The following is a 57,671-nucleotide window of genomic DNA, read 5'->3' as shown; positions in this document are numbered from 1 at the left end:
TTTCAAACTAGATAAAATGCAATAATACCTATTTTGTAGAACTCTTAATCCGTTTGTCGCGAGTTCGATCCTCGCACGCCCTACCAATTGCTCTGATTTTAAATCAGAATATTAGCCTTTTATAGTTCTTCACTACCTCATATTCAACTGCCAATGGCTCTTGCGCAACTTTCATTTTTTAGTTAGTCCATTCGGACTAATGCCAAAGTCCATTTGGACTATTGTCGAAGTCTATAGCAAAGATAATACTCTTATAACGGTTAACGCCGACTCAATTACCCCAAGGAGATTAATCATGCTAAACAAGTTAAAAGCTTTGCTATTGACCCTCACCGTGCTTGCTGCCGCGCCTGCAATGGCAACCACAGAAGACTACGGGACACTTCTATCTGGCAGTTATCAGCCAAGTGAAACATTTGCCAGCCTGTCAGTAACAGGTGGTGGTAGTGTTTACGATTTCACGCTAACTGCCTTTGACCTTAACAGTATTTTCACAACGGGTGCTTTCATTGGAGCGATTGCTGTTAATACGGATCCTGGCTTAACGCCAGTAATTTCTAACGTTGTTGGTGACGCTCCTGTAAGTGTTTCTCCAGGTGGTGGCCCTACTGGTCAATGGGAATTCCGCTTTGACTTAACTGGCCCCCAGCAAGCACGTTTAACAGCTAATGAAACAGTATCATTCACTGCAACATTTGCTAGTCCAGTAGCCTTTGTTGGTGATGAATTCGCATTGCATGTGCAAGGTTTGACAGAAGCACAAGGCGGTAGTGCATGGTATGTTTCATCTCCTGTACCAGAACCAGAATCATATGCAATGATGCTTGCAGGTCTTGGTTTAATGGGTTTTGTAGCTCGCAGACGCAAAAACTCATAATATAGTTTAACAAGCAATATACTTGAGAGGCCCTGAATGTTCAGGGCCTTTTTCATTTGCAAAATCCACTTGAGGCGGTATTATGACCAGACCTACAAAAATTAAACATTGAGTCCTTAAATATGAAAAAAACTATCGCCTTATTACTAACTCTGAGCTTTTTAGTCAGTGCTTGTGTCATTGTTGAAGAGGGACATTGCCCACCAGGACAGGCTAAAAAAGGCAGATGCTAACAGTTATTTGCTGTTAACCAAGTATTAACCTAGCTGAGATTTTCAAGCATATAAAGTCTTAGCTTTTGGTTAACAGTTTTTCAAACTCGTCTGGAGGAACTGGCCGAGAGAATAAATACCCTTGTGCATAATCACAATTAGCTGCAATCAGCAAGTCTCGCTGCTCGGTAGTTTCAACGCCTTCTGCAATCACTTTGATGCCAAGTTTATGTGCCATTACGATGATGGCCTCACAAAGCGCCATGTCTGACGAAGTAGGGGATAAGTTACGGGTAAATGATTGGTCTATTTTAAGATAATCAATATCAAACTTTTTGAGATAAGAAAGTGATGAATAACCAGTCCCAAAGTCATCAAGAGCAACTTGAACGCCTGCATCACGAAAAGCAAGCAACTTGTCAGAGATAATGTCGCTCGCATCCATTAGCATGCCTTCTGTAATCTCTACAACGATACTTTGACCTGATAAGCCTAACGCTTTAAGTTGATTTGGCCATGAAGCATACTTAGAGCTGTCATTACGAAATTGCACGGGAGATTTATTGATGCTGATTTGAAAATCAGGATGATATTTTGCGCGCCATAGACCTGTCTGCTTTACAGCTTCTTGAAACACCCACTCACCAATACTATTGATCAGGCCAGACTCTTCAGCAATAGGGATGAACTCAGCGGGACTAATTTGTCCGCGTATTGGATGTTGCCAGCGAATTAATGCTTCAGCTTTATGAATAGAATTGTTAGCAAGTTCTATAATTGGCTGGTAAAAAAGTATTAGCTGACCAGCTTCTTCTGCATCACGTAATTCATTAGTTAACCGCATACGGTTATGGGCAGATATCTGCATGGCTTGTGTGAAGTAATGATAACGATTACGCCCCATTTGTTTAGCTGCGTACATGGCTTGGTCTGCACTAATTAATAGCGCTTCATTGGAGGTGGCATCATCTGGATAAAGCGCAATACCAACACTGGCTGAGATATAAGCGATTTCGTCGCCAAGATGAAAGACTTCTGCCATTTTGTTTAAAACATCTTGAACCACTCGCCCCACAATGCTGAGATCATTTAACTGACCCAGAATAATGGTGAATTCGTCTCCGCCAAGTCGTGATAATGTGTCGGTTTCGCGTATGCACTGACTTAATCGCGTTGATGCTTCCTTAAGCATTGCGTCGCCAACATCATGGCCAAAGTTGTCATTAATCTCTTTGAATCGGTCTAAGTCTATAAACAGTAGTGCTAGTTGTAGATTATTTCGATTGGTTTTCTTGATTTCCTGATTAAGGCGGTCATGGAACATCTGACGGTTAGGTAGACCCGTTAAGAAGTCGAAATTAGCTTGTTTCCAAATAAGCTGTTCTGCTTCTGTTTTTTGCGTAATATCTGTAAACATGGCAATGTGCCTTTGTATAACAGCATCTTCGTTATACACCGTATTAATCGTCATCCTCTTTGGGTAGATTTCATTATTTTTTCGCTTATCCCAAATATCACCTTGCCAATGACCTTTGGTATTAATTTCATGCCACATATTCTTAAAAAATGTTGCATCATGACGACCAGAACTCAACATACTTGGATTTCTGCCAATGACATCATCAGGACTGTAACCAGTAATTTTTGTGAAAGCTGGGTTGATGGCAATGATTGCGTTATCGGCATCGGTAATCAGAATGCCCTCGCTACTGGTGTCGTAAACTGAAGCGGCAATTCTTAGAGACTCTTCCCCAGCCTTACGTTGCATTTCTCTATCGAAGTTATCAATCGCAAAAGAAATATCTTTCGACATGTCTGCTAGTAAAGAAATAGCCTCTAAATCAAATGCATTTGCTGATTCATGGCAAACAGTCAGCACGGCAAATTTTTTGCCATTACGTTGTATAGGGAATGCTGCTGCTGAAGCCCAGCCAATAGCGATGGCATTATTGACCCATGGCGCAGTCATTGGATGGTTCATGAAGTCATTGATAATGACTGGTCTGTTTTCTCTCAGCGCTGTGCCAGTTGTGCTTCTGCCTTCAAGAACGTCTGCTCTGGAGGATACCTTTATATTATCTAGGTGTCTTTTAGTGTCGCCATAGCTTGCTACAGGCAAAATAATTTCACCTGTACTATCCAACTGCCCAACCCACGCTATTTTCATGCCACCAAATTCAACAGCACATCTGCACACGAGTGGAAATAGCTCAGATTGCTGTTCCATGCGCACAATGGCCAGATTGATTTCACTGATTGCCTTATACAACTTGGAAAGGCGTTTAATTCTGTCGTCAGCTTGTTTGCGTTCGGTAATGTCGGTAATGAAACCATGCCAAAGGATGCTGCCATCTTGCATTTTTTCAGGTTGTGACTCGCCGCGCCTCCATCGCACGCCTTGTTCTGGTAACACTACACGAAACTCACATTGCCATAACTGTAAAGTACGAGCGGACTCTTTAATGGAGCTTAAAACGTACTCATAATCTTCGTTATGAATGATTGAGAATGCGCCTTTAGCATCCACTTTAGCTTGTTGAGGTGAAATACCAAACATCTCTTGCATGGCTTCATTCGCAAAAGGGAAGTTAGAACTGCCATCCGGATTCAATTTGAATTGATAAATTACCCCTGGTACGTGTTGGGATATTTTATTGAAAAGCGTATTTCTTTGTAATAACAATGATTCTGTAGATTTGACCCTGTCAATCACTAGTGCAATTAATATCCCAACAATCGTTAATGCTAACATGTACAACCAAAAGTTAAGCAGGCCAATAGGCGCTTGGTTATTTATCACACCGTCTACGTTCAAAACCATTGCAAATAGCATTTGTATTGCGGTCATGACCAATAATAGTAATGTGCCGTGACGGCCAAAGCGCACTGCAGCCCATGTCACAAATAGGAATAGCCAGTAGCCTCTAGCGGTAACGCCAAAAATATCTTGAAACCAACCAAAAAAAATGATCTGACCAGCAAGCAGAGAAAGTCCAAAGCAAATAATAGCCTCTGTGATGCGTTCACGCTTTACCCAGTCGTACGGTAAGTGTCGCCAGACTAAAATTAGCGGTGTTACAAGTAATATGCCTAAAAAATCGCCTTGCCACCAATTTAAAAAATTATGCCAAGCTGCAGATTTTGTAACTATTCCATTGAGTACTAACGTACCAACCCCGATTGTTGCGCTAACCACAGAACCCAATGCACCCACTGCTGAAAGCCATAAAAAATCTTGTGGCTGCTGGAGCGTGGGTTTGAATCGTGAAATTTTTGACAATACCCAGACACAGCTGAGTGCTTCTAATGAATTACCAAAAGCAATCACCGTGGAGATGCCAATTGAACTGCCTTGCAGGATGTTGCCCGTGAGCGCCCCAATGAAAATGCTAGGCCAGTATTTTTTCTTGCCGATTATGAGGGCCGCCAGAGCTAAGCCGCTAGATGGCCATACCATCGAGACCACGCCATTGGTCGAGAAAAATTCCAGTGCTATTCTAGCGAGTAGCGCATAGGTTAAGGAAATACCAATTAGTATGGGTATATCAGACAAATGATAATATTTATTAATCTTATAACTTTGCACCACTATTTTTACTCAATTTACATTAATAATTCATCATAATAAAAAGCTGTATAGCGGTTTTTTATCTTTTGTCATCGGTGTTGAGAATGGCATCAGAGTTAACGACTTCTTCGCTAAAGCGGTATAGAAGTAGTCATGCTATATGGTCCATTATGATAGGGTAGTGTCGATTTCAAGTCTCAATAAAGGACTGAAAGGGTTGCTTATTAAGAGCATAGTAATGCAAAATAATTCACGCATTACTTTAAAAGCAATTCTTAAAAGTTTAGCATGCTGAATTATGTTTAGGCATAATTCAGCTATGGAATTTAGTGGGAGTTAAGCAACAGCAAAATAATGTTGCTGATTTAAACTGGCATTAGATTTGGTGCAGTCACTATTATTTGCATTAGTATCTGCATTAGTTCTGATTGAATTTACGGGTTTTCTAGTTAATTTAAAAACACTTACCGCGTCACTCAGGTTCTGTGATTGTTCCGCTAATGACTCTGCCGCGGCTGCGGCCTCTTCAACTAAAGCAGAGTTTTGTTGAGTCATCTCGTCGATTTGGTTGATGGCTTCGTTTACTTGTCTAATCCCAGCACTTTGCTCGGAAGTGGCGAAGGCAATTGCATCTATAATCTCGTTAACCTTTTGTACTGAGTTAACAATCTCTGTCATGGTTTTACCAGCGGCATGCACTTGCGTAGCACCAACGGAGGTCTGATTAACTGAATCATTAATAAGTGACTTTATTTCTTTTGCCGCATCGGCTGATCGTTGCGCTAGATTTCGAACCTCGCCAGCAACAACTGCGAATCCTCGGCCTTGCTCCCCAGCTCGTGCAGCTTCAACCGCTGCATTCAACGCTAGTATATTAGTCTGAAACGCAATGCCGTCAATAACGCTAGTAATATCACCGATTTTTTTAGCGCTTTCATTTAAGTTAGACATCATCAAAATAATCTCATCAAATGACTGGCAACCATGTGTGGCAACGCTTGAAGCTTCATTCGCAAGGAGTGTTGCCTGTTTAGCATTGTCAGAATTTTCATTTACTTTGGAAGTTAACTCCTCAATGTTAACCGTCGTTTCTTCTAAACTAGAGGCTTGTTTTTCCGTTCTTACAGACAAGTCATTATTACCGTTTGATATTTCTTGCGCGGCACTATTAATGGCGTAAACCGCGTCTTTAACTACTAAAATTGGTTCAACAATAATGTCTAAGGTTGTATTCACGCCTTCAATAATTTTACGGAAATCACCACGGTGTCTTTCTATATTGGCGCGTACCTCAATCTCACCTTTTTCTGCCGCCGTTGAAAGCATAATGGCATCTTCGCTCAACATCTGCAGATTTGACCTAACCTGCTCTATTGCTTGATTAATAAAGGCTTTTTTACCAGGAAATTGCTCCAAATGCTGACTAAAATCGCCATCTCCAAAGGCCTCAACTACTTGAATGGCTTTTTTGTTGAGGTCGATATGACCAGCCACCATATTGTTAACGCCTTCGGCCATTTCTTTATAGGCGCCGTTGAATCTGCTCGTATCAATTTTGATATCAATATCACCTAAATCATGCGAATGGCTCATCATATTCATATCGACAATTAAGCTTTGTATATTGTGACGTACACTCTCTATGGTTGATTTTATTTCAGCTTTTTTACCAGGTAAATCTTCAATTTGAACACTGAAATCCCCTTCGCCAAAGGCTCTTACTACCGTCATGGCTTTGTCGCTCACTTCGAGATAACCCTTTACCATGCTGTTTAGACCCAAGGCCATTTCTTTATAAGCGCCATTGAATTTGTCTTCGTCTATAAATACTTCATTGTTACCAACTTCATGTTGCTCACTCATCAAGTTCATATCTACAATAAAGTCTTTAATGTTTGACCTCACTCTTTCAATCGTGACATTGATATAAGCTTGCTCTCCAGGAAATGCAGCCAAGGGCGCATCAAAATTACCTTTTCCAAATGCATCAGCAACCAATACAACTTCTTTAGTTGAGTTGACATGCATTTTTACCATGCGATTAATGCCGCTAGCCATGTCGCCGTAGCTGCCTTTAAATCGTTTATCATCAATCATCACCTCTACATCACCAGATTCGTGATGACTGGTTACCTTATTTAATTCCTGAACGATTTCTTTTAAAGTGTCCTGTAGTGATTTGATTGAATAGGCAACGCTGGTGTTGTCACCTTTACTCAGTGCGATAGGGCTTGCAAGGTTTCCATTAGCGAACTCCTTGGCTAGCTCGGTTAGTTTTCGCGGCTCTAGCCCTAATTGATGCTTTAGTGACTTAAATACGAAGTAGGAGATTAAAAATAATAATCCTAAAGAAATGAGGGCAACGATCATTGAAAACTTCTCTGAAGCATTCTTTTCAAGCGCTGCCTTTGCCATGCCCTCTGTCGCTAATTTTTCGTTGTAAATTATTTCTGATTGAATCGCATCTTGTAAGCTGTCTAAAGCAGGCATGAGTTCATTTTTGAGTACCTGTTCAGCTTCGATGTGATTCTTTTTTTGAGCTAATTCAAAAGCATGCGCTCGAATTTGCTCATAATTAGACAGTTCACTTTTAATTAAGGTCAGTCTGCGTTGCTCATCCTCATTTTGAATGCAACTTTTTCCACCACAGGCATCTTTACTTAATTTATCTATGGATATTTGTAGTTTTTCTTTCGCGTCATCTATCTCAAGCTGTAATTCCATCATGCTGTCCTCATCGGAAGCAATCATATGAACTAGTGATCGCTGTATCACGGCGTTAAGGTTTTTGTTGATTTCAAAAAATTGAATATAGGTTGGCGTTGTTTTTACAACAGATGCGGTAGAAGAATCAAACACACGTTTGATTTGAAGCTTAGAAACTTCACCTAAGACAATCAGCCCAAGCATAGCCACTATGCAGATTAATGACAATTGCTGATAAACAGAAAACTTTTTCATTTAGATTTATTCCTCGAGGGTTATTCAACAGCATTTAAGCGTTGAACATCTTACGGGTTTAAATCTTCATAATTGATAGGCTAATGAAATCTTCACAAAAGGTTCATATTCCAAAATATGCCGTGACCAGTGTCCATCAAAATGGAGAGTGTTTTCTAGGCTACAGAGTTTTTAATAATTTCGGCTAAGCGTCGAATGCCTGGTCCCGCAAAATCTGGATTAGCGATTACTAAATAGAGCGGAACTTCGCGGGAGCCGCCTTCAAGTAGCGGTAGGGGTTTAAGTAAACCAGCTTCAAGTTCTTGCTTAATATGTTCTTCGGGCAGCCATGCGAAGCCATAGCCCATCGATACGGCTTGAATCGAAGTGGCGATTTGGCTGACGGTCCAACGTTGATCGACATCAACAATCGCAGGGCTTTTTCCGCGAGTCTTACTTGAATCTCTTACTACGAGGTGACGATAAGCTCTGAGATCTTTATAGGTAAGCGAATGGCCTAAATGATGAAGAGGATGGTCGGTGTGCGCTACTGCAGTTATTTTAATGCGCATTAGCAGACTGCCTAAAAAGCCAGGAGGTGGCTGCGGAGAAATGGCAATGTCAGCTTCGCCTTTGAGTAAAGCTTCAGCGGTTCCTCCGATGACTGACTCAATAAGCTCTATACGCGTGCACGGGCTTTCTATGCCAAATTTTTGTACGCAGCTTAATAGTAATTGCGGCGGAAAGAGAATCTCAGCCGCAATGTTGATGTTGGCTTCCCAGCCCGCAGATAGGGCATGAGCAGCTTGTTCAAGCTCACTGGCTTCATTGACGAGTGCTAATGCGCGACGATATAGCATTTGGCCTGTGGGGGTCAGCATTGCTTTGCGCCCTTGAATTTCAAATACCTTAACGCCAAGCACTGATTCAATTTTTTGCACCGCATAGGTAACGGCGGACTGGCTTTTAAACATAACTTCCGCAGCTTGGGCGTAACCGCCAGCTTCCACAATGCTTATCAAAGTGCGCCATTGTTCTAAGGTGATATTCGGAGTCATTTAAGAAACCTATCTAATTAATCGATAATTTATAGCAGATTATTATACTTTTATATCTTATTGTTAAAGTATTTAATGGCTTCTAGAAATTAATTTATTCAAGATTATTCATTTTTTAACACTATTCACTTTGGAGTAAACCTTATGAACCGTTTTATTTTATTAGCTATTGCCGCTACCATTTCTACTGCAGCCGTTGCTGCGCCTGAAACCTATGTGATTGACAGCAATCACAGTATGCCGCGATTTTCATATAGCCATTTAGGTTACTCAACGCAGTTAAGCCGTTTTGATAAAGCAACAGGCAAAATCGTGATTGATCGTGCCGCTAAAACTGGCTCTGTTGATGTGACTATTGACACGACCTCCGTGAATACAGGCTTTGCTTTATTTAATGAACATATTCAAGCTGAAGATTTATTTAATACAGCAAAATTTCCAACGGCAACATTTGTGTCTAGCAAAATGAACTTTGAGGGTGATAAGCCAGTTTCAATTGATGGCACGTTGACCATTAAAGGCGTTAGTAAACCACAGACACTTACTCTTACTTCATTTATGTGTATGCCACATCCAATGTTGAAAAAAGATGCCTGTGGTGCAAATGCAACTGTAGTAGTGAAACGTTCGGATTTTAATATGGCGAAACATGTGCCTTACGTGAGTGATGAAGTGACAATTACTCTACCTGTTGAGGCGATTAAGCAATAAATAAGTTTAGTGGTCAGTCGCAAAATGTGGAGTTGAATATGCAATATCAGCAAGGTAAATCAAGGCAATTGCAACGGGTAATTGACTCTATTCCAACGACAGATGGCGGCGGTGTGAAGTTGCGTCGTAGCCTAGGACAATCTGGCTTTACGCGACTAGACCCATTTTTAATGTTAGATGAATTTTCTTCTGAAAATGCGGATGACTACATTGCTGGCTTTCCTGATCACCCGCATCGAGGCTTTGAAACGGTTACTTATATGCTAGATGGTCATATGTTGCATCAAGATCATTTGGGCAATCAAGGCGATCTAAAAAGTGGCGGTGCGCAGTGGATGACGGCGGGCCGTGGCATTATTCACTCAGAAATTCCACAGCAAGAAAGTGGCCGTATGCGCGGCTTTCAACTTTGGATAAATCTGCCAGCCAATGAAAAGATGAAACCAGCAGGTTATTTAGATATTCAGCCTGATGAAATTCCATTAGCCCACTTAGCTAATTCTTGTAGCGTTAAAGTAATTGCTGGCACGGCTGTGCTGGATGGTAATGCCGTTGCTGGCCCAATTCAAGGTTTAACCACTGCGCCATTATTCATAGATGTTCATTTGTCTGCGTATGAAAGTTTTAGCCAGTCAATTCCAGAAGGGCATAATGCGTTTGTGTATCCCTATGAAGGCAAAGTGCTGATTGGTGCAAAGGCTGAGCAGCGCTTACTAGAACCACAATCTGTAGGGGTGCTTTCAGAAGGAGATGTTGTTGAAATCAGCGCATCAGAAACGCCGGTATCCTTCCTACTCTTAGCGGCTAAACCACTATTAGAGCCTATAGTTCAATATGGCCCATTTGTGATGAATACGCGAGAAGAAATCGATCAGGCAATCGCGGATTATCAAAATGGGCAGCTTGTATGATGGGGTGATAACAATAGTTTTTTAGATACGTTTTAGCCCAGCCTTTCCTGACTGGGCTTTTTGATTTTTTAGTAGCCTATATAATAGGCGATATGTATTTTGCTGGGCTACAATAGGATAGGTAAACTTAGCCTTCCAGCAACTCCAAATAGTGTGTAATTTAGCCGATGATTTTAATCCCCGAAACCGAGTATGAGCTTAGCGCAATCCGCGCACAGGGTGCTGGTGGGCAAAACGTGAATAAAGTGTCGAGTGCAATTCACTTGCGCTTTGATATTCAAGCGTCAACACTGAGCGAATGGCTTAAAGAGCGCTTAATGCATTTGAAAGATAACCGCATCACGGCGGAAGGTGTTTTGGTACTAAAAGCGCAACAATATCGCACGCAAGAAGCGAATAAGAAAGATGCTATTGCACGTTTACATGAAATTATTAACGCCGCAAATCAAGTAAAGCCAACCCGTTATGCCACGCGACCAAGTTACGGTTCAAAACAGCGTCGATTAGAAAGTAAAACACAACGCGGGCAAATTAAGCAGATGCGTGGCAAAATAGCGTCTGACAAAAACGAGCATTAACTTAACGTGAATATATTAGCTTTTGATACCTCAACTGAATACTTATCGTTAGCCTTGCTAAAAGGCGACGAAACGTTTCGCTATGATTGCAATGCAGGCCAAACGCATTCGCAAATTATCTTGCCGCAGATACAAACCTTACTGGATTCGGCATACTTGCAATTGAGCGATCTGCAAGGCATTGCTTTTGGCGCAGGTCCAGGTTCATTTACAGGTGTACGTATTGCTGCGGGAGTGGCTCAGGGCTTAGGCTTTGGCGCCAATTTGCCAGTGGTTAGTGTGTGCACACTATTAGCACTGGCCGAGGCGAGCGGCTCAGATAAAGTCATCGCTTGTTTAGATGCGCGCATGGGTGAGGTGTATCACGCAGCATATGAAAAAACCAATGATGCATGGCAATGCATCATTGAGCCGGGCTTATATAAACCTGATGCCGTGCCAGCTATTGAAGGTATAAATTGGGTCGGCGCAGGTAGTGGTTGGCAAACATATGCTGAACAATTAAGTACTGCTTATGCAGCGCAATTACAATCGACGCAACCACAATTGTTGCCAGGAGCTACTGCGATACTCCAACTTGCTTTGTCGAAATTTGCCAAAGGTGAAGCAAAACCAGCAAGCGAAGCCATGCCACTCTATATTCGTAACCGCGTAGCGCTTAAAACCGCAGAACGCGAGCAAGGTTTACGTTTATGAGCGCTGTGCTAAAAACACAATATCAGTTCCGCCTGATGCAAATGGATGATTTAGATGCCATTATGGCGATTGAGCCACAAATTTACCCTTATCCATGGACGCGCGGTAATTTTAGTGATTCATTGACTTCAGGTTATAGCGCTTGGGTATTGATGTTGAACGAGCAGATTATCGGTTATTCACTGATGATGCTGGTGTTGGATGAAGCGCATTTACTTAATTTGAGCGTGGCAAAATCTTATCAAAAACAGGGTTTAGGACGAACGCTGTTAGAGCACATGGTGAGCATTGCCAAAAGCAAACAAATGGCTAATATGTTTTTGGAAGTGCGCCCAAGTAATATTTCTGCCATCGCTTTGTATGAGAATATGGGGTTTAATGAAATGGCCGTTCGTCGCGGATATTATCCTGCTGCAAACGGTCGCGAAGACGCGGTTTTAATGGGCTTGGTACTTTAATGGCAACTTTGATGAATATCTTGAAAGAAAAGCCATGATGACGCGCGAAGATATGATGCGAGAATTAGAGCTGTTGCCAGTGTGGCGGTTGCGCGCTCCCTTGCCTGAAGCGGCTGCAATCAATGAAGTAACTCAGGTTTTAACCCGACAAGACATCGTTTTAAAAGCCAACCCACAACCACAACTAGTAGAAATTATTGAGGATACATCGTTGGCAAGTCCTGATGAATCAGTAGAAGCTTTAACGCCAGTAGCTATTGAACCGCAAAAATTCACCCATATTGTGAGTGAGGATGGCGAATATTTATTTTTACTGCCAAATGCCGCAATGAGTACAGACGAGCTCCAGTTATTTCAAAATATTTGCAAAGCATTACGTATTAAAACCAAACCAGCTGAAACCTCTTCTGATATTTTGGCGTCTATCAGTGAAATGCAAACAAAATTGTTGCTAGTCATGGGCGAAGCCGTAGCACAGGTTATATTGCAATCTGCTGAGTCCATTGCTCAATTACGTGGTGCGACACATCAACTACATGGCGTAGCTTTAGTTGCTACTTATGGATTAGAGCATTTACTGCAAAACCCTGTAGATAAAGCAAAAATATGGCGCGATTTATGTATGGGCTTGCAGATAATACAAGACTTAAAAATTACAAATACTAAAACAGCTAAAACTTAAACTCTTGAAATATCAGATATACGGCACAATCTCAATAGCAATAAGTCTTTAAATTTGATTTATTCATTAAGGAATGAACATGCAGAAAATTTACTTTAAACTATTCGCGGTGTTACTTTTGTTGAGTCTGAGTGGTTGTGGCTATAACAAGTTTCAATCGCTAGACGAAGAGTCAAAAGCCAGCTGGTCAGAAGTGCTTAATCAATATCAACGTCGCGCCGACTTAGTCCCTAATTTGGTTAATGTTGTGAAAGGCTATGCAGCGCATGAGAAAGACGTGCTGACGCAAGTGACTGAGGCGCGTGCAAAAGTGGGTAGCATGCAGATCACGCCAGAGTTATTAAATGATCCAGAAGCATTTGCAAGATTTCAAGCAGCACAAGGTCAGTTAACCAGTGCATTGTCTCGATTAATGGTGGTTTCTGAAAATTATCCAAACTTAAAAGCAGATCAAGGTTTTAGGGACTTGCAGGCGCAGCTTGAAGGTACTGAAAATCGCATCACTGTTGCACGCAATCGTTACATTGAAACGATCAAAGTTTACAATATTGCCGTTCGCTCTTTCCCTCAAAACCTTACTGCAAAGATGTTTGGCTATCAAGCTAAACCTTCATTTACTGTTGAAAATGAGAAAGCGATTTCAGCACCTCCGACAGTGGATTTTGGCGATAAAAAATAGCGGTTGCTGTTTAATTTATCCACTTCATATTGAGTTGTAAGTGATTACTCACATTAAAACGAGTTTAATTGCAGTTTGCACAATGTTGTTATTTGCAACGTGTAATCTGCATGCTGAACTCATTGCTATTCCACCGCTAAAAGCGCGTGTTACTGATTTAACCCAAACGCTTACCCCAGACCAGCAAAGCCAGCTAGAAAACAAGCTTAATGCTTTTGAACTGGAAAAAGGTAGTCAAATTGCAGTTTTGATTGTGCCTAGCACCAAGCCCGAAGAAATTGAGCAATATAGTATTCGAGTGGTCGATGCTTGGAAGTTAGGTCGCGAAAAACAGGATGATGGCATTCTTGTGTTAGTGGCAAAAAATGACCATAAAATGCGCATAGAAGTTGGTCAAGGCTTAGAAGGTCCGATTCCAGATTTAATCGCAAAGCGCGTTATCAGTGAGGTGATGGCGCCAAGTTTTAAGCAAGGTGATTTTTACGGTGGTATTAACAACGCTGTAGATAAACTGATGGGTTTGATTTCAGGTGAGAAACTAGCACCGCCTCCACCTCAAGCAAGATCTGCCAGCATGGGCTTTGATAACAGCCTAGCATTTTTTGTTATTGGCTGCGTGGTCCTAGGGGGCTTTCTTAGTTCAATTTTAGGCCGATTTTTTGGTGCAGGCGCTACAGCAGGTATTATTGGCGCTGTCTCTTGGTTTATTTTAGGCACTTTGGGCATGTCAATTTTTGTTGGCATGATGGCGTTTGTTTTCACTTTAATAATGCCACTTTTCTTTGGCGGGGCTCTAGGCGGCGGAACGTACTCCAGAGGTGGCTATGGCGGTGGATCTGGAGGCAGTGGTGGTTTTGGCGGCGGCGGTGGTGGTTTTAGTGGCGGTGGCGCGTCAGGAGATTGGTAATGTCACTTAAGCTTTTGAAGCGTTTAGTTAAGCATCTGGTTATATGGCCTAGCATTGTTAAGCAGTACTTTCCAAAAGAGTCTATGCTGCGTATTGAAAAAGCCATTGCTGCTAGTGAGAAAAGCCACCTCGGGGAAATTTGTTTTGTAGTGGAATCCAACTTGGATACATTTGATATTATTAGAAATGTATCTGCTAAAAAGCGTGCCATTGAGATTTTCTCAAAATTCCATGTCTGGGATACCGCGCAAAATAATGGGGTGTTAATTTACTTATTATTAGCAGATCATGATTTTGAAATTGTAGCCGACCGAGGTATTCATCATCACGTGGGTAATGAGGGGTGGGAACAAATCAGTAAGGAAATGGAAAAGCACTTCAAGCATGGTGATTTTGAGCGTGGTGTTTTACATGGCATTGCAAAGATTACTGAGCATTTGGATCAGTATTTTCCCTCCGATAAAGAAAACGTTAACGAGATAAATAATGCGCCGATTATTATTTAGCTTTTTTTTATCGTTTATTTCAATCAATTCAACTGCAGCAATTTCTGACATATCAAAAATATTTCGGGAAACACCAACATTAGAAGGATTAAACGTTTGCTTTGGCGGAGGTTGTGCGGAAATCAGACATATCAGCATTGATGTGCAAGAATGGGCTAAAGTAGAGACAATCTTTGCACTTAAAACTGACGACGCCATACTCGAGAGTCAGCAGATTGCCAATGCAATCGGTATATTAGAAACAATAGTCGGCGCTAAAATAGGCACATCAGGCGACCGTGCTGGGACGTTCAATAATTCAAAATTTCCAGGTCAATTAGATTGCAATGATGAGGCGATTAACACCACAACTTATATGCATTTAATGCAGCATTACGGCTTGATTAAGCTGCATGAAGCCGAAGATATGCGCACAAGAAGTTTCTTTTTTAACGGCTGGCCACATTCCACTGCGGTGATGCATGAAAAAGTCACAGGTAAACGCTTTGCCGTAGATAGTTGGTTTTATGATAATGGTGTGGCTGCTACGATAGTACCATTCGAAGTGTGGAAATCTGGCTATATTCCTGACGAGAGTCCGATTCGCAAGCAATAGCTTTTTATTTAATAAGCGAAGTGATAACGGCTTATAACAATTGCTGACTAAATGACTGATTAAATGTAAAATTCGGTCTTTGATTTTTGCTCAGATTAGATACCACCATGCGCGCCTCACAATTTTTCTTCAACACCCAAAAAGAAGCTCCAAGCGATGCAGAGTTGCCAAGCCATATTTTAATGGTACGTGCAGGGCTGATTAAACGTTTGGGTTCTGGTTTGTATAGCTGGATGCCGCTAGGGTTGCGCGTGCTGCGTAAAGTTGAAACTATCGTCCGTGATGAAATGAACAAAGCGGGTGCCTTAGAGTTGTTAATGCCAGCAGTGCAGCCACGTGAACTATGGGATGAAACAGGTCGCTGGGCAGTGTTTGGTCCACAAATGCTTAAAATTACCGATAGGCATTCACGTGAATTTTGCTTTGGTCCAACACATGAAGAGGTGATTACCGATATCGCACGTTCAGAAGTACGCAGCTATAAACAATTACCACTTAACTTCTATCAAATTCAAACTAAATTTCGCGATGAAATTCGCCCACGTTTTGGCGTAATGCGTGCGCGGGAATTTATGATGAAAGATGCTTACTCATTCCATACCGATTTTGCCTCTTTAGAAACTACTTATGCCAATATGTATCAAGCCTATAGCAATGTGTTTAATCGCTTGGGTCTAAAGTTTCGCGCGGTAAAAGCCGATACAGGTGCTATAGGCGGTGATGGTTCTCATGAGTTTCACGTGCTTGCCGACTCAGGTGAAGATGGTTTAGCGTATTGTGATACCTCAGATTATGCAGCTAACGTTGAGCTTGCAGAAGCCATAGCCACAAGCACCGTAAGAGGAGCGGCTAAAGAATCAATGCGTGAAGTTGATACTCCAAAGCAAACTACTTGTGAAGATGTAGCGAAGTTGCTTGGTATTGGTATAGAGCGCACAGTAAAAGCGATTGCGCTAATTGCCAAAGACGGAACTGAGAATGGTCAGTTTTATCTAGCACTATTGCGTGGTGACCATAGTTTAAATGAAATAAAAGTTGGAAAATTGACGGGTTTGTCAGACTTTAGGTTAGCTACAGGCGATGAAATACGTGACAATTTAAGTTGTCCACCAGGCTTTATTGGGCCAGTTAATGTTGGTGAAAACGTGACTATCATTGCAGATAGAACGGTTGCCAATATGAGTGATTTCGTTTGCGGCGCAAATAAACCTAAATTTCACTTGGCTGGAGTGAATTTTGCTAGAGATTTACCAGAGCCAAGTTTAATTGCAGATATTAGAAATGTGGTTGAAGGTGATGCCAGCCCAGATGGTAAAGGTACTTTATCGCTTTGCCGCGGTATTGAAGTTGGACATATTTTCCAGTTGCGCACTAAGTATTCTGAAGCGATGAATGCGACCTATCTTGACGAAAGCGGTCAAACGCAGGTGATGGAAATGGGATGTTACGGAATTGGTGTTTCACGTATTGTTGGTGCCGCGATTGAGCAGGGCAACGATGCGCGCGGAATCATCTTCCCAAAAAGCATGGCGCCATTTACCGTGACAATTTGCCCGATTGGCTATGATAAGTCTGAGGCGGTTTCAACAGCGGCAAATAAGATATATGCAGATTTGAATGCTGCAGGTATAGAAGCCATGCTAGATGATAGAGGTGAGCGCCCAGGCGTGATGTTTGCCGAGGCTGATTTAATGGGTATTCCACATCGCTTAGTGATTGGTGAGCGAGGCTTGGCCGATGGAACAGTGGAGTACAAAGGTAGAACTGATGCGGAAGCGCAGATGATTTCATTGACTAATGTAATTGAGTTTATGCAAAAAGTGGCACTATAATCAAATTATGCTTAAAAATATTCAAATCTGTTTGCTGATATTGATTGGAGCTTTGGCTTCAATCAACAGCTATGCTGGCGCGCAGATTGAAGAGCCGTTGTCTAATAGCGTAAAAGCGATGATGCAACGCAGCATTAGTGATAAAGCCGTGCCAACACTCACTTTTGCCAGCCAGGAAGAAGGGAAAGCATGGCTTAATGAAATGTCTCAACGCTTAAAAAAGCGCATTCCTGATACCAATTATCGTGAAGATTTACTTCGCACCGTACATTATGAAGCAACGCGTGCGGGGCTCGATCCGCAAATGGTTTTAGGTTTGATTCAAGTGGAAAGCGGCTTTAAAAAGTACGCGTTATCTTCCGTAGGTGCGCGTGGGTTTATGCAAGTCATGCCATTTTGGGCGCGTAGTATTGGTGCAACAGACCATAATTTATTCCTTTTACGTACTAATTTACGTTATGGTTGCACCATTCTACGGCACTATATCGATATAGAGCATGGTGATTTATATCGTGCTTTAGGTCGTTATAATGGTAGCTTAGGAAGGCCGCAGTATCCAAATCTGGTGCTTGGTGCTTGGCGTAAAAACTGGAATTACTCCACCAAAAATTGGAATTACGCACCAAAAAATACCTAAATTATTAAGTATTTTCTCAATTCGTCTGCTTTTCGCGCTAGATTAGTGCTAAAAACCACCTCAAAAAAGTTTACATTTCTATAAAAATCATTCAGTATGCCCCTAGCGTTTATATGACTAAGGCAAAATTTGCACTATTCCAATAAGCCCAGCGTATGACGTTGCTGTTCGAAAAACTTGCTACTCAATATAAAAATTAGGAGAAAAGTATGTCGAAATTAACTGCGTTAGCACTAAGTATTGCTGTTTTAGGTGGGGTATGGGCATTTTTAGCATTAGGTCCGTTGGGTGGATCTGCGCCAATTGCGCTAGTTTGGGTGGGGTTTATAGCATGGGGTTGTTATTTTCACACAGGTGGCGATAATGCTGCGCTACAAAAAACAATAGCGGGTATGTCTTTTGGTGCGTTAATCGCAGGCGTTGCTTTATACCTAGTAAGTTCAGGAATGTTCGCTGCCTTGGGCACTTTAGCCGCACCTGTTATTATTGCAGTCACGGTGTTTGTATTGGTGATTGTGGCAGGTATAAACTTGCTCTCAGTTGTTCCAGCAAACGTATATGGCTATGCGGCAACTGCTGGCTTGGCTTTAACTGCAGGCACAGCAGGTAACTCAACGGCAATGAATCTGACCAATCCTGTTTTACTCGTGATAGTGTCTACAATTATTGGTGCAGTATTTGGCATGCTTTCTGGTAAATTAGCTGGAATGTTGGGTAAGTAATTTTGCATAAATAATAAATAGGTGAAGACCAAAAAAACCGCCTTAAATTGAACTGCCTCCATCGGTTGGATATCAATCCAAGCGATGGGGGCATTTTTTATGAGCAAGTAAACATTAGAGTTAAGTTAAAGTTACACAGCATAAACAATTGAGCATCGAGGGCAGTTAGCCACACTCAAGCGCTTCGGCATAGATGCAGGTGCGGCGCGCAGTAGGTTGCTGCACACCAACCACATGGAAAGGAAGGGCTGACAACTCGCCTTGGCCCTTATTGTACTGAATCCAAGGCGTCTGCCATACTGCTTAAGCTGCAACACCATTTATCAATAGGCTAGACAGCAGCTCAATTCAACATACCTACATTTGCTATTATCCGCACGTGGGAGCAAATTTATAATGCAGGTAGAATCAACGCCTTATTCCAAGTCAAATGCAAACAGCTGTTTAAGTACCCTGATTTTTGATGTGTACCCACCCAAATCAATTATATATAAGATAGAAGTAATTCTTCTATATCAACAGCTATTATGTACTATCACTTACATTAAAGCTTATGAGCTTTATTGTCATATATTACGCACTAGTTTGTACAAGTATGCACTGTAAATGTGCACAATGAAGGTATGCCTCGTCTCTTTTTCATTAAAAATTCGTAGTTATAATTTTAGTATTCAGTATTGAAGCCACCCACAGCTCGTATTAAATAGTTGGAACGGTAATTGCTAATTATTCATGTAAGTAATCCTGTTTTGTATTAAATGAGTCTACTCAGACTCGGTTTAATAGTAGCGTGGAGAGCATCATGAATAAACGTATCCTAGCTTTTTTATGTTCCATATTGGTTAACTGCCTAGTTGCCAGTATTGCTTCAGCTTCACCATCAGCTGCATTGGTGCAAGAGCTCAATGCACAAGTGCTACGTGTGCAAGTTAAACATAATAATGGGAGTCATGGCTTAGGATCGGCAGTAGTGATTGGTAAAGATCATGTTGTGACAAATTGCCATGTAGTGACTGATGCCCATGATGTTGAAGTGATAGTGAACGGTGTGTCACATGTTGCCACTGAAGTTAAACCTGACTGGCATCATGATTTATGCATTTTAACTGTTGCTAACCTAAACGCTCCAATTGCAAAAATGGGTGGGACCAAAAGCTTGAAATATGAGGCTTCGGTATTTACGGTTGGCTATCCTGATAAAACAACGCAACCTGTTAACACCTTCGGTGTGGTAAAAGAGATGTTCCCTATGGATGGTAGTGTGGTAATTCGCGCCACGAGTCCATTTAGGTTAGGTGCTAGTGGTGGAGGTGTGTTTGATGAATCAGGGTCTCTGGTCGGCATTATCACTTTAAAAAGCCGTGGCACCCAAGCGCACTATTACTACATGCCAGTAGAGTGGGTGCAAGCTTTGATGCAAAAACCTGCCCAAGTATTAGGTGCTAAAAGTGAAAAACCTTTTTGGGCCGCCAATGACATGCAAAAACCTTACTTTATGCAAGTGGTGCAACCTTATGTTTCAAAAGATTGGAAGTCTTTATTAGCCATTTCACTTAAGTGGGTAAGCACTGAGCCTAATACTGCCGAATCTTGGTTTTATTTAGCAATGGCAGAGTATGAAACAAATGCCTACGATAAAGCTGTAGAGCACTTGAATAAAGTACTGTCACTTAACGAGGATCATGTTCAAGCCATTGCCTATTTGAATAAAATTACCCAAAAAACTACTGGTGCATGACTTACACTTAACCAAGTGGCATTGCTAGCTAAGTGCTCGTAATGCTTAGTAATTAACTACTAAATCGTATTGTGAAGGTGCAGTGCTGGGCTTATTCCAGCGTTGAGAGATTTTAAATGACGATATAAGATACGAGTTTCTAGTAAGTTCCACACGCGTAACATCGCTTCAATGGTATCAAAGGGTTTAGTTAAGAAGTCTTTGGCACCGAGAGCCAAAGCTTTTCTCTTTGCACCAATCGTTGCATCTGCTGTGAGTACTAATACAGGCAGGTATTCATCTTTTGGGATGTGACGTGATAACATTTCTAATACCGCGTAACCATCCAATTCTGGCATCATTAAATCAAGCAAAATTAAATCGGGTTCAAACGCTTTATATAAATCTAAAGCGCGCGTAGAGTCAGCCGTACTGATGACTTGGTGAAAGCCTTCTCTAGTTAAAAGGTCTTCGAGTAGTTTTAAGTTTGCCTCTGCATCGTCTACTATTAAAATCTTGGCATTTAAAATATCTGCTTCGTTCATCTTACTTCCTAACGCTTGATTAATTCTCTTATTTGTTTATTAAAAAGGGCAACATCTAATGGTTTTGTCATGTAATACGCCACCCCGGCCGTTTGTAAACGGTAGATTGTCTCTGGTAATGCATCAGCACTTAAGATCATCATGGGGATGCTTTTCAATTTAGGATCTGACATCACATAATGTACTAAATTTTCTCCTGAGCCGTCAGGCAGGTTTAAATCAACTAATATTAGCGATGGTGCTAATTCATTTAAATATTGCTTAGCATCTTTGATTGTAGATACGCAATGAATGCGTAAATCTCGTTGACGTAGAATAATGGCTTCAACTAGTGCGCGATTACTAATATTATCCTCTACATAAAGAATAGAATGTGTGTTTGATAGATTAAGTTGTTTTGTACTTTCTGCTGGTTGGGATAATTCGTTTGATGTTGTGTGAGGATTGCAAGCTGCAATCTCTACCCAAAATAAACTTTTATCGTTGGCAAGATGAATACTTCCATGCATCGCCAACATAATTTGCTTGGATAGTGCCAAGCCGAGACCGGTCCCTTCCACTTTGGTATTTTCTGCACCTAGTCTGTCAAAAGGGGTGAATACTCTTTCTCTCAACGCACTTGGAATGCCTTTTCCAGCATCTTGGACTTCAATGATAATATCATCAAGGCGACGGTAAGCTTTTAATAAAACGACGGAGCTGACAGGTCCGTATTTCAGTGCATTTGATAATAAGTTTAATATTACCTGCAATAATTTCTGTCGGTTAGCCATTGCCCATAGGTCTGGCGCAATTTCATATTTAATTTCAATGTCCCGTATTTTTCCTATCGGGGCAATGTAGTGGATTGCTTCCTCTAATAAGCTATTAATCAGTGTCGGAGCTAATTCTAATGAAACTTCGCCTGATTCAATTCTGGCTATTTCTAGCACTTCATTAATTAACTTAAGTAAGTGCTGTCCAGCACCTTTAATTAGCGTGACACTGTCATGCTGCTTTCCTGATGGTAAATCTTCTTCTAACAGTTGAGCAAACCCTAAAATTGCATTCAGAGGTGTTCTGAGCTCATGGCTTGTTCTGGATAAAAACATACTTTTTGAGGCACTAGCTTCTTCTGCTTCTTGCCTAGCTTGGATGGCATCGCTAATATTTTTAGCGAGGAGTTGTGAGGCGTGATCTAGCTCATTAGATAGTTGACCCAGTTCGTCTTTGCTACTTGAGGGTAAGTCGAGAGCTTCTGCACGTGCCAAATGTCCTGCACTGTCTCGCAGTAAGCGCACGCGTTTGACAATGGTGCGCGAGAAGATCCACACAGCGACAAGTGAACCGACAATACCAGCCAGTGTGGCGATAAGCGTGGCGGAGATGCTACGCTGGCGCTGTAGAAAAATTTTTTGCTGATCTTGCTCTACTAGTAGTGCCTCTTCTGCATTCAGTGCTTCAATTTCTTTTCTAAGCTCGTCTAGTGTGTCTACTTGAGATTTGAACTGCGTGATTAAATAGTCGGATGCTATCTCTGAGTCATGATTTGAAAGCGCTTTTAAATCGGCTAAGTTTTTAGCAACCAAGGGTATGATAATTGATAAACGGTGTATTTGCTGATCGCTTTCCAAGCGCTGTTCTAATGTGTTGATAATCTCTGGCAATATTCTTTCTGCTTCAAAGAAAATGTTTAAGAAATTTTTGTCTCCTGTCAGCAGGTAGTCTCTCACACCTGTTGATGCTTCTAAAAGCTGTGAATGAACAGTTTGAATGTCTCGTTGATTTTGTAAGGCATGCTTTAGTTTGTTTTCCAGCATGGTTGATTCTAGTTCACGTATATACAGTGACGCCAAAGACGCCAGCAGAACAGCCAACGGTAGTGCGATGACAAACACTCCTTTAAAACCCAGCGGCAAATCTTGCCATGCTTGTGCTGCCCAGTGTAAGGGAAGTATTTTTTTTGTTTTCTCTGAGGTGGGTTGCTTAGTGATCTTCATAGGTTTTATGCAATTTAAGATTACTAGCTTATTAAGATCTATAACCTAGTTCAACCGCCTTAACAGCCGCTTGAGTTCTATCTTTGACTCCCAGCTTATTTAAAACGCGTTCTACATGTATTTTAGCAGTGCCAGATGCAATGCCTAGCTTGACGCCTAACTCATTGTTACTTAGACCCCGTGGTAGCAACGCTAGAATCTCACGCTCACGTGGCGTTAGTGTTTCTAAAATAGATAAGTCTGTTTCGCTACGAACAGGACCCTGATGCTGTGAAATCGCCAATGCAATTAACCCAGATGTTGCTTCCAGGGCTTCTATCTCAGCTTGGTTTAGGACGAGTTTTTTACCTGATAGCGCAATGATTCCTTTGCCATGCTGACCTAAAGCAATCGGGATTAAACATTCATGATGATTTATGTCTCCGTGTGTCCATAATTGTGTATTTTTATTTTCATGGACAGAAAATTGAACTGGATTTTTTAGCATCATTGCTAATATTCCCATCATCGGGATTCTGGCGCCTACTGGTAGCGTTTGTCCCACTTGGGTATAGATGACTAACTTCCCTGAATTCTCGATGGCTAATACCGCATGTTGTGCTGAGAGTAAATTGCATAAAGAGTTTAATAGGCTAGTGGCAGCACTTACACTCCAGCCATTGGTAAATAGCTGCTGGCCAAAGTTCAGATACAGTCGCAAATGTGTATCATTTGCCTGCGTTTCTTTTAGGCTTTGTCTAAGCGCACGGGCGCTGCTAGGCTGAATTAGATTTTTTTGTAGGATAATTGTCATATGCTGATCAGTATACACCGTTATACCTATAACGGTAGATTTTTACTTGACGGATACCGTCCATAATGCAGTCCATGAACAGAGTAATTAAATGAGACACAGACAGTTTTACAAGGAGATAAAAATGAAAGCTTCAAATTTAGTAGCAATTGTTTCTTCAGCAGTTTTTTTAGTAGCTAGTGCAGCACATGCTGAAAGCAATCTTAAGAATAATTCACACAACCAGAATTTTCTTTCAAAAAGACCGTATGAGCAACCGATCACAAAAAGTGACCAGAAAAAAGACCAACAATGGGAAGGTGCTACATTGATTGACGAGGGTGCTGAGACGGACGATAAACATAAGTCAATGCGCCTTCATATGTTGGGTAAACGCCCATATGTAGAAAGAAATACAGATTAATGTAATATTTAGCATTTAAACTTGCCCTGCCATTATTTAACTGGCAGGGCTTTTGCGATTGTAAGCAGTTGATATAGTATTCTTAGCGTTACCTCATGTTTACTAAGCTAATCTGTTGATTAGCTTAGTAAACTAATCATTAATCATTTTTATAACAGGAACTAAAATAAAGAATGAATTTATTCAAAGAATTTAAAAGCGATTTTCCAGCAAGTATTGTCGTATTTTTCGTGGCCTTACCGTTGTGCTTAGGTATCGCACTTGCTTCTGGCGCACCCTTATTTTCAGGTGTGATTGCAGGAATTGTTGGCGGTATTGTTGTGGGTATGTTTAGTGGATCACAGCTTGGAGTTAGTGGTCCTGCCGCTGGTCTTGCAGTTATTGTGCTCACTGCGATTGGCACCTTGGGTTCTTTCGAAGCATTTTTATTATCTGTGGTGGTCGCTGGGGTGATTCAGTTTTTGCTAGGCTACTTTAAAGCTGGCTTCATCGCATATTTCGTACCTTCATCTGTCATTAAGGGCATGTTGACGGGTATTGGCTTACTGATTCTGCTTAAACAGATACCTCATGCATTAGGTTATGCTTTTGACTATGAAGGTAGCGAGTCTTTTGAGCAGGCAGACGGAAGCAATACTTTTTCTGCATTAACTGAGGCATGGAATTTACTTACACCAGGTGCATTATTAATTGCGGGTATTTCTTTGGTGATTCTGATTTTGTGGGATACAACCTTAACAAAGAAACATCGCTTATTTGAGTTGTTACAGGGGCCGATTGTGGTGGTGCTTGTTGGTATTCTATTTAATTACCTATTTCAAATGGGTGTTCTTAATTTTTCCTTAGCAGAAAATCAGATTGTACAACTGCCTGTTGCCAATAATCTAGGGGAGTTTTTTGGTCAGTTTACTACACCAGATTTCTCACAACTCACTAACATTGAAGTTTATAAAGTCGGTTTAGTGATGGCTATTGTGGCAAGTTTAGAAACACTTTTATGTGTAGAAGCAACGGATAAATTAGACCCAATAAAACGTATTACGCCTACGAATACAGAGCTTAAAGCGCAAGGGATTGGTAATATATTGTCAGGTTTAATAGGTGGTTTGCCAATCACACAAGTGATAGTTCGTAGTTCTGCAAATATCACTTTTGGAGCTAAAACAAAATTATCGGCGATTTTGCATGGTATTTGGCTGTTATTGAGTGCAGTGACGATTGCAAGTTTGTTAAATATGATTCCTCTGGCTAGTTTGGCTGCCATATTGATTATGGTAGGTTACAAATTAGCGAAGCCATCATTGTTTTCACATATGTATAAGTTGGGCTGGGAGCAGTTCGCGCCATTTATTGCTACTGTCGTTGCTATTTTGTTAACAGATCTGTTAACAGGTATAGCTATCGGTTTAGTGGTTGGTATCTTTTATACATTGCACCATAGTTACCGTAATTCTCACTATCTTAAAGATATCAAAACGACAAAAGATGGACGTGAGGTGCATCACATTGTTTTAGCTGAAGAGGTGTCATTCTTTAATAAGGCGAGCATTTTACAAGTGCTAGAGGCAATACCTAAAAATGCAAAAGTAATTATCGACTGCTCTAATTGTAAATCCATTGCCTATGATGTCGTCGAGTTCATTCGAGATTACCCGCTTCACGCAAAATTAAACAATATTGAAGTAGAAACAATTAATTTTATTCAGCCTAAGTATTAATAGCATTAATGATACGAAGGTCAGTTTGTTAATAAAGATCAATGATAGGAAATAAAAAATGTACAAACACCCATTACTTAATCGCGACTTAATGTCACCAATGGAAGCTTTAGATATTCTCACCGAAGGTAATATTCGCTTTATGAATAACTATTCTGATGACAAAGACTTTCAAAGTTTGCTAAATATTACTAAAGACAAACAACACCCTTTTGCATCTTTTTTAAGTTGTAGCGATTCTCGTGCGCCTGTTGAATTACTGTTTGACCAAGCATTAGGTGATATTTTTAGCGTACGTTTAGCAGGTAATATTGCTTCAGATAAAGCGATAGGTAGCTTAGAGTTCAGTTCTAAATATCTAGGTAGCAAATTAATTGTGGTGATGGGGCATACAAGTTGTGGTGCCGTTAAAGCTGCATGCGATGACTTTAGAGATGGACATATCGGCGAAATTATTAACTTTATTAAGCCGTCTATCCGTCATGAAAAAACGGTGTTAAATAAGGATGATAGAACATCTAAAAATCCAGATTTTGTTCAAAAAATTAATGTGCTGAATGTAAAGCATCAGATTGACACCATTATTCGCCAAAGTGATATTCTTAATGACATGATAGAGGCACGTCAAATTGCCATTATCGGGTCAGTTTATGATCTTTCCACAGGTGAAGTTGATTTCTTGGAGGATACCTACGTAGGCTAACTGTTTATTAATATTAATACGTAAATTCGCAAAATGAAATGCACCCACGGTTGGACATTAATCCATCCGTAGGTGCATTTTTTTTGAGCAAATGCACATTAGACGATAGGCGTAGCTAGCTCTTAATATTACTGTCCAGCTTTCTGGATTCAGTTCTTTCACCGCAATTTTTGTTTTAAAGCTGGTTTTCAGTTAGCGTTAATTGGTTTTTTGTACTTTAAAGCCATAGTAAGTTCCAAACTCACCTTCTGAATCATGGTATACGAATAACATGTCATTAGCGTATCCAGCCCCATTTAGATGATTATGCGAACGAAGTTTTAAGTCTTTAGGAAGTTCACTTTTACCCATATATTTACCGCTTATGTCGAATATCAATACCGCTTTATGATCAATATCTAGTAGCTCTAACTCTTCACCTTTAATGCCAGTGTAAGCAACAAAATAATCACTTACATCGTCAAAAGCTACTCCAGCCTTCGCTAAATCTAAGTTAATTTCACTGATTGGTTCTCTAGCCTTTAAATCAATGACGAGTACTTTGTTGCTGCGTCCTTGCTTCGCATAATAAACATTTTGTTCTGCGTTATAGCTAGGCATCGTATTGGCGTCACCAAAAGCAGGGTTAAAACCAAACACATCAGAAGAGGTGTCTTTCACTTCGCCAGTTTCAGTTAAATCAATAGAATAGATGCCCGTATTCGGCGAGAAGCCACCAAAGCTAGAAATGTTATAAGTAATGGTTTCTAGTTTGTTAGAGTTGGGGTTGTAATAAATAGAGCGATTGTCATAGCCAGGTTTTGCAGAATTCACATATTTACCTGCCTCATCATATGTATGAATTTCAGATTTAGAAACTGGCGCTTCTGTTTCACTACCCATAGGCGCTAAGCCACCATCAGCAATATAGTAACGTTTCAAACTGGGAATGTAAGCAACAGTCATAGGGCGAGTAGTTGGTTTTTGTGTCAAAGGAATTTTAATGCCGACCTGAGCTTCTGGAAAAATTTCAGCTTGTGTAGTTTGCAAAGTGGTAGCTAAGGCAATAGAGACTATCAGTGTTGGGATGCGCATAGTTATTCTTTCTTTTGTAACTCAATTAATATCTTTAGTTGTAAAGTGCGACTGAGTTTAGTCAGCCTATTGTTCTTAATCGTTCAATTCAATGTTATGCCCTTGGATGCTTCTCAAGCAGCATGGCGTCGCCATAACTAAAAAAGCGGTATTGCTCATTAATGGCATGCTCATAAGCTGTTTTAATATTTTCCACTCCAGCAAAAGCAGACACTAACATGAGTAAGGTGCTTTTAGGTAAATGAAAGTTAGTGAATAGGCGGTCCACTACTTTAAATTGATAACCTGGGGTAATGAATATATCGGTATCGCCATTACCCGCTATTAAGTCGCCTTTCGTATTAGATTCTGTCACTCTCGCTGCACTTTCTATAGCCCGCAACGCAGTCGTTCCAACCGCAGTTACTTTTGCACCACTATTTTTGGTCGCTTGAATCAAATCAACCGTGGTTTGTGAAATGCTATAAAGCTCGCTGTGCATTTTATGCTCGTTAATATTATCCACTCGCACTGGCTGAAATGTACCCGCACCCACATGCAAGGTTACATAAGCAATATTGATGCCCTTATCTTTAAGTGTATCAAACATCGCATCATTAAAATGTAAACCTGCAGTAGGCGCAGCCACCGCCCCTAGATGTTTGCTAAAAACCGTTTGATAGCGCTCTTCATCGTCAGCAGTCGCGCTATGCGTTATATAAGGTGGCAAAGGCAATGCGCCGTGTTGCTCCAATAAATCCAGCACCGACGAGTCACTTAAAAAACGGAGTTCAAATAAATCATCGTGACGTGCAGTAACTTCTACATCAAAAGCATTTGATAAAGTTAAGCGAGAGTTAACTTTAGGTGCTCTAGATGCTCTAATTTGTGCATATGCAGTATGTTGATTAATAACACGTTCAATCATTACTTCAACATTACCGCCAGTAAGTTTCACGCCAAATAAGCGTGCTTTGATGACGCGAGTGTCATTAAACACTAATAAATCCCCAGCTTGAAGGTATTCTGGAAGGTTGATAAATTTCGTATCGGTGAGTTCACTTTTGCTACTATTAAGGTGCAGCATGCGGCTTGCGGTTCTGTCTGTAGTAGGGTGTTGCGCTATTAATGCGTCAGGTAAATAAAAATTGAAATCTTCTGTTCTCATAAATGCTATAGCTTGCTATAATGGCGACCGTTGCAATTATACAGTAATGTATATTCCAAATGCCCGGGTGGCGGAATTGGTAGACGCACGGGACTCAAAATCCCGCGCTGGCAACAGCGTGCCGGTTCGATTCCGGCCCCGGGCACCAAATAAAATCATGGCTTACATTTTTGTAGGCCATTTTTTTGTCTGCGATTTACTTAATCAAACTGATACTTTGAATTTACATGTTAATTGCTTAAATTAATAAGCTTTAAATTAACTTAACACACCTAATCCAGGTTTGTTAATAATCACTTTAATGTTGTATTTGTATTGCTAAATTGTTACATAAGTGTAACTTTCCACTTGAGCCTAATTGCTTTTTGTGATACTTTTGACATGCGTCAAATTGTCGCATGTCAAAGAAGTGTATGAAAATTTAACAAAATAAGTTTTCTGTGTGAAGGGCGGTTTATGGCGATCACTGATTTAGGTTACAAAATCATTGCTAGACACAATAACTCCCTTGCGCCGAAAGCAGCGGTGAAGCTTTTATTAGCATTGGCTGGCATGATTTTAGTGGTTGGTATCGGTTTTGCTAGTATAGGCGCTTGGTTAGTGTTGCCTTTTGCAGGTTTGGAAATACTGGCGTTTGCGTATGCTTTTAATTACATCTATTTGCATTCAGGTGATTTTGAAAGTATTACAATTGAAAATGACAGAGTCATTGTAGAAAAAAGAAATTATAAAGAAGTAACTACAATGGTTTTTCAAAGGCATTGGGCGCAAGTAAGTTTGCGTGAAGTTGCAAGTGTAGGTGGAATGATTGGTAAGAACGGGCTTTTTATCCGCTCGCATGGAAAAGAAATTGAGTTTGGAAAGCATTTTATGAATGATGAGCAGCGTGCTTTGTTGGCGAGCGAGCTCAAACAAAAATTAGAAAATTTTGATTAATAAGTTTTGGAGCATGTTTTATGCAGGTATTTAGAAAAATTGGATTAGGTATTTCAGCAATGCTGGTTTCATTAAATGCATGTGCTGATTATTCATGGAATTTCCCTACACCAGTTACCCCAATGGCCTTAGATACTTTGCATGTACATAATAAGTTCATGTTGATCTCGATGGCTATTTTTGTTTCTGTATTAGCTATCATGATTTACTCTATATTTGCGCATAGAAAAAGTAAAGGTTATAAAGCCGTTGCAGACAAAGCGCCATCTACAGCAGTCGAGATTTTTTGGACACTAATTCCGTTTGCAATTCTTCTGTTGATTGACTTCGTTATTATGGGTATACCTGCTTATCACAGTGTCGTGATGATGGAGAATACACGTGAAAAAGCAGACATGGTAATCAAAATCACTGGCTCCCAATGGCGCTGGCAGTATGAGTATTTAGATGGTGATGCTAAAGGCATTAAATTTGTAAGTAACTTATCAACACCTAAAGACCAAATGGATAAGGGTTTTGATGGGAAAAAAGATGAGCAATACTTACTAGAAGTAGATAATCGTTTAGTGTTGCCTGTAGGCAAAAAAGTTCGCATATTGATGACCTCGACTGATGTTTTACATAACTGGTGGGTTCCACAATTTGGCTCTTCACGCGTTGCGGTACCTGGCTTTCTACGTGAAACTTGGGTGCAAGTTGAAAAAGAAGGAACTTATCGTGGCCAATGTAAAGAGCTTTGTGGCAAAGGCCATGGATACATGCCAATAGTCGTGGATGCGATGCCCGCAGAGCAGTATAAAACTTGGGTTGCAACTATGAAAGAAGATCTCGCTAAGGCTTCTGCAGGCGCTGATAAAGAGTGGACAAAAGAAGATTTAATTACAAACGGTAAAGGTGTTTACGAGAAGAACTGTGCTGTTTGTCATCAAGTGAGTGGCTCGGGACTTCCGCCAGCATTCCCAGCACTAACTGGTAGTAAAATTACAACCTCACCAATTTTTGATGCAGATGGTAAATACTTAAAAGATAGCCACTTAGATCGTGTTTTAAATGGTAAAAATGTTATGCCGCCATGGAAAGGTTTATTGAACGACACAGAAATTGCAGCGGTCATCACCTATGAGCGCAACGCCTTGGGTAATAGCGTAGGTGACGTGTTGCAGCCTTCACAAGTAAAAGCCGCGCGCCAATAATAAAATGGCAATTAAATTTTTAAGCATTAACTATTAGTTATAGTTTGAGTAATTAGGAGAAAGCAATGAGTACAACAACGGTAGCACATCATGATGATCATGCTGAACATCCGACAGGGATTATGCGTTGGCTAACCACCACCAATCATAAGGACATCGGTACGATGTACTTAACGTTTTCACTGATCATGTTCTTGGTTGGCGGTGCGATGATTTTAGGTATTCGTGCCGAATTATTTAAGCCAGGTTTGCAATTGATGAATCCAGATTTTTTCAATCAATTGATTGGTGTGCATGCACTTATCATGATTTTTGCGGCATTAATGCCTGCAGCGACTGGTTTTGCTAACTGGATGATTCCATTGCAAATTGGCGCGCCAGATATGGCTTTGCCGCGTTTGAATAACTGGGGTTTCTGGTTACTTCCTCCATCAGCAATTCTTTTAACCTTACCATTTACACTTGCATTATTTGGCATCGGTGATGGTGCCTTAGCAACAGGATGGACATTCTACCCGCCGCTATCTATACAGGGAGGGATCGGCGTTGATTTCGCGATTTTTGCAGTTCACTTATTAGGTATTTCTTCAGTACTTGGCTCAATCAATGTGATTGTGACTATTTTTAATATGCGCGCTCCTGGCATGACCTTAATGAAAATGCCTATGTTTGTATGGGGTTGGTTAATTACTGCTTTCTTGTTAATCGCCACTATTCCAGTTCTAGCTGGTGCTGTAACGATGTTGCTCACTGATCGCCACTTCGGTACCCATTTCTTTGATGCAGCGGGTGGTGGTGACCCAATCATGTTCCAACATTTGTTTTGGTTCTTTGGTCATCCTGAAGTGTATATTTTGTTATTACCAGTTTGGGGTTTCATTCCACAAATTCTAGAAACATTCTCACGTAAACCCATGTATGGTTACAAGGCTCAAGTGTATTCACTATGGGGTATTGGTGCGTTGTCAGTTGTTGTTTGGGCGCATCACTTCTTTACCGCTGGTATGCCTGTGCCTGCTTTACTTTACTTTATGTACAGCACAATGGCGATTTCATTACCATTAGCTGTCTTGTTCTTCTGCTGGATTAAAACCATGTGGAGAGGCTCAATGAGCTTTGAAACCCCTATGTTATTTGCAGTGGGCTGGATTATTTTATTCGGTATTGGTGGTTTAACTGGTTTAGTTTTAGCAGACGTAGCGGCAGATGCGCAATATCATAATAGTTATTTTGTGGTAGCTCACTTCCATTACACTCTTTTTGCCGGAGGTATTATGGGGATTATGGCCGGTACTTATTACTGGTTACCAAAAATGACTGGTCATATGTATAGCGAGAAATTAGGTAAACTACATTTCTGGCTCACTGCAATTTCATTCAATATGACGTTTATTCCTCAATTCTTCTTAGGGTTAGCTGGTATGCCACGTCGTATTCCTGACTATGCCTTGCAGTTTGCTGAATTTAATATGATTTCGTCAATTGCGGCATTTACACTTGGTTTGTCACAACTGTTATTTGTATACAACATTATAAGTTGTGCAAGAGGCGGTAAAAAAGCGACCGACAAAGTATGGGAAGGTGCGCAAGGTCTGGAATGGACATTACCATCACCACCTCCTTACCATAGCTTTACTGAGCAACCAGTGATTAAATAAATTTAGCAACTAGGTTCAATTAAAATTGAATCTAGCTGTTTAGTAATATGTATATTAAGTTGGATAAATATGAAAGACCAAGAAACACAAACTAAACGTAGCAATAAAAAAATCGCATTCGTATTAGGAGGCATTGCTTTGATCTGGTATGTAGTGTCTATGTTTTCAGTATGGCATTAATTGAAGAGTCTAAAGTAGATGAATCTAGAGTAGAAAAGCTCGAAAATTTAACGACTAAAGAGCAGCTAGATTTAAAAAATAAGAAACTAGTACGTAAACTGTTGTGGTTGGTTGTCGGGTCTTTATTGTTTGCATTTGCTTTAGTACCATTATATGACGTGTTATGTACGCTTACTGGCTTAAATGGTAAGACACAAAACTCTGCGGCCTTAATGTCTAAAGCTAAAGTTGATAATACTCGATGGGTGAATGTGCAGTTTACTTCAAATGTGATGCCGGGTTTAGGTTGGAATTTTTATCCTAAGCAGGCAAGTATTAGGCTTCACCCTGGACAAATAGAAACAGTATTATTTGTAGCAAAAAATACCACTAATGAAGTGGTGATTGGTCAAGCCGTACCTAGCATTACGCCCGGTATTGCCTCAGCTAATTTTAAAAAAATTGAATGTTTTTGTTTTGTAAGGCAATCACTTAACCCAGGCGAAGAAAAAGAAATGCCTTTAAGATTTTTTGTTAGCCCAGAATTGCCAAAAGATGTGACTGATATGACATTGTCATATTCATTTTTTCCAGCAGTAAATGAAAGTAAATAGTTTAGCAAGATGCGAAAGTAGTTTCAGGCGTAAATGGCGGCTATAAGCCATTGTGAATTTAAAATATTATAAAAATGCACAGGAGTTATTGCATGGCGACACATTCTAATAATCACTATTATGTACCTCACGGTAGTATTTATCCGTCTATTATATCTATAGGCTTATTATCACTAGCATCAGGCTTTATTTTTAGTGTAGCAACAGATAGAAGCAAAGAGTTAGCGTATTTGCAAACACCCGGTAAATGGATGATGATATTGGGAGCACTTCTTATCCTTGCTATGGTTTTTAAATGGATGGGTTCAGTGATCTCTGAGAATCTGACAGGGAAGTTTACAAGCTGGGAAGATAAGTCATTTCGTATTGCCATGATTGTATTTATTTGCTCTGAAATAGCATTTTTCGCGGCGTTTTTTGGGGCGTTGTTTTATATGCGTGTTATTTCAGTACCTGACTTAGCAGGCTATGATATGGATATTACGCCTTATAAAGACTTTTTAGCTACTTGGCCTTCTATTGGTCCAGGCGGCACAAGTGTTGCAGGAGATTATACGCCACCAGAGAATTTTCATCCTATGTCGCCATGGGGCTTACCAGCAATTAATACGGCATTATTACTTACTTCAGGCGCTACAATTACGTGGGCACACTGGGGGTTAATTAAGAATAATCGTAAGCAATTAGTCATTGGTATGGCATTAACAGTAGCACTTGGTATAGCGTTCTTGGCTTGTCAAGCTATGGAATATCATGAGGCTTATAGTGAAATGGGCTTAACATTAGGGTCAGGCGCATATGGTGCTTCATTCTTCATGCTAACTGGATTTCACGGCTTTCATGTGATGCTGGGTACAATTATGTTGATTGTAATTTTGATTCGCTGCATGAAGGGACATTTTACACCAGAGCATCATTTTGGATTTGAGGGTGTTGCTTGGTACTGGCATTTTGTGGATGTTGTTTGGTTGGGTTTATTTATTTTCGTATACTGGCTATAAATCATCTCAATAAAAAGGGCGATGCAACAGCATCGCCCTTTTTATTTTGTTTTATTAAATAAATATTATTGATTTAAAGTGGGTGACCAATCAAACCAAATTTACCTGCAATTAATAAGAGAATGAATAATATAATTGAGAGTCCAATTCGAATAGTCAGCGCTCTAACTGTACGATTGCCCCCCGTTTTGTCCTTAGACAAAAAGAATAGAGCCGACAATAAGCTCCCCACTATGACAATTAAAGTTAATACAACAACGATCTTTATAAACATTACTTTGTCCAATTAATCTTTAAACAAGCATTATGAGACCCTAATGAAACAAATGCAATTTAGAATGCACCGCTATGTTTTTCAACCTACCGCGCTTGGTATAGCTATTACATTACTATGCATTCCATTGTTTATAAAACTAGGTTTATGGCAATACAGCAAAGCACAACAAAAGCAGTTAATTCATGAGGCTTATGACCAAGCAAAGCTGGATAAAGCATTAGAATTTCCATTAGGCATAACTGACAGTAGCGCAAATCATGTTAATGATTGGAAATATAAAAAAGTATCTGTACAGGGTGTGTATGATACAAATTATCAGTTCTTATTAGACAATCAAGTCGAGGGTGACAGGGTCGGTTATCATGTGATTACTCCGCTAAAAATTGATAACTCTAATGAGTATGTACTGGTCAATCGTGGCTGGATATTGGGTAAGGATACCCATACCGAGTTACCAGTTTTTAATACTCCAGAAGGTAAGCAAACACTTACTGGGCAGATATGGGTACCTAGTAAAAAAATCTTTACTTTAGAGGGGCCTGTTGATTCATCTGAAGTAAGTGCTCAATTGGGCAATCAACATTGGCAACCAGTTTGGCAGAATATAAGTATGGAAAAATACAAACGTAGCGTGCCATTCAATGTTTCAGAATTAGCTATAAAGTTAGACCAAGAAAGTACTGCTGGGGGTTTTGTAAGAAATTGGCAAATTCCAGCTGATCGAATTACTAACAATCTTGGTTATGCCTATCAGTGGTTTGGCTTTGCTTTTGCAGCATTGTTAATATTTTTTTATATTAGTACCACTAAAGTTAGACCAGAAAACAATTCAGCAACAGGCTAGAGATTGAGTAGCAACGAGATATGACATTAATCTTCAACTTTAATATTAGAGCGAACATGCAAAACGAAAAAAAATTAACTGAATTAGAACTGCAAAGTAAAGGCCGCAAGGTGTTTATGTTGATGGTTGTATTTTTTGTTGTACCTGTCCTCGTGGTGATATTAATGTACCAATTCAACTGGAAGCCCAATGGTAGAAGTTTGGGTGAGTTGGTTAATCCGCCACGTTTAATCAATAGTCCAAATCAGCTCAGTGATGATAAAGGTTCAGAGTTAACAGAACAATTTTGGATTAACAAATGGAGTATTGTTTATGTGGCTGATCAATGTGAGCAAACTTGTTTGGATAAATTACACGATTTACGTCAACTACATGCGTCGCTTTATAAAGACATTCAGCGCGCGCAACGCGTGTTGATTACCAATACGCAAGATATATCAAAAATTAAAAACGATTATCCTGACTTAATTGTTATCAATAAGCCTATTGCTAGCGTATCGAATCTTGCTCAAGAATTTCAAATTAATGCAGAAAACCCGTTGGTTAGTAACCGAATTTACCTCGTTGACTCACTCGGTTATTTGATGATGAGTTACCCAGCTAGCTTTCCTTTAGCAGATATACGTAAAGATATCACGCGCTTATTAAGATACTCTTGGGCAGGTTGACCATGTACGGAAATTCAAAAAGCTATAAATGGTTCAGGGCGCTAGTATTAATAGGTGCCATGCTCGCTTTAGGCGTTGTTGTGCTGGGTGCATACGTGAGGCTTACCGATGCAGGTTTAGGTTGCCCAGATTGGCCAGGATGTTACGGCACACTTACTGTGCCGCAAAGTGAAACCGCGATTGCTAAAGCACAAAGCGCTTACCCAAGCAATATGGTTGTGGTTGGGAAAGCGTGGCGGGAGATGACCCATCGCTATTTTGCAGGGGCTTTAGGTGTAATTGTTTTGGCTATTTTCGTACTCGGCTGGAAGGCTAAGGCAGAAATTAAAAGCTCGCCATGGACGCCGAGTTTCTTACTAGTGTTGATTGCTTTTCAGGCCATATTGGGTATGTGGACGGTGACAATGCTATTAAAACCTGCAATCGTTAGTTCACATTTGTTAGGGGGAATGTCTACACTAGCAATTCTCACTTGGCTAGCCCATAGGCATTGGGGGCACTATTCTGCCACTATTGTCACATCCGTTCGATTAAAGGTCGCTATACGGGTTGGTTTGTTGATCTTGTTTATGCAGATATTTTTAGGCGGCTGGACTAGCACTAATTATGCGGCATTAGCCTGTACTGACTTTCCTACATGCCACGGTTTATTTATACCAGAAATGGATTTTAAAGATGCATTCCATATGGTGCGGGAGCTTGGTCAGAATGCTACTGGCGGCGCATTAACATTAGCATCTCTCACAGCCATCCAATGGGCGCATAGAGTAGGCGCCTTGGTGACTTTTGTTTATTTGGGGCTAATGTCGCTTACTATTATCAAGTACTGGCAGTTAAAGCGATTAGGCTTTATTTTATTGATAGCGCTTGGCGCACAGATAGCATTAGGTATTGCCAATCTAATCCTACTTTTACCATTACGATTAGCCGTTGCACACAATTTTACGGCAGGGTTATTAGTCATTATTTTAGTGACAATGAATTCCAAAATAACTGGATCTAGAAAGTAGGAAGCAAACAATGATAGTTGAGTTAAATGAAAAAAAGCGAGAAAGTAAAATGAGTAACAATGTCAGTGTCATGCAAAACATAGGTCTAAGCTTTAAAAGTTTTTTCTCCTTATGTAAACCAAGAGTGACCTCGCTCATCGTATTTACCGCGATCATAGGGATGTACATGGCAAAACCTGCTGAGCTTACTATGTATTGGCCGTTACTTATTGCAACAACTCTGGGCATTGCATTTGCCTCGGGCGCCGCCGCCGCTTTTAATTGCCTTATTGAACATAAAATTGACGCAATCATGGCGCGTACACGTGCGCGTGCATTACCTACAGGGCAAGTATCTTCAATGCAAACTGCAATATTTGCTACGATATTAGGGGGCACAGGTTTAGCGATTTTATATTTTTACGTTAACCCACTTACTATGTGGCTAACTTTCGCAACATTTGTCGGATACGCAGTTATTTATACTGTTTTTCTCAAACCTGCCACACCGATGAATATAGTCATCGGCGGTGCTTCAGGCGCTATGCCACCTATACTAGGTTGGGCAGCCGTTAATAATACGGTATCACCAGAATCATTGATTATGTTTTTGATTATATTTGCTTGGACGCCCCCACATTTCTGGGCGCTAGCACTATATCGACGTGAGGAATATGCAAAAGTAGGCATGCCTATGCTACCAGTAACGCATGGTGAGGCCTTTACTCTATTACATATTTTGCTCTATACCATCATTTTGGTGGCAGTATCGCTCATGCCATACGGACTAGGTATGAGCGGGTTACTATACTTAGTATCAGCAATTATTCTCAATGCGATTTTTATGGCCTATGTCATTGGTCTTTATCGTAAGTATTCTGATGATCTGGCTAAAAGAACATTTAAATACTCAATTATTTATTTAACATTACTTTTCGCTGTTTTGTTAATAGATCACTATTGGGTGATTTAGAAGAATTAGAATTAGTTAAAAATGAATATTTAAATACTCAAGTTATTGAAAAGCTAAATTGTATAGCTTGAGTTTTGATACAAAATGGCTGTAAATTCATGCCAATCCCCTCACAACTTATTCTGTTAGTACTAACGGACTATTGCAGAGAAAATCCAATTTAGTATGATGTGGCTGTACTTGAAGCAAACTAAAAAATTAGATTCTTCTACAACTTACTAAATATGGGATAAATCATGAAAACAAGCCAACTTATACAATGGGGTTTAATAGCGGCCTTAACAAGCACATCGCTAGCAGCCAACGCTACAGCCAATACTTTCAATACTATCTACGGTACAAATTTCGGCGGTGGTAGTAGTTACGCAACCACATTCCTCGGTGATATAGATGCTACCTTTACTGCACAAGTAGGCGCTGCAGATGGTAAATTTACTTATAAAGGCGCGCAAGATGGTTTCCAAGGTGTGGGTGTTTCTCCAGTAACAGGTTCAGAGAGAACTTATGGCGAAATTGATATTGGCGAGTCTATTAATGCAAGTTTTTCTTCAGGCATCTCTATTAGCAACTTTACATTAGGATTGTTGTTTGATGGTCCAGAGTATGGTGATGTTAACGAACAAGCCCAAATTACTGCAACTTTTTCAGATAACTCAGTACATAGCTATTTATTCACAGCTACAGGTATTAATACTGGTATTTGGAGTGGCTCAGGAAGCTTTGTGAACGAAAGTGTAGCTGCTAATGGCATGGGAGCAGTATGGAGCTTTAGCAATCCATTTGGTAACGCTCTTATCAAGTCTTTATCATTCACTGCACTTCCTGGCGTATGTGGTACCGCTGGAGGTGCGTGCACAAACCAATCTGACTACACTTTGATTAGTGTGTCTGCTGTTCCAGAACCTGAAACTTATGCAATGTTTCTTGCAGGTTTAGGCTTAATGGGGTTCGTAGCACGTCGCCGTAAATCTGTATAAGTTATTTATAACAGGTTAACTGTTAACCTAGTTATGGAAATTTATAAAAAACCCGCTCTATGAGCGGGTTTTTTATTGTGTAGTGACCTGTTCTGAAGTAAGTTAATACTTTCTGAATTGACACAAGGAGAGTCAAAAGAACATTGGGATTAAGAGAACACAACATGACTACAGTCTAGCTTTTAAACTATCAGTGGTTGAATAATTGAACATGGAGAGCTGACTTATAAAGAGCACAAAATCGTTATGGAATCCAAGGTCGGTCAACCTGATTGACATGGTAGTAAGCATGGTAATCTGGATTGGTATAATCTCTCCTCATCAGATTTATTGAGCCCCGAGATGAATAATCCAGCCTCTTTACCCCAAACACCATAGCAGCGTATTAAAGCACTAGAGGCTGAATTAAAAGATGCAATCCAAAGTCCTGCTGTTAGAAGCCACGCTAGCTGAGCGCCAAATTAAGATGAGCCGTGCATTGCTTAGCTTACTACGCAATGCGCGACTGCTGGAGCTGCATAGATCAAAAAACGACATATGAGACAAGTGCTATTGGTCAAGCCTTGAAGTTGGCGCGATTAGTGCGAGACGTTCTACCTCTGCCTTGATTTATCAAGATTCATCATTCGGATAGAGGCATTCAATTAGAATACTCTTTTTAAAATAAGCGTAAGTTTTAGGTAAATTCAGAGCCGCATCAAATTAATCATTTATCAAGTAAATTCACCAATATACTTGAGGCAGGTAAAGAAGGTTAATACGCATTCTTTTCACCTTTGAATACTACGCTTATCGTTTTAAATATGATGTAAATGTCTAATTTAGGGCTCCAGTTACGTAGATACTCTAAGTCATAATCAATACGTGCTTTCATCTTATCAAGAGTTTCAGTTTCACCACGTAGTCCATTCACCTGAGCCCAGCCTGTAATGCCAGGTTTTACTTTATGACGGATCATGTAGCCTTTAATGAGTTTACGATACATTTCATTATGAGAAACTGCATGGGGGCGAGGCCCCACCACGCTCATGCGGCCTTGAAGTACGTTAATGAATTGTGGAAGCTCATCTAAAGACGATTTGCGAAGGAAAGCGCCAAATTTTGTAACGCGCTGATCATTTTTTATTGCTTGCGTGACGGCTCTTCCATTCTCGCAAACGGACATAGACCTAAACTTATAAACGAGGATTTCTTTTCCATCTAGTCCGTATCTATGCTGTTTGAAAATAACAGGGCCTGGAGAACTTAATTTAACACCTAGTGCAATAATAATAAGTATTGGCAATATAAGTAAAAGTATTGCTAATGAAAATAGTATGTCAGTTGTTCGCTTGATAACACCATTAAAGCCAGTAAAAGGCGTCTCACATACTGCTACAACGGGAATATCATCGACTTGTCCCATGCGACCTTGAATAATATCTGTCATGAAAATGTCGGGAACAAAATAAATTGAAGCCGTAGTGTCTTTAAGATCATCAAGCAGTTTAAGTATGCGCGGATGACCAGACATTGGTAAAGATAAGTAAATAATATTTACTTGATGAGTTTTGATATAGTCCGCGAGACCATCTGTGTGACCTAAAATTGAGATGCCCATGTCACCATTAAGCAATACATCAACGTCGGTTGTTTCTGAAACACGCTTTAAAGTTCGGTCCTCAAAAAAGCCAATTACGTTCGTAGATTTAAGTTTTGTATCATTAAGTCTGAAAGCAAGTTCTATACTCTGTGTATTAATTCCTGCAATAACAGCCTGTTTTATTGGACCTTGAATTGTCATGATGAGCGGAGCTATGCTTCGAAGGAATAGCAAAGCTAGTATTTGCATGACAGGGGTTAGAATCACCCAAAGAACAATAGTTTGTGTAGTAAACAAATACATATAACGAGTGGTATATGCAAACAGTATTAATAAAGTAGATAAAATTACCCAGGTGGCGACAATGCTCATTACACCTTTGTTAAGCGGCAGAGTTACTTTAGACTCACCAGGATAGGAGAGAAAAAAGATAATCAAAGAAAGAAACAGGTAAATAGGGTCTAGGTGACCATCTTGAATGAAAGCTACTACCCATAATCCAATGACAGCAACAAATGGGTCAGTCAAGGACTCTATAATTGAAAGAATATTATCGCGTGCTAATCTAATGCCTGATGCTTTACGAACGAGTGGGAGGTAATTTTTATTGCTCATTAATTTTGATATATTCGATTAAATTTTGTGGCAGCTTGTGCTCGGTTTAAAACATCTAATTTTTTAAAAATACGTTGTAAGTGATTCTTAACAGTAAATGCACTGATGTTAAGTATCATGCCTATTTCCTGATTGGTTTTGCCCATTTTAACCCAAAGCATGATTTCTGACTCTCTATCAGACAGTATACCAACAAACTCACTTTCAGGTTCTTCCTGAATGTCTGGTATCCTCGGAAGCTGCTCTGGCAAATGCTCCAACTGCCTCAAAGCTGAGTCAATAAAAGGCAGTAATATAGGTGTTATTTTACTAGTGCGATTAAGTATTCGTGCTGAAGAATTAATGAAAACATATAAACAATCATGCCCGCCTCTGAAATCTTTAATACCATGTACGATAGCACATTTCATTTTTTTTAGATTAATATTAGCTTCGATACAACCTAATTCGTGCTCATGAAATATACCTTTATCTACATTGAGTGTAAAAGGTGATTTAGAGTTATCCATCCAATATTTAAAAATATTTTGCATTAGTACGGTCAAACTTTTGCTAGAAATTTTACCAGTTCTAACTCCGGGTAGCGCTGATGCAATATCCACATACACTATACCGAGAGAGAAGTCGCCCCACGCAGCAATCATCACTTCATGAGGGATATAACGTTGAAAATCTCCTTGTAACCAAAAAAGCAATTCAACGTGTGAGCGTATATGCAAAGACTCATTAATGAGTTTCTTTAGACCTGATTCACGCCTATTCATTAAATTTTCTTCAATTATCATGCGCTGTTTCTTTCGGATTTAGTCACAATTTTAGCTGGCATAGATACATTCGGACTATTGAAAGTGGTGTTTAAAGGCTATATTATCAAATACTAGTATTTTGTAAAGGTAATGCATGCAGTTCTGTTGGGGTACATCAAAATATGTGCATGAAATGTGCCAACTTTTTTTAAAGATCTTAATTAAAGAGAAATCTTGCATAGTAGACATTGGCAATGCTTATGTTAGAGTATGCGAATATGGGTGCTAAGTAAAATTATGAAAAAAGAATCAATAGGGTTGTATCCTGATTTAGTCTATTTAGGTGGAGCCGATCAGTATGAAGAAGAAATCTTTGAAATAATCGAAGACATTAAGCTTTTCGAGGCTTTCAGCCATGACGAAGTAAGAACACTATGTCAATTAATGCATTGTTATGCAGCCCCCAATGATACAACCTTATTAAAAGAAGGTAATGTGGAGGATCATTTAATCCTAATATTAACTGGCAGTGTAGAGGTCACTAAAAACTTTTCTAATGAAGAGGTTAAGCTTATCTCTCACGTGGGTGTGGGCGAAACTTTAGGAGAGATGTCTATGATAGATGGGTGTCCAAGATTTGCCAGTTGTGTCACTGTTTTGCCAACAGACTTTGCCGTATTAACGCGTGAAACATTAAATGATATTCTTTTACAAATGCCGAGATTAGGAAACAAGCTACTGTTAACTTTGCTTCAAACTATGAGCGTTAGGCTTCGAGAAGTCATAATTAAGTCAAAGGTAGATTCGTCCAATGGATTGTATGTTGCATCGATTTAAATTTCCCTATTTGGGATATAAAGCTAATAAAAAAATATTGTTAAAATCCCTTTTAACAGTTTTATGCGCTTTATTACAGTTCAATATCACTTCTGTGTATGCTGATAGTGGCGATACAATTAACTTCTTGATTGGAACTGACTATAGACATTACGATAATCTGTTTTTGCTGCCAGATGGGCAATCTCCAGGAGGTGACGCAGAGCGATCGGATAATGTGCTAAGGACTAATTTTATAATCAAGGTGGATAAAAAATACTCATTACAAGAGTTTAAATTTGATTACACTCATCTTGAAAGCAAATATGATAACGCTGATTTTTTAGATTTTAAAGCCAATAACTATAAAGCGGCATGGCTTTGGGCAATAACACCTAACTTGAAGGGAAATCTGTCTTCTGAACGCAATGTGGATTTATTACCATTTACGGATAGGGATAGAGATATTAATAGAAAAAATATTCGGACTCTCGATTTACAAATGTTCGATTTTGATTTCTCGCCTCATAACGTTTGGCATTTATTAGGCGGTTATACCCAGCTTGAAAGCATTAATAGCCAAACTTTCTTGCAAGAAACCAGTTTTAAATTACAAGCAGCCGAAGTAGGCGTTAAGTACACATTCCCTTCCGATAGTTTTGTTGCGTTAAAGTTACGTAAAAAAGACGGTGAGAACCAAGATATTAATCTTGTTAGACAAGTTGGCAAGGGCTTTAGTGAAAATGAAGCTGAGTTAAGCTCTTTATGGAAGTTGTCGGGCAAGTCTAAGGTAGCTGCAAACTTAGGTCGTAATGAACACATGGATGATACATTTTCTTTACGAGATTATTCTGGTTACTTCGGATCTGTACTTTACACTTGGGATCCTAGTGCGAAATTAAACATTGGGGTAAGTTTGTACAGAAGTCTCACCTCTTTTCAAGATGATTTCAGTAGTTACACGGTAAGTGACGTGCTTAGTATTAAGCCAACCTGGGCCTTGACTTCAAAGGTAAACATTGGAGTATATGCATTGGCGAGCAAAAGAAAATTTCTAGGCGATGGACCTTTATCAAATTCTGGAACACCCTCAAGAGTTGATGATGGTTACAAGTATGGCGTTGAGGCAAATTGGAGGCCAAGAAGGGCTATGAGACTCGGCGTGAGCTTGCAACATGACGAAAGAAATTCAAACGATGTTGTTCGAAATAGGGACTTCTCATCCAATACGATTGGTGTCAATGGACAGCTTAATTTTTAATCTACTTGCAAGGTCTTTATTATGCTGACGAATAAACTTTTAAAACTTACTCTTATTATCGTTTTTTGCAATCTAGCTGCCTGTGGTAAAGGTGGTGAAAAAACCGCTAGTTCACAAATAGCTGCTAAAGTAAATGGAGCGGAAATTACCACGCATCAAATTGATTCTGTAATGAAGACGGCTCAAAATGTAACTGCAGAAAATGTGGCGGAATTCAGAAAAAAAGCCTTAGACAAGCTAATTGATCAACAACTTGTTATTGAAAAAGCAAATAAGGAAAGTCTAGATAGAACACCAGAAGTTACTTTAGAGATTGAAGCCGCAAAAAAAGAAATATTAGCAAGAGCCTATCTAAAGAAAATGTTAGCTAACTCCTCAGAAATTAATGATAGCGAATTTAAAAAATACTACAATGAGCACGTCGAGCTTTTTTCTAAACGCCGCGTATATACCTTGCAAGATATCAGTACACAAAATAATCCGCAGACATTAGCGCTTTTAAACGAAGATGTAGCTGCTCAGAAACCTATGATGGATATTGTAGAAGGTCTAAAGGCAAAAGGCGTCAAGTTCTCAAGTGCGGCCTTTATACGCCCAGCAGAGCAACTACCATTAGATATTTTACCTAAAATGCAGTTACTCAAAAATGGAGATATGTTTCTCTGGCAGTCTGGAGAGAGTGCGCATGTCCTCAAATTAACTAACATAGAAGAATCTCCAGTCAGTTTTATTGAAGCGACACCAATGATTAAGAATTACTTCATTAATACTCGTGGTAAAAAAATTGTAGAAGATAAGATTAAGAAGTTCCGACAAGAGGCAAAAATTGAGTATATGGGAGCCTTCGCAAATCAAACGGTCGCTAATTCTTCAGATACTAGCCAAGTGAAACCAGCTGTTGCAGAAACTGTGCCAGCAAAAACAAGTCTTAAAAACGAGCAAGTGGGCACAAAGACTGACTCGGCCATTGAAGCTGGTGTAGCAGGGTTGAAATAAGCGTGACTAAATCTTATAACTTTACATTCAAGGACATATCGTGAAAATACATTTTCTTAAGTTAATCACACTAATAGGCTTATTTTTGACAATCTTGTCATTTAATAACTTAGCAAATGCTGATGACCAGCAGGACTATCTTTTGGGGGCGGGTGATTCAATTCGTATTAATGTTTTTCAAAACCCAGAGTTAACAACTGATACTCAAGTTTCTGGCTCTGGAGTAGTGACATTCCCTCTCGTTGGCAAAGTGAATGTTGGCGGAAAGAGCATTCAAGCAGCAGAGCAATTAATTGCTCAAGCCTTAGTTAAAGGTGGGTATGTTAAAGAACCACAAGTTAATATTGTTTTAGTACTCGTTAGAGGTAATCAGGTAGCCGTTTTAGGCATGGTCGGTAAGCCGGGACGTTATGCATTAGAAACTTCAGATATTCCACTTAGCCATATCTTAGCTTTGGCTGGAGGCGTAGCACCTAGTGCTGGTAATGGTTTGGCATTAGTGTTAGGTACCCGCGATGGTAAGCCTTACCAATATGAGGTAGAAATTGCATCTCTATTTTTAGGTGATAAAAAATCACAAGATATTAAAGTCAATAATGGCGATGTCATCTATATCACCCCTGGAAATCAAGTTTCAATCATAGGGCAAGTCGTGCGTCCTGGTAGATTCCCTTTAGACAGCATTAAAATGCGATTGGTTGACGCAATTGCCTTAGCTGGAGGCATGACTCCCACGGCTTCAGATTCGGTTGTCGTGACTGGAATACATGATGGCCAGCCATATAAAAAAGAATTTGATATCGCATCGCTCTTCGTACCGAATGAAACAGCTGAAGATATAACCATTGTTGCCAATGACCAAATATTCGTACCGCGTGCATCTGTCTACTATATTTATGGTGAAGTGCAACGACCAAGCAGCTATAGAGTTGAACGTAATATGACGGTGGTGCAAGCCTTAGCTCAGGGTGGTGGCCCAACTGTTCGTGGTACACAACGTAACATTAAATTAATGCGTCGTAATGAAGCTGGTGAAGTAGAAAAATTTGTACCTAAGATGACGGACTTAATCAAACCAAATGATGTGTTATATGTTGAAGAAAGTCTATTTTAGGGATTATTATGAATTTGCTTCAATTACTATTGATATTAAAGGCGCGATATAAAGTTATTCTAATTACTTTCCTAATTACGGTAACGACTGCTACAGTGGTCACTTTATTTTTGCCCAAAAATTACACTGCAACCACTTCATTATTACTCAATTATAAAGGTATGGATCCCGTTACGGGAATGGTGTTACCTGCACAACTAATGCCTGGTTATATGGCAACGCAGAATGATATTATTCAAAGTCGGAACATTGCACTTAAAGTGGTCAGTCAGCTTGGGCTGGATAAGTCAGAACAGGCCCAAATGCAATTTAATCAAAGTAATGGGAGTGGTGATATTAAAAACTGGCTAGCAAACTTATTGTTAAATAACTTAGTCGTTAGGCCATCTAAAGAAAGTAGTGTTATCGAGATTTCTTTCAAAAGCGCCGACCCTAATTTTGCCACTGTTATCGCTAATTCGTTCGCGGAAAACTACCAACAAACTAGTATTCAATTAAAGGTTGCTCCGGCTCAACAGGCAGCAGGATACTTTGGGCAACAAATCAAGACTTTGCGAGATGATCTAGAGAAAGCGCAGTCAAGATTGTCTGCATATCAACAAGAAAAAGGGATAACCAATCCAGAGCAAAACTTAGATATTGAAAATATGCGAATGAATGAACTATCTGCGCAATTGAGTATGGTGCAAGTTGCTGCAATAGATTCGCAATCTCGTAGTTCAAATGCGCAGAGAAGCGCATTGGATTCCCCAGATATTGTATCAAGTCCAACAATACAGGGTTTAAAATCTGACTCAGCTCGGGCAGATGCAAAATTGGCTGAATTAGGCCAACGCTTAGGTAAAAATCACCCTGCATATAGGTCTGCAGAGGGCGAAGCTCTTAAAATTAGAAGCCAGTTGAATGAGGAGGCACAACGTTTATCAAATAGTATCGGTAATTCAGCTAGCATTAATCAGCAACGTGAGTCACAACTCAGAGCCCAAGTCGAGATTCAAAAGAAAAAAGTGTTAAATTTGAACCGATTGAGAGATGAAATGGGTGTTATGCAGAAAGACGTTGAGGTGGCTAAAAAAGCTATGGATGCGGTAACACAGCGTTATAGCCAAACTAGTATTGAGGGGCAATCTAATCAGAGTGATATTGCCATCTTAAATCCAGCAATTCCTCCAACTAGTCCGAGCAGCCCTAAACTATTTATTAATATAGTCTTAGGTGCTTTTGTTGGGTTGGTGCTAGGTTTAGGTTTCGGTTTCTTAGCAGAATTATTGGATAGACGTGTTCGTGGTAGAGATGATATTTCTATTATTCTGGGTGTGCCAGTATTCGCCGTGATTGAGGGTAATACCTCAAAGACTAATCAAAACTTATTACTAGGGCAAGCAAGAAAATTGCTTACTTCTAATTAAATATATGGGTGATATTAACGTGGATAAACAATTGGTGCAAAATGATGCTCGTAAAGCCGACTCAAGCATGGGTAAGTTACTGCTTGATTTAGGTAAAATAAAGCCAGAAGATGCAGAACGCGTACTTAGATTGCAAAAAGTAGAAAATATTCGCTTTGGAGAAGCTGCTCAAAAACTTGGTTTAATTACTGAGGCAGATATCAAACAAGTATTGTCCTTGCAATTTGACTACCCTTATCTACAACCTAATCAAGGTCAATTTAGCAAAGAGCTAGTAGCTGCTTACAAGCCTTTTTCTAAACAAGTTGAGGCACTCAGGGCTTTAAGAAGTCAGCTAATACTTCGGTGGTTTAATGAAGGCTATAAGTCGTTAGCAATTGTTTCGGCAACTTCTGGCGATGGTTGTAGTAATTTAGCGGCAAACTTGGCCGTAGTGTTTTCTCAATTAGGTGAGCAAACTCTGCTAATCGATGCAAATCTAAGAGAGCCAGTTCAACATAAGATTTTCAATTTAAACGAATCAAGAGGACTGTCAGATATCTTGGCTGGTCGCGCAGGTCTTGAGGTTGTGAAAAAAGTGGATTCATTTGTGGATTTAACCGTATTAGGTGCTGGTACCGTACCGCCGAACCCGCAGGAGCTATTAAGTCGTTCTAATTTTATAGAGTTCATGAAACAGGCTAACGCGCATTACGACGTAGTAATTGTCGATACAGCGCCTGCCATTGAAACATCGGATGCGCAAACTGTAGCGAGCCGTTGTGAAGGCGCTTTATTAACTTCAAGGCTTAATCAAACGCGACTGTCAGATTTAACAAATATTCGCGATCAGCTATCGCTGGCTGGGGTGCAAATTGTTGGGGCAGTTGTTAACGATTTTTAAGGGTCAGAGTAAGATCAGGAACTTAGGCGATAATACCATCGTTCTACATTGGGGGATTTAGCCATTAACTTTTCAGCTTCAAATTTAAGTAAAAACCCCATAGTGCCGCTATTGCCCTTGCTTACAATTTTGCTTGGTTTGCTAGTGGTATATGTACCTACGTTTTCAGATTTATTTCATGGCATTTGGAAAACTGACCAACAAGCTCATGGACCTATCGTATTTGCGGTTGCTTTATGGTTTTTTTATTACAAAGCTAAGCTGTTAATTAACAGTAACATCCCTGTTATTCCCGCACCAAAATTAGGATGGCCTATTTTAATATTAGGCTGTGCATTTTATGCCCTTGGCCGGTCTCAATCACTCTATATATTTGAAGTCGGTTCATTAGTAATGGTCTTACTAGGCTTAACACTGTTGTTCTTTGGTGTGGCAGTGGCTAAACACTTTTGGTTTGCGTTCTTTTTTATGTGTTTTATGGTGCCATTGCCACCTTCGGTGATTGATATTATTACGCAACCCATGAAAATGGCAGTTTCCTATGCGTCTGAACATCTGCTATATCGCATGGATTATCCCGTAGCTCGAAATGGAGTCATTATCTATATCGGGCAATATCAGTTATTAGTTGCAGATGCATGCGCGGGCTTAAACTCATTATTTACATTGGAAGCGTTGGGCTTACTCTATATGAACGTAATGAGACACGAATCTCCCCTGCGCAATGCCTTGCTAGCAATATTGATAATACCAATATCTTTTGCCTCGAATGTCACGAGAGTCATCGTATTAGCGCTTATCACTTTTTATTGGGGGGATGAGGCAGGGCAAGGATTCGTACATGAATTCTCGGGTATGTTTTTATTCATGACTGCACTAATGCTTATTATTGGTGTGGATAGTTTATTAAGATATTTAACTGGTAAGTTTGAAAATCGCACACCTACAGTGGTTAATGTTTGAAGAACATGATGCAAATAAATATGTTCATATTTCCTCAAATAACACAAAGAAAAAGTCTGTTAGTAGCAGCATTTTTAATTTTGGCTGCATTATCCGCCATTAAATTGACGCCTACGACGCATGCAGTAAATAGCACGCCCGACCTTGACGCTCTTATCCCAGTGAAATTTGGAGGATGGGAACAGATTGCAGACCCCTTTACCCAAGTTAGTCTGACTACAGGCGGCAATGATTTAGCTAGTCAACTATACGACAAAATTCTGATGCGCACTTATGCCAATAAAAGTGGCGATAGAATCATGCTCGCCTTAGCTTATGCACGAGAACAGAAACAAGATATTAAAATTCACCGTCCAGAAGTATGCTATGTGGCACAAGGTTTTCAGTTATTAAGTAAAAGTAATAACACCATGCATTTATCTTCGGAAAAGCCAATCAAGGCGCTACGACTATTAGTGAGTAATCAAAGGCGCTATGAAACAGTGAGTTATTGGATAAGAATCGGTGACGACTACCCCACAAGTGGAATGTCCGCCAGATTGAAAATATTACGTGATGGTTTAAAAGGTAAGGTTTTAGATGGCATTTTAGTCAGAGTATCAACCGCAATTAGTGATCCTACTGAGGCTGATGACGCTTATAAAAAGCAAGAAGCGTTCTTGATGGAGCTAGTCAGTGAAACAAAACTCGCAATTCCCAATATACTAATTGCTGAAAAGTAAATTTGTGCGCATAACCCTGTGGTGAGGCTTAATTTTCATACGTTCTAATTTCAACATTGTATTAAATACTCGGCATCAAATGCTTAGAGCGCCTTTGCAGGCAAAAATGATCTTACCTAAATTACCCAATGTTTATTTTGGCCTAAGCTTTACTTTATCTCATGCGGACTAATGACTAATATTGACATCCATTAAATCCATATAAATAAACTTACCAGCAACACTAATAGCACTTTTATGGTTAAATCTCACTCGACATACCCTAAGCGACCCTTGTGTCAAAAATGGGTGCGGTGTTTGCTTAAGTAAAAAATAAAACTAACTTTTTAATTTTGAGATAAATATGCAATTAACGAAAGACATTGTTTTAGATAATAAAAAAGATTTTGTACTGTTTGGTGGTATCAATGTGCTTGAAGATGTTGATAGCACACTAAAGGCTTGTGAGCACTATGTAAAAGTGACTCAAAAATTGAATATTCCATTAGTATTTAAAGCTTCATTTGATAAAGCCAATCGATCTTCAATCAACTCACACCGTGGCCCAGGTATGGAAGAGGGCTTGAAAATATTTCAAGCGGTTAAAGCTGAGTTTGGCGTGCCGTTGATTACAGATGTGCATGAGCCATGGCAAGCCGCGCCAGTGGCTGAAGTGATTGATATATTGCAATTACCAGCATTCTTAGCACGTCAAACAGATCTAGTTGTGGCATTGGCAAAAACGGGCAAGCCTGTAAATGTGAAAAAGCCCCAGTTTTTAAGCCCCCATCAAATGCTAAATATTGTTGAGAAATTTAAAGAAGCCGGCAACGAGAAAGTAATTTTATGCGAACGTGGCAGCGCATTTGGTTACGATAATCTCGTAGTGGATATGCTCGGGTTTGGTGTGATGAAAAAAATATGCCCAGGTACGCCTATCATATTTGATGTAACACATGCTTTACAGCAACGAGAGGCTCTAGGCGCAGCATCAGGCGGCAGACGCGAGCAAGTTGTAGATTTGGCACGCGCAGGCATGGCGGTAGGTTTGGCGGGCTTGTTTCTAGAGTCACACCCAAATCCAAAAGAGGCTAAATGTGATGGCCCTAGTGCATTGCCTATTGATCAGCTTGAAGCATTTCTAACGCAAATTAAAGCGATTGATAGTTTAGTAAAGTCATTTCCACCAATCAATATCATTTAAAAATTATCTTACTATTGATTTAACAAGTAGTGCATCAGTAAAATGAATAATGATTAAAAATAAACTCGCGATAGGTGTCGCTTGGTTAGGCGCGGCCAAGGTAATAGTCAATTTTCTCGGGATAATTAGCACTTTAATTCTTGCTCGATTACTCACCCCAGAAGACTTTGGCTTGGTGGCGTTGGCAACGACAATGTTAACAATCATTGGCTCGGTGACTGAGCTGTCACTTGCATCTGCATTAATTCATCATAAAGATCCAACCGATTTACATTTCAATACTGCGTGGACACTAAATTTATGTCGTGCTGTTATCGTTGGGTTAATCTTTTGCGCAGCCGCACCACTCGCTAGTAACGCTTATCATGAACCTCGACTGCTAGATGTGATGCTCGTAATTGGCGGCTCAGTAATTTTATCTGGTTTTAATAATCCTAAAACGGTAATCCTAACTAGGAGGTTAGTGTTCTGGCAAGAGTTTGTCATGACCGTGACACAGAAGTTAGTAGGTTTTATCGTGGGTATTGCTATCGCATTGGTTTATAAAAGTTATTGGGCTTTAGTAGGAGGTATTGTTGCTTCACAAATAATAGGGATTATAGTCTCTTATGTAATCATTCCTTTTAGACCTAAATTTGCAATCATTCACGCTAAAGAGTTATGGTCTTTTTCTATTTGGCTGACCTTTGGTAAAATTGTAAACACACTGAATTGGAATTTTGACCAATTGCTTGTTGGCGCACATCTGGGTAAAGCTACACTAGGTTTTTATAGCGTTGGTGATAAATTAGCCGGCATGTCTAGCCGTGAAATTATTGGGCCACTTGAAACTACACTTTTTCCTGCATTTTCTCAAATTAGAGATGATAATTCACGCCTGCAGTCAGCCTATAAAACAGCCCAAACCCTCATTTTTGCAATAGCTTTACCACTAGGTGTGGGATTTGCATTGGTTGCACATTCAGTAGTCTTGTTACTGATGGGGGTCAAATGGCTGCCTGCCGTAGAGGTGATTCAGATTATTGCCGTTACTGTCGCCTTTCAAACGTTAAGTGCTGCTGCGCAACCGCTAGCTATGGCGCAAGGTGAGACGAAGTTTTTGTTTCAGCGTGATTTGATTAGCTTCTTGATTCGTGTGCCATTAATCATTATTGGTTTGATGTTAGGCGGCTTAATTGGACTTTTATATGGTCGAGCAATATCAACTTTTATCAGCATTTCAATGAATATGTTTATTGTTCGCCGATTAATTAGAACCTCGATTATTGACCAAGTGCTGGCTAATGCAAGATCGTTCATAAGTATATTGATCATGATTGGCACTGTTTTGATGTTGCAACACTTTATTGGGAGTGAAGGAACGCCTCTCATCTTAACGCTAAAGATTACTGCGTTTATTCTCTTGGGCGGCTTGGCATATGTCTTAACAAGCTTAATCATTTGGTTTAAATTAGGTATGCCACATGGCCCAGAAACGCAATTTGCTAAGTTACTAGCGAAATCATTACCAAGAGCAAAATATTAAAAAAATTACTCTTGAATCCAGATTTGAAATTCTTGGATAGATTTATACAAAAAAGGAAACATCATGTTAGTTTCAATTTACATGCCTACAAAAAATCGCCTTGACATGCTTAAGGCTGCTGTGGAGTCGGTAAGGAATCAGACATATGAGAATTTCGAATTAATTGTTGTGGATGAAGCTTCAACGGATGGTACGACAGAGTATCTAAAACATATTTCAGAAGTTGATTCTCGCGTAAGATTTTTCCGAAACGAAGTGAGTATGGGTGCTTGTTATGCGCGTAATCTTGCAATTAAAGCCTCTTCTGGTGTATTTGTTACAGGTTTAGATGATGACGACGAGTTTAAGAGCAATCATATTAGTGCATTAGTAGGATATTGGAATTTTTTATCTCAAAACTCAACTGATCAAATTGCTTGTATATATTGTCAATATATTTCGAGGAATGGTGCACGTTTGAAGGAAAGCCAAAAATTGAGCAATATTGAATACACTGATTTACACCGTGTGAATTACATTGGCAATCAGATTTTTGCTCCACGGCATCACTTTATAGAAGCTGGATTATTCGATGAACAGATGCCTGCGTGGCAAGATTTAGAATGTTTTTACCGAGTTTTAAAGAAATTTGGCACTGCTAGGTTGTTAGACATGGCGACCTATGTATTTGATACTACACCAAGAACCGACAGACTTTCAGTTGGGCAAAAGACAAGGATTTCTAAAGCTTGCGAATTAATGATTAAACTGCATGTGCCTAATGATGCTAGAGCCCAGCAAAGGTTGAATTTACAGGTTTATTCTACTTATTATGGTTTCGCACCTACATTCAAAGAGGTAGTTGATTTTGTAAGGCGAGGATTTTGGTTTGAAGGCTATCTTATAATCTTTTTACACTATACCCATAAAAGTATTTTAAGACCTTTAAAAAAGTTAATTAAAAAACTACTTTTAATCAAATAGCATAGATTATTTTAAAGTTGTGCTGAATATTTTATATACTAGGCGCGCTCAAATTTGAAGTGCAACTTATTCGAAGGAAAATGTTGCATGGGAAATTACAAGTAATTAAGTATTGAAGAACGTAGCCTTATACAGGCGCAGTTAACGTTAGGGTTTTAGCCTAGTTGGATAGCTGGTTGGATTGGGTAGGTCTGTTTCGACGATTAGCCGAAAGCTTCGCCGCAATGGATGGGTGAAGAACCTAGACGTGGTCGACCTGCGATTGCTGGAAAGTACGGTGCAGTGCTGGCTCAAAATAGAGCGGAAGGGTTGTCAGTAAAACCTAGGGTTGAAAGACGGTTGCAGTGTGGCAATATGCTTTGGAATGCAGTGATGGATTATTTAACTTGCTTAATTAATGAAATTTAAGGATTGAATTGATAAAAAGACTCTACTTACAAAAGAATCAACATGAAAGATAAACTTGCCAAAGGCGTTGCTTGGTTAGGTGCGGCCAAGGTAATTGTCAACTTGTTAGCGCTTGGCAGTACTTTAATATTAGCACGCTTGCTCACACCAGAAGATTTTGGCTTGTTCTCTTTAGCCCTTACCATGCTAACGATTATTAGTGCGCTTACTGAATTGTCGATGGCGAATGCTTTAATACATCATAAAAGTCCTACAGATATACACTTTAATACCGCATGGACATTAAATCTGTCGCGTGCGTTAATAATAGGCATTATCTTCTCTATTTCTGCGCCCATCATGGCGCAGATTTATCATGAACCTAGATTAACAAGCATTATGTTGTTTCTAGCCGTATCGATTGTGATGAGTGGATTGAATAATCCTAAAATGGTACTATTGACCCGAGATTTAGTTTTCTGGCAAGAGTTTGCACTAACGGTTTCACAAAAGTTCGCAGGGTTTATTGTTGGCGTTGCGATAGCTTTAATATATAAAAGCTATTGGGCATTAGTTGGAGGTATGATCGCCTCGCAATTTGTAGGGATTGTAATTTCTTATATTATTATTCCCTTTAAACCAAAGTTTTCATTCGCTCATTCAAAAGAACTTTGGTCATTTTCAATTTGGTTAACATTTGGGCAGATTGTTAATACACTCAATTGGAAGTTAGATCACTTACTTATAGGCAGCTACTTAGGTGTTAAGTCATTAGGATTTTACAGTGTAGGGGATAATTTAGCTGGCCTGCCTACCCGTGAAACAATAGGTCCACTGCAAACAACCCTGTTCCCCGGTTTTAAGAAAATATCTGATGATAATGAGCGCCTCAAAGCTGCCTATAAATCTGCTCAATCATTAATTACCGCAATTGTTTTACCTATAGGCGTAGGTTTCGCGCTTATTGCTCATCCCATGGTACTTTTGGTAATGGGTGAAAAATGGTTGCCTATAGTTCAAGTTATTCAAGTGCTTTCATGCGTATTTGCTTTGCAGACATTGAGTTCTCCTGTACAGCCGCTTGCTATGTCTAAAGGTGAAACAAAACTATTGTTTAAACGAGATTTGTTTAGCTTTGGTATGAGAGTACCAATTATCGTTGCCGGAATGTTCATGGGCGGACTGCTTGGCATTATTTATGCTCGTGCTATTACAGGAGTAATTGCGATTTTTATCAATATGCACTTAGTACGTCGTCTTATTGGTACGGCAATAAGCTCGCAAATTGCAGCCAATGGGCGTTCATTGATTAGTATTTTGTTGATGGCAATTTGTGTTCTATACCTAGAAAGCATATTAGGACAAGGTGGAGCACAACTAGATTTATTGTTTAAAATTGTTGCATTAATTATTTTTGGTGCATTGATATACTTATCAACACACTTTATTTTATGGATTATTGCTGGTAGACCCCAAGGGCCAGAAAATGAGATTTTAAAAATAGTATTTAAATTAATTGAAAAAATTCGACGTGTAAGTAACGCATAGCATTATAGAAAGAGGAAAATTGGATGAAGAGAAATGAAGCCGTAATTAATATGCAAGTGGAACGATTAAAAAATGTACTAGGCAAGTTAATACCATTTGGAACATGTTATGCGCTAATTGACTTTCCTGATCATTCTAATGTTGGTGATAGTGCAATCTGGTTAGGGCAAATTGAATTGCTTTTGCAATTGACAGGAAATAAGCCTTCATATGTATGTACGTTACAAAATTTTGATGCTGACGAGTTATTAAAAGCTCTACCGTCAGGGCCAATTATTATGCATGGTGGTGGAAATTTTGGGGATATCTGGTTATCGCATCAAGATTTCAGAGAGATGATCATAGGACGATTCAAAGATAGGATGATCATTCAGTTACCGCAATCAATTAGTTTTAGTAATCTTGCATCAGTTAATAAAACAGCAAGAATTATCGAGCAACACTCGAACTATCATTTGTTAGTCAGAGATCAAAATAGCTATGAATTTGCTCAGCAACACTTTCAATGCTCGTTGCAACTTGTTCCAGATAGTGCATTTGTTATTGGGTCGATTAAACGACCAATACAAGCAAGTAAAGATGTTTTTATGTTATTGCGCGACGATGCAGAGCGTGCAGAATATGATCGTAGTTTATTGTATACGATACTAAATTCAGAACATGCTGACTGGCTTGAAGAGCCCTATAGTTTTAATAAAAAAACCAAATACTCGGCTGTATTTCAGGCTATATATAGTGGTCACTGGAATAAGCGTGATGCACGCTTAACTTATTATCAGTTACTAGCTCAGGGTAGGGTTAATCGTGGTCTAAAATTACTATCAAATGGTCGACATATCATTACTGATCGTTTGCACGCACACATACTCTCAACGCTTCTCGATATTCCACATGTCGCTTTAGATAATAGCTATGGAAAAGTTTCTAGCTATATTAGCGCTTGGACTCATATTTACCCAGCAGTTCAAACAGCAAAAACATCAGATGAAGCTTTAGCTAAGTTGAATTTACTACCTAAAGATTAAGATATTAAAAGTAGTAAGTTAGAGATCCTCCAATGATTTTAGTATGGTGGAACTACTTGTAGTAAGAAGACTTTCTAACTGGTTTTCTGAAGTAGGATAGAAAGAGCTCTTTTGCAAGTATGATATGTAATTTAGCTCTATTAGGTCTATTTCTTACTAGCGCAAGTGCAGCTCTTATAACTCTGAGTGTAATATTTTTTGGGCTGCGTAATTGCTGATGTGTGAAATAAGCCATTGAAATCTCTTCATTAATTTTTTTTAAGTCATTCATGTGTTGATTTATATATTTTAGGTGATAACTTAATATACCGAAGAAATAGGCATTATGCTTACGTAAATAATATGATGCCCATTCTTGATCTTCGGCAGAAAATACATCTTCACGAAATGGACGATTTAATATTGGTTTAACTTTTAAAAATGCACAGGAGTTAGATAGCCCAATTGCTGGAGAGAAATTTTGAGTATCAATTTTTTGTTCACTCCACAGTTTGTCTGGGTTCGTGGTGGCGCAGAGGCAAAAACCTAGGCAATTAGTTTTTTCATATTTGATCACTCCTAATGCCTTCTGTATCATAATTTCAGATTGCATAACGACATGTGAGCTAATGATTAATACATATTCTGTTTGGCAAGCCTCAACACCTATATTAATCGCTTTTGAGTAATTAAAAGGTTCATTAGGGTAGTCGATTACTTGATCAAAAACTTTTTCGAGTGATAGTCTTTGTTCAGCACTGGATGCTGAATCAACAGCTAGTATCATAGCTGGTGGAAAAGTTTGTGCGCGTAGCTTTTCAACCACTTCAGCCACGAGTGGAAAGCTGTTGTGCGTTCTAATTAAGGCAGTATATTGAAATGAGCTCATGCTGATATTGCATTTTTGTTCAGATTTAAACTGATATTTAATTTAAAAATGTATTGTAAAGTAAACTAAATGGAAGGGGCTGTAGTAGATTAGCATAAATGTTATGCTAAATAAATGAAGCTAAGTCA

Annotated in this window: 54 protein-coding genes and 1 tRNA gene; 43 read left to right on the top strand and 12 right to left on the bottom strand. The window is 39.6% G+C overall.

Going from position 1 to position 57,671, the window contains the following annotated elements; all coding sequences use genetic code 11:
• Positions 1–295: 295 nt before the first annotated feature.
• Positions 296–877: an FxDxF family PEP-CTERM protein gene (locus tag PSV17_RS09840; protein WP_300482093.1), complete on the top strand. Its 582-nt coding sequence runs from the start codon at positions 296–298 to the stop codon at positions 875–877.
• Between the two features lie 291 nt (positions 878–1,168).
• On the opposite strand, the gene PSV17_RS09835 is transcribed toward PSV17_RS09840, so the two are convergent.
• The 3 genes from PSV17_RS09835 to PSV17_RS09825 all read right to left on the bottom strand — a co-directional run bounded on the left by PSV17_RS09835 (position 1,169) and on the right by PSV17_RS09825 (position 8,655).
• A complete protein-coding gene (locus tag PSV17_RS09835; protein WP_300482091.1) occupies positions 1,169–4,642 on the bottom strand; it encodes an EAL domain-containing protein in 3,474 nt (1,157 codons plus the stop codon).
• Between the two features lie 351 nt (positions 4,643–4,993).
• Entirely contained in the window at positions 4,994–7,618 is a 2,625-nt protein-coding gene (locus PSV17_RS09830; RefSeq protein ID WP_300482089.1) for a methyl-accepting chemotaxis protein, read from the bottom strand.
• 155 nt (positions 7,619–7,773) lie between these two features.
• The gene (locus PSV17_RS09825) at positions 7,774–8,655 is read right to left on the bottom strand and encodes a LysR family transcriptional regulator (RefSeq protein ID WP_300482088.1); all 882 of its coding nucleotides are present in this window, start codon (positions 8,653–8,655) and stop codon (positions 7,774–7,776) included.
• 144 nt (positions 8,656–8,799) lie between these two features.
• Here PSV17_RS09825 and PSV17_RS09820 point away from each other — a divergent pair, with 144 nt between their 5' ends.
• From PSV17_RS09820 to PSV17_RS09755, 14 genes are all read left to right on the top strand, one after another.
• Complete coding sequence (locus PSV17_RS09820) at positions 8,800–9,366, top strand: YceI family protein (RefSeq protein ID WP_300482086.1); 567 nt, start codon at positions 8,800–8,802, stop codon at positions 9,364–9,366.
• Positions 9,367–9,404: 38 nt separating this feature from the next.
• A complete protein-coding gene (locus PSV17_RS09815; RefSeq protein WP_300482084.1) occupies positions 9,405–10,277 on the top strand; it encodes a pirin family protein in 873 nt (290 codons plus the stop codon).
• A 167-nt stretch (positions 10,278–10,444) separates the two neighbouring features.
• Entirely contained in the window at positions 10,445–10,855 is a 411-nt protein-coding gene (gene arfB, locus PSV17_RS09810) for an alternative ribosome rescue aminoacyl-tRNA hydrolase ArfB (RefSeq protein ID WP_300482063.1), read from the top strand.
• Positions 10,856–10,861: 6 nt separating this feature from the next.
• Positions 10,862–11,551, top strand: coding sequence for a tRNA (adenosine(37)-N6)-threonylcarbamoyltransferase complex dimerization subunit type 1 TsaB (gene tsaB, locus PSV17_RS09805; RefSeq protein WP_300482060.1), 690 nt, complete (start codon positions 10,862–10,864; stop codon positions 11,549–11,551).
• A complete protein-coding gene (rimI, locus tag PSV17_RS09800; protein ID WP_300482058.1) occupies positions 11,548–12,009 on the top strand; it encodes a ribosomal protein S18-alanine N-acetyltransferase in 462 nt (153 codons plus the stop codon). Before tsaB ends, rimI begins: the two co-directional genes overlap by 4 nt.
• Positions 12,010–12,043: 34 nt before the next feature.
• A complete protein-coding gene (locus PSV17_RS09795) occupies positions 12,044–12,691 on the top strand; it encodes a hypothetical protein (RefSeq protein WP_300482056.1) in 648 nt (215 codons plus the stop codon).
• 79 nt (positions 12,692–12,770) lie between these two features.
• The gene (locus tag PSV17_RS09790; RefSeq protein WP_300482054.1) at positions 12,771–13,370 is read left to right on the top strand and encodes a LemA family protein; all 600 of its coding nucleotides are present in this window, start codon (positions 12,771–12,773) and stop codon (positions 13,368–13,370) included.
• A 40-nt stretch (positions 13,371–13,410) separates the two neighbouring features.
• Complete coding sequence (locus PSV17_RS09785; RefSeq protein WP_300482052.1) at positions 13,411–14,277, top strand: YgcG family protein; 867 nt, start codon at positions 13,411–13,413, stop codon at positions 14,275–14,277.
• Positions 14,277–14,783 carry a TPM domain-containing protein gene (locus tag PSV17_RS09780; protein ID WP_300482050.1) on the top strand — a complete coding sequence of 169 codons (507 nt, stop codon included), beginning with the start codon at positions 14,277–14,279 and terminating at the stop codon, positions 14,781–14,783. Before PSV17_RS09785 ends, PSV17_RS09780 begins: the two co-directional genes overlap by 1 nt.
• Positions 14,764–15,378 (top strand): hypothetical protein, encoded by a 615-nt coding sequence (locus tag PSV17_RS09775; RefSeq protein WP_300482048.1) that lies wholly within the window; start codon positions 14,764–14,766, stop codon positions 15,376–15,378. The genes PSV17_RS09780 and PSV17_RS09775 overlap by 20 nt, the downstream gene beginning before the upstream one ends.
• Positions 15,379–15,485: 107 nt before the next feature.
• A complete protein-coding gene (locus PSV17_RS09770) occupies positions 15,486–17,210 on the top strand; it encodes a proline--tRNA ligase (RefSeq protein WP_300482046.1) in 1,725 nt (574 codons plus the stop codon).
• Between the two features lie 7 nt (positions 17,211–17,217).
• On the top strand, positions 17,218–17,847 hold the full coding sequence (locus PSV17_RS09765) for a lytic transglycosylase domain-containing protein (protein WP_300482043.1): 630 nt from the start codon (positions 17,218–17,220) through the stop codon (positions 17,845–17,847).
• Between the two features lie 209 nt (positions 17,848–18,056).
• A complete protein-coding gene (locus PSV17_RS09760) occupies positions 18,057–18,569 on the top strand; it encodes a DUF1097 domain-containing protein (protein WP_300482041.1) in 513 nt (170 codons plus the stop codon).
• Positions 18,570–19,371: 802 nt separating this feature from the next.
• Positions 19,372–20,307 (top strand): trypsin-like peptidase domain-containing protein, encoded by a 936-nt coding sequence (locus PSV17_RS09755; RefSeq protein WP_300482039.1) that lies wholly within the window; start codon positions 19,372–19,374, stop codon positions 20,305–20,307.
• A gap of 59 nt (positions 20,308–20,366) precedes the next feature.
• Here PSV17_RS09755 and PSV17_RS09750 read toward each other — a convergent pair whose 3' ends face one another.
• Genes PSV17_RS09750 through PSV17_RS09740 form a run of 3 tightly spaced genes read right to left on the bottom strand, consistent with a single transcriptional unit; the run spans position 20,367 to position 23,603 of the window.
• The gene (locus PSV17_RS09750; RefSeq protein WP_300482036.1) at positions 20,367–20,831 is read right to left on the bottom strand and encodes a response regulator; all 465 of its coding nucleotides are present in this window, start codon (positions 20,829–20,831) and stop codon (positions 20,367–20,369) included.
• 8 nt (positions 20,832–20,839) lie between these two features.
• Positions 20,840–22,810, bottom strand: coding sequence for an ATP-binding protein (locus tag PSV17_RS09745; RefSeq protein WP_300482033.1), 1,971 nt, complete (start codon positions 22,808–22,810; stop codon positions 20,840–20,842).
• A 31-nt stretch (positions 22,811–22,841) separates the two neighbouring features.
• Complete coding sequence (locus PSV17_RS09740; RefSeq protein WP_300482031.1) at positions 22,842–23,603, bottom strand: LuxR C-terminal-related transcriptional regulator; 762 nt, start codon at positions 23,601–23,603, stop codon at positions 22,842–22,844.
• Between the two features lie 124 nt (positions 23,604–23,727).
• Between PSV17_RS09740 and PSV17_RS09735 the strand changes: the two genes are divergently transcribed.
• The 3 genes from PSV17_RS09735 (at position 23,728) to PSV17_RS09725 (ending at position 26,427) form a co-directional block, all read left to right on the top strand.
• Positions 23,728–24,006 carry a hypothetical protein gene (locus PSV17_RS09735; protein ID WP_300482029.1) on the top strand — a complete coding sequence of 93 codons (279 nt, stop codon included), beginning with the start codon at positions 23,728–23,730 and terminating at the stop codon, positions 24,004–24,006.
• Between the two features lie 173 nt (positions 24,007–24,179).
• A complete protein-coding gene (locus tag PSV17_RS09730; RefSeq protein WP_300482027.1) occupies positions 24,180–25,724 on the top strand; it encodes a SulP family inorganic anion transporter in 1,545 nt (514 codons plus the stop codon).
• A 58-nt stretch (positions 25,725–25,782) separates the two neighbouring features.
• Positions 25,783–26,427 (top strand): carbonic anhydrase, encoded by a 645-nt coding sequence (locus PSV17_RS09725; RefSeq protein WP_300482025.1) that lies wholly within the window; start codon positions 25,783–25,785, stop codon positions 26,425–26,427.
• Positions 26,428–26,625: 198 nt separating this feature from the next.
• Here PSV17_RS09725 and PSV17_RS09720 read toward each other — a convergent pair whose 3' ends face one another.
• Together PSV17_RS09720 and queA are read right to left on the bottom strand one after the other, a co-directional pair.
• Positions 26,626–27,501, bottom strand: a complete 876-nt coding sequence (locus PSV17_RS09720) for a hypothetical protein (RefSeq protein WP_300482023.1) — start codon at positions 27,499–27,501, stop codon at positions 26,626–26,628.
• A gap of 94 nt (positions 27,502–27,595) precedes the next feature.
• Positions 27,596–28,648 (bottom strand): tRNA preQ1(34) S-adenosylmethionine ribosyltransferase-isomerase QueA, encoded by a 1,053-nt coding sequence (gene queA, locus PSV17_RS09715; RefSeq protein WP_300482020.1) that lies wholly within the window; start codon positions 28,646–28,648, stop codon positions 27,596–27,598.
• Between the two features lie 61 nt (positions 28,649–28,709).
• Here queA and PSV17_RS09710 point away from each other — a divergent pair.
• From PSV17_RS09710 to PSV17_RS09685, 6 genes are all read left to right on the top strand, one after another.
• Positions 28,710–28,796 (top strand) — tRNA-Leu (locus tag PSV17_RS09710).
• A gap of 308 nt (positions 28,797–29,104) precedes the next feature.
• The gene (locus PSV17_RS09705) at positions 29,105–29,584 is read left to right on the top strand and encodes a DUF2244 domain-containing protein (protein ID WP_300482018.1); all 480 of its coding nucleotides are present in this window, start codon (positions 29,105–29,107) and stop codon (positions 29,582–29,584) included.
• Between the two features lie 20 nt (positions 29,585–29,604).
• Positions 29,605–30,777: a cytochrome c oxidase subunit II gene (gene coxB / locus PSV17_RS09700; RefSeq protein WP_300482016.1), complete on the top strand. Its 1,173-nt coding sequence runs from the start codon at positions 29,605–29,607 to the stop codon at positions 30,775–30,777.
• A 65-nt stretch (positions 30,778–30,842) separates the two neighbouring features.
• Positions 30,843–32,435 (top strand): cytochrome c oxidase subunit I, encoded by a 1,593-nt coding sequence (gene ctaD / locus PSV17_RS09695; protein ID WP_300482013.1) that lies wholly within the window; start codon positions 30,843–30,845, stop codon positions 32,433–32,435.
• Between the two features lie 170 nt (positions 32,436–32,605).
• Positions 32,606–33,208, top strand: coding sequence for a cytochrome c oxidase assembly protein (locus tag PSV17_RS09690; RefSeq protein ID WP_300482010.1), 603 nt, complete (start codon positions 32,606–32,608; stop codon positions 33,206–33,208).
• 92 nt (positions 33,209–33,300) lie between these two features.
• Positions 33,301–34,209, top strand: coding sequence for a cytochrome c oxidase subunit 3 (locus tag PSV17_RS09685; protein WP_300482008.1), 909 nt, complete (start codon positions 33,301–33,303; stop codon positions 34,207–34,209).
• A 73-nt stretch (positions 34,210–34,282) separates the two neighbouring features.
• Here PSV17_RS09685 and PSV17_RS09680 read toward each other — a convergent pair whose 3' ends face one another.
• Entirely contained in the window at positions 34,283–34,483 is a 201-nt protein-coding gene (locus tag PSV17_RS09680; protein ID WP_300482005.1) for a twin transmembrane helix small protein, read from the bottom strand.
• Positions 34,484–34,526: 43 nt separating this feature from the next.
• On the opposite strand from PSV17_RS09680, the gene PSV17_RS09675 reads away from it, so the two are divergent.
• The 5 genes from PSV17_RS09675 (at position 34,527) to PSV17_RS09655 (ending at position 38,937) form a co-directional block, all read left to right on the top strand.
• Positions 34,527–35,330: an SURF1 family protein gene (locus PSV17_RS09675; RefSeq protein WP_300482003.1), complete on the top strand. Its 804-nt coding sequence runs from the start codon at positions 34,527–34,529 to the stop codon at positions 35,328–35,330.
• Positions 35,331–35,386: 56 nt separating this feature from the next.
• Positions 35,387–35,998 (top strand): hypothetical protein, encoded by a 612-nt coding sequence (locus tag PSV17_RS09670; protein WP_300482001.1) that lies wholly within the window; start codon positions 35,387–35,389, stop codon positions 35,996–35,998.
• A 2-nt stretch (positions 35,999–36,000) separates the two neighbouring features.
• Positions 36,001–37,008, top strand: coding sequence for a COX15/CtaA family protein (locus PSV17_RS09665; RefSeq protein ID WP_300482000.1), 1,008 nt, complete (start codon positions 36,001–36,003; stop codon positions 37,006–37,008).
• Positions 37,009–37,057: 49 nt separating this feature from the next.
• Entirely contained in the window at positions 37,058–37,960 is a 903-nt protein-coding gene (cyoE, locus tag PSV17_RS09660; protein ID WP_300481998.1) for a heme o synthase, read from the top strand.
• A 236-nt stretch (positions 37,961–38,196) separates the two neighbouring features.
• Positions 38,197–38,937 carry a PEP-CTERM sorting domain-containing protein gene (locus tag PSV17_RS09655; protein WP_300481996.1) on the top strand — a complete coding sequence of 247 codons (741 nt, stop codon included), beginning with the start codon at positions 38,197–38,199 and terminating at the stop codon, positions 38,935–38,937.
• Between the two features lie 754 nt (positions 38,938–39,691).
• Here the strand turns inward: PSV17_RS09655 and PSV17_RS09650 are convergent.
• Both PSV17_RS09650 and epsA read right to left on the bottom strand, forming a co-directional pair.
• The gene (locus PSV17_RS09650; RefSeq protein WP_300481993.1) at positions 39,692–41,134 is read right to left on the bottom strand and encodes an undecaprenyl-phosphate glucose phosphotransferase; all 1,443 of its coding nucleotides are present in this window, start codon (positions 41,132–41,134) and stop codon (positions 39,692–39,694) included.
• Positions 41,134–41,919, bottom strand: a complete 786-nt coding sequence (epsA, locus tag PSV17_RS09645; RefSeq protein ID WP_300481991.1) for an XrtB/PEP-CTERM-associated transcriptional regulator EpsA — start codon at positions 41,917–41,919, stop codon at positions 41,134–41,136. Before epsA ends, PSV17_RS09650 begins: the two co-directional genes overlap by 1 nt.
• Positions 41,920–42,177: 258 nt before the next feature.
• Between epsA and PSV17_RS09640 the strand changes: the two genes are divergently transcribed.
• The 14 genes from PSV17_RS09640 to PSV17_RS09575 all read left to right on the top strand — a co-directional run bounded on the left by PSV17_RS09640 (position 42,178) and on the right by PSV17_RS09575 (position 56,675).
• Positions 42,178–42,717, top strand: a complete 540-nt coding sequence (locus PSV17_RS09640) for a cyclic nucleotide-binding domain-containing protein (protein WP_300481989.1) — start codon at positions 42,178–42,180, stop codon at positions 42,715–42,717.
• Positions 42,692–43,957 carry an XrtB/PEP-CTERM-associated polysaccharide biosynthesis outer membrane protein EpsL gene (epsL, locus tag PSV17_RS09635; protein ID WP_300481987.1) on the top strand — a complete coding sequence of 422 codons (1,266 nt, stop codon included), beginning with the start codon at positions 42,692–42,694 and terminating at the stop codon, positions 43,955–43,957. Before PSV17_RS09640 ends, epsL begins: the two co-directional genes overlap by 26 nt.
• Before the next feature lie 21 nt (positions 43,958–43,978).
• Entirely contained in the window at positions 43,979–44,953 is a 975-nt protein-coding gene (locus PSV17_RS09630; RefSeq protein WP_300481984.1) for an EpsD family peptidyl-prolyl cis-trans isomerase, read from the top strand.
• A gap of 40 nt (positions 44,954–44,993) precedes the next feature.
• Positions 44,994–46,067, top strand: a complete 1,074-nt coding sequence (locus PSV17_RS09625) for an SLBB domain-containing protein (protein WP_300481981.1) — start codon at positions 44,994–44,996, stop codon at positions 46,065–46,067.
• A gap of 8 nt (positions 46,068–46,075) precedes the next feature.
• The gene (gene epsF, locus PSV17_RS09620) at positions 46,076–47,476 is read left to right on the top strand and encodes a chain length determinant protein EpsF (RefSeq protein ID WP_300481979.1); all 1,401 of its coding nucleotides are present in this window, start codon (positions 46,076–46,078) and stop codon (positions 47,474–47,476) included.
• Positions 47,477–47,480: 4 nt separating this feature from the next.
• The gene (gene epsG, locus PSV17_RS09615) at positions 47,481–48,359 is read left to right on the top strand and encodes a chain length determinant protein tyrosine kinase EpsG (RefSeq protein ID WP_300481977.1); all 879 of its coding nucleotides are present in this window, start codon (positions 47,481–47,483) and stop codon (positions 48,357–48,359) included.
• Positions 48,360–48,461: 102 nt separating this feature from the next.
• Complete coding sequence (gene xrtB / locus PSV17_RS09610; protein WP_300481976.1) at positions 48,462–49,322, top strand: exosortase B; 861 nt, start codon at positions 48,462–48,464, stop codon at positions 49,320–49,322.
• Between the two features lie 20 nt (positions 49,323–49,342).
• On the top strand, positions 49,343–50,044 hold the full coding sequence (gene epsI, locus PSV17_RS09605) for an exosortase-associated protein EpsI, B-type (RefSeq protein WP_300481973.1): 702 nt from the start codon (positions 49,343–49,345) through the stop codon (positions 50,042–50,044).
• Between the two features lie 343 nt (positions 50,045–50,387).
• The gene (gene kdsA, locus PSV17_RS09600; RefSeq protein WP_300481970.1) at positions 50,388–51,227 is read left to right on the top strand and encodes a 3-deoxy-8-phosphooctulonate synthase; all 840 of its coding nucleotides are present in this window, start codon (positions 50,388–50,390) and stop codon (positions 51,225–51,227) included.
• Positions 51,228–51,276: 49 nt separating this feature from the next.
• On the top strand, positions 51,277–52,752 hold the full coding sequence (locus tag PSV17_RS09595; protein WP_300481969.1) for a lipopolysaccharide biosynthesis protein: 1,476 nt from the start codon (positions 51,277–51,279) through the stop codon (positions 52,750–52,752).
• Positions 52,753–52,815: 63 nt separating this feature from the next.
• Positions 52,816–53,715: a glycosyltransferase gene (locus PSV17_RS09590; protein WP_300481968.1), complete on the top strand. Its 900-nt coding sequence runs from the start codon at positions 52,816–52,818 to the stop codon at positions 53,713–53,715.
• A 228-nt stretch (positions 53,716–53,943) separates the two neighbouring features.
• The gene (locus PSV17_RS09585) at positions 53,944–54,123 is read left to right on the top strand and encodes a hypothetical protein (RefSeq protein WP_300481967.1); all 180 of its coding nucleotides are present in this window, start codon (positions 53,944–53,946) and stop codon (positions 54,121–54,123) included.
• 42 nt (positions 54,124–54,165) lie between these two features.
• Positions 54,166–55,650 carry a lipopolysaccharide biosynthesis protein gene (locus PSV17_RS09580; protein WP_300481965.1) on the top strand — a complete coding sequence of 495 codons (1,485 nt, stop codon included), beginning with the start codon at positions 54,166–54,168 and terminating at the stop codon, positions 55,648–55,650.
• A 23-nt stretch (positions 55,651–55,673) separates the two neighbouring features.
• Positions 55,674–56,675 (top strand): polysaccharide pyruvyl transferase family protein, encoded by a 1,002-nt coding sequence (locus PSV17_RS09575; protein ID WP_300481963.1) that lies wholly within the window; start codon positions 55,674–55,676, stop codon positions 56,673–56,675.
• Positions 56,676–56,727: 52 nt separating this feature from the next.
• On the opposite strand, the gene PSV17_RS09570 is transcribed toward PSV17_RS09575, so the two are convergent.
• Complete coding sequence (locus PSV17_RS09570) at positions 56,728–57,543, bottom strand: glycosyltransferase (protein ID WP_300481961.1); 816 nt, start codon at positions 57,541–57,543, stop codon at positions 56,728–56,730.
• Positions 57,544–57,671 lie beyond the last annotated feature (128 nt).

Source organism: Methylotenera sp., from assembly GCF_029946165.1.
Classification (GTDB): Bacteria; Pseudomonadota; Gammaproteobacteria; order Burkholderiales; family Methylophilaceae; genus Methylotenera.
Note: the sequence above shows the minus strand (reverse complement) of the source record. Positions and strands in the feature narration are given on the sequence as shown.

Excerpts from the sequence above, each read along its gene's own strand:
- PSV17_RS09840 (WP_300482093.1), top strand. The coding sequence starts at position 296 with ATGCTAAACAAGTTAAAAGCTTTGCTATTGACCCTCACCGTGCTTGCT.
- PSV17_RS09830 (WP_300482089.1), bottom strand. The coding sequence starts at position 7,618 with ATGAAAAAGTTTTCTGTTTATCAGCAATTGTCATTAATCTGCATAGTG.
- PSV17_RS09825 (WP_300482088.1), bottom strand. The coding sequence starts at position 8,655 with ATGACTCCGAATATCACCTTAGAACAATGGCGCACTTTGATAAGCATT.
- PSV17_RS09820 (WP_300482086.1), top strand. The coding sequence starts at position 8,800 with ATGAACCGTTTTATTTTATTAGCTATTGCCGCTACCATTTCTACTGCA.
- PSV17_RS09815 (WP_300482084.1), top strand. The coding sequence starts at position 9,405 with ATGCAATATCAGCAAGGTAAATCAAGGCAATTGCAACGGGTAATTGAC.
- arfB (WP_300482063.1), top strand. The coding sequence starts at position 10,445 with ATGATTTTAATCCCCGAAACCGAGTATGAGCTTAGCGCAATCCGCGCA.
- rimI (WP_300482058.1), top strand. The coding sequence starts at position 11,548 with ATGAGCGCTGTGCTAAAAACACAATATCAGTTCCGCCTGATGCAAATG.
- PSV17_RS09795 (WP_300482056.1), top strand. The coding sequence starts at position 12,044 with ATGATGACGCGCGAAGATATGATGCGAGAATTAGAGCTGTTGCCAGTG.
- PSV17_RS09790 (WP_300482054.1), top strand. The coding sequence starts at position 12,771 with ATGCAGAAAATTTACTTTAAACTATTCGCGGTGTTACTTTTGTTGAGT.
- PSV17_RS09780 (WP_300482050.1), top strand. The coding sequence starts at position 14,277 with ATGTCACTTAAGCTTTTGAAGCGTTTAGTTAAGCATCTGGTTATATGG.
- PSV17_RS09775 (WP_300482048.1), top strand. The coding sequence starts at position 14,764 with ATGCGCCGATTATTATTTAGCTTTTTTTTATCGTTTATTTCAATCAAT.
- PSV17_RS09770 (WP_300482046.1), top strand. The coding sequence starts at position 15,486 with ATGCGCGCCTCACAATTTTTCTTCAACACCCAAAAAGAAGCTCCAAGC.
- PSV17_RS09765 (WP_300482043.1), top strand. The coding sequence starts at position 17,218 with ATGCTTAAAAATATTCAAATCTGTTTGCTGATATTGATTGGAGCTTTG.
- PSV17_RS09760 (WP_300482041.1), top strand. The coding sequence starts at position 18,057 with ATGTCGAAATTAACTGCGTTAGCACTAAGTATTGCTGTTTTAGGTGGG.
- PSV17_RS09755 (WP_300482039.1), top strand. The coding sequence starts at position 19,372 with ATGAATAAACGTATCCTAGCTTTTTTATGTTCCATATTGGTTAACTGC.
- PSV17_RS09750 (WP_300482036.1), bottom strand. The coding sequence starts at position 20,831 with ATGAACGAAGCAGATATTTTAAATGCCAAGATTTTAATAGTAGACGAT.
- PSV17_RS09745 (WP_300482033.1), bottom strand. The coding sequence starts at position 22,810 with ATGAAGATCACTAAGCAACCCACCTCAGAGAAAACAAAAAAAATACTT.
- PSV17_RS09740 (WP_300482031.1), bottom strand. The coding sequence starts at position 23,603 with ATGACAATTATCCTACAAAAAAATCTAATTCAGCCTAGCAGCGCCCGT.
- PSV17_RS09735 (WP_300482029.1), top strand. The coding sequence starts at position 23,728 with ATGAAAGCTTCAAATTTAGTAGCAATTGTTTCTTCAGCAGTTTTTTTA.
- PSV17_RS09730 (WP_300482027.1), top strand. The coding sequence starts at position 24,180 with ATGAATTTATTCAAAGAATTTAAAAGCGATTTTCCAGCAAGTATTGTC.
- PSV17_RS09725 (WP_300482025.1), top strand. The coding sequence starts at position 25,783 with ATGTACAAACACCCATTACTTAATCGCGACTTAATGTCACCAATGGAA.
- PSV17_RS09720 (WP_300482023.1), bottom strand. The coding sequence starts at position 27,501 with ATGCGCATCCCAACACTGATAGTCTCTATTGCCTTAGCTACCACTTTG.
- queA (WP_300482020.1), bottom strand. The coding sequence starts at position 28,648 with ATGAGAACAGAAGATTTCAATTTTTATTTACCTGACGCATTAATAGCG.
- PSV17_RS09705 (WP_300482018.1), top strand. The coding sequence starts at position 29,105 with ATGGCGATCACTGATTTAGGTTACAAAATCATTGCTAGACACAATAAC.
- coxB (WP_300482016.1), top strand. The coding sequence starts at position 29,605 with ATGCAGGTATTTAGAAAAATTGGATTAGGTATTTCAGCAATGCTGGTT.
- ctaD (WP_300482013.1), top strand. The coding sequence starts at position 30,843 with ATGAGTACAACAACGGTAGCACATCATGATGATCATGCTGAACATCCG.
- PSV17_RS09690 (WP_300482010.1), top strand. The coding sequence starts at position 32,606 with ATGGCATTAATTGAAGAGTCTAAAGTAGATGAATCTAGAGTAGAAAAG.
- PSV17_RS09685 (WP_300482008.1), top strand. The coding sequence starts at position 33,301 with ATGGCGACACATTCTAATAATCACTATTATGTACCTCACGGTAGTATT.
- PSV17_RS09680 (WP_300482005.1), bottom strand. The coding sequence starts at position 34,483 with ATGTTTATAAAGATCGTTGTTGTATTAACTTTAATTGTCATAGTGGGG.
- PSV17_RS09675 (WP_300482003.1), top strand. The coding sequence starts at position 34,527 with ATGAAACAAATGCAATTTAGAATGCACCGCTATGTTTTTCAACCTACC.
- PSV17_RS09670 (WP_300482001.1), top strand. The coding sequence starts at position 35,387 with ATGCAAAACGAAAAAAAATTAACTGAATTAGAACTGCAAAGTAAAGGC.
- PSV17_RS09665 (WP_300482000.1), top strand. The coding sequence starts at position 36,001 with ATGTACGGAAATTCAAAAAGCTATAAATGGTTCAGGGCGCTAGTATTA.
- cyoE (WP_300481998.1), top strand. The coding sequence starts at position 37,058 with ATGAGTAACAATGTCAGTGTCATGCAAAACATAGGTCTAAGCTTTAAA.
- PSV17_RS09655 (WP_300481996.1), top strand. The coding sequence starts at position 38,197 with ATGAAAACAAGCCAACTTATACAATGGGGTTTAATAGCGGCCTTAACA.
- PSV17_RS09650 (WP_300481993.1), bottom strand. The coding sequence starts at position 41,134 with ATGAGCAATAAAAATTACCTCCCACTCGTTCGTAAAGCATCAGGCATT.
- epsA (WP_300481991.1), bottom strand. The coding sequence starts at position 41,919 with ATGATAATTGAAGAAAATTTAATGAATAGGCGTGAATCAGGTCTAAAG.
- PSV17_RS09640 (WP_300481989.1), top strand. The coding sequence starts at position 42,178 with ATGAAAAAAGAATCAATAGGGTTGTATCCTGATTTAGTCTATTTAGGT.
- epsL (WP_300481987.1), top strand. The coding sequence starts at position 42,692 with ATGGATTGTATGTTGCATCGATTTAAATTTCCCTATTTGGGATATAAA.
- PSV17_RS09630 (WP_300481984.1), top strand. The coding sequence starts at position 43,979 with ATGCTGACGAATAAACTTTTAAAACTTACTCTTATTATCGTTTTTTGC.
- epsF (WP_300481979.1), top strand. The coding sequence starts at position 46,076 with ATGAATTTGCTTCAATTACTATTGATATTAAAGGCGCGATATAAAGTT.
- epsG (WP_300481977.1), top strand. The coding sequence starts at position 47,481 with ATGGGTGATATTAACGTGGATAAACAATTGGTGCAAAATGATGCTCGT.
- epsI (WP_300481973.1), top strand. The coding sequence starts at position 49,343 with ATGTTCATATTTCCTCAAATAACACAAAGAAAAAGTCTGTTAGTAGCA.
- kdsA (WP_300481970.1), top strand. The coding sequence starts at position 50,388 with ATGCAATTAACGAAAGACATTGTTTTAGATAATAAAAAAGATTTTGTA.
- PSV17_RS09595 (WP_300481969.1), top strand. The coding sequence starts at position 51,277 with ATGATTAAAAATAAACTCGCGATAGGTGTCGCTTGGTTAGGCGCGGCC.
- PSV17_RS09590 (WP_300481968.1), top strand. The coding sequence starts at position 52,816 with ATGTTAGTTTCAATTTACATGCCTACAAAAAATCGCCTTGACATGCTT.
- PSV17_RS09585 (WP_300481967.1), top strand. The coding sequence starts at position 53,944 with ATGGGTGAAGAACCTAGACGTGGTCGACCTGCGATTGCTGGAAAGTAC.
- PSV17_RS09580 (WP_300481965.1), top strand. The coding sequence starts at position 54,166 with ATGAAAGATAAACTTGCCAAAGGCGTTGCTTGGTTAGGTGCGGCCAAG.
- PSV17_RS09575 (WP_300481963.1), top strand. The coding sequence starts at position 55,674 with ATGAAGAGAAATGAAGCCGTAATTAATATGCAAGTGGAACGATTAAAA.
- PSV17_RS09570 (WP_300481961.1), bottom strand. The coding sequence starts at position 57,543 with ATGAGCTCATTTCAATATACTGCCTTAATTAGAACGCACAACAGCTTT.